General features: G+C 44.3%; 53 protein-coding genes, 1 tRNA gene, 5 pseudogenes and 1 riboswitch (1 of these 60 running past the window's edge). Of the genes and pseudogenes, 29 read left to right on the forward strand and 30 right to left on the reverse strand.

The window, feature by feature from the left end; genetic code table 11:
• Nucleotides 1–469: 469 nt before the first annotated feature.
• The gene (locus tag ACM0OZ_RS07525; protein WP_041034940.1) at nucleotides 470–796 is read left to right on the forward strand and encodes a hypothetical protein; all 327 of its coding nucleotides are present in this window, start codon (nucleotides 470–472) and stop codon (nucleotides 794–796) included.
• Here ACM0OZ_RS07525 and ACM0OZ_RS07530 read toward each other — a convergent pair.
• On the reverse strand, nucleotides 783–1016 hold the full coding sequence (locus tag ACM0OZ_RS07530) for a hypothetical protein (protein WP_041034941.1): 234 nt from the start codon (nucleotides 1014–1016) through the stop codon (nucleotides 783–785). The two genes, ACM0OZ_RS07525 and ACM0OZ_RS07530, sit on opposite strands and share 14 nt — an antisense overlap.
• A gap of 112 nt (nucleotides 1017–1128) precedes the next feature.
• The gene (locus tag ACM0OZ_RS07535; RefSeq protein ID WP_414582173.1) at nucleotides 1129–2985 is read right to left on the reverse strand and encodes a DUF5942 domain-containing protein; all 1857 of its coding nucleotides are present in this window, start codon (nucleotides 2983–2985) and stop codon (nucleotides 1129–1131) included.
• A gap of 120 nt (nucleotides 2986–3105) precedes the next feature.
• Between ACM0OZ_RS07535 and ACM0OZ_RS07540 the strand changes: the two genes are divergently transcribed.
• The 4 genes from ACM0OZ_RS07540 to ACM0OZ_RS07555 all read left to right on the forward strand — a co-directional run bounded on the left by ACM0OZ_RS07540 (nucleotide 3106) and on the right by ACM0OZ_RS07555 (nucleotide 5965).
• Nucleotides 3106–3522, forward strand: a complete 417-nt coding sequence (locus ACM0OZ_RS07540) for a hypothetical protein (protein ID WP_414582174.1) — start codon at nucleotides 3106–3108, stop codon at nucleotides 3520–3522.
• 66 nt (nucleotides 3523–3588) lie between these two features.
• Entirely contained in the window at nucleotides 3589–4422 is an 834-nt protein-coding gene (gene thiD, locus ACM0OZ_RS07545) for a bifunctional hydroxymethylpyrimidine kinase/phosphomethylpyrimidine kinase (protein WP_414582175.1), read from the forward strand.
• Nucleotides 4423–4687: 265 nt separating this feature from the next.
• A complete protein-coding gene (locus tag ACM0OZ_RS07550; RefSeq protein ID WP_414582176.1) occupies nucleotides 4688–5278 on the forward strand; it encodes a hypothetical protein in 591 nt (196 codons plus the stop codon).
• Nucleotides 5279–5626: 348 nt separating this feature from the next.
• Complete coding sequence (locus ACM0OZ_RS07555) at nucleotides 5627–5965, forward strand: P-II family nitrogen regulator (RefSeq protein WP_017749852.1); 339 nt, start codon at nucleotides 5627–5629, stop codon at nucleotides 5963–5965.
• Between the two features lie 61 nt (nucleotides 5966–6026).
• Here the strand turns inward: ACM0OZ_RS07555 and rdgB are convergent, their stop codons facing one another.
• The 3 genes from rdgB to pip all read right to left on the reverse strand — a co-directional run bounded on the left by rdgB (nucleotide 6027) and on the right by pip (nucleotide 9347).
• On the reverse strand, nucleotides 6027–6611 hold the full coding sequence (gene rdgB, locus ACM0OZ_RS07560; RefSeq protein WP_414582177.1) for an RdgB/HAM1 family non-canonical purine NTP pyrophosphatase: 585 nt from the start codon (nucleotides 6609–6611) through the stop codon (nucleotides 6027–6029).
• A gap of 214 nt (nucleotides 6612–6825) precedes the next feature.
• Nucleotides 6826–8265, reverse strand: coding sequence for a phosphoglucomutase/phosphomannomutase family protein (locus tag ACM0OZ_RS07565; RefSeq protein ID WP_414582178.1), 1440 nt, complete (start codon nucleotides 8263–8265; stop codon nucleotides 6826–6828).
• Between the two features lie 131 nt (nucleotides 8266–8396).
• Nucleotides 8397–9347: a prolyl aminopeptidase gene (gene pip / locus ACM0OZ_RS07570; protein WP_414582179.1), complete on the reverse strand. Its 951-nt coding sequence runs from the start codon at nucleotides 9345–9347 to the stop codon at nucleotides 8397–8399.
• Between the two features lie 181 nt (nucleotides 9348–9528).
• Between pip and ACM0OZ_RS07575 the strand changes: the two genes are divergently transcribed.
• On the forward strand, nucleotides 9529–10035 hold the full coding sequence (locus tag ACM0OZ_RS07575) for a hypothetical protein (protein ID WP_414582180.1): 507 nt from the start codon (nucleotides 9529–9531) through the stop codon (nucleotides 10033–10035).
• Between the two features lie 61 nt (nucleotides 10036–10096).
• On the opposite strand, the gene ACM0OZ_RS07580 is transcribed toward ACM0OZ_RS07575, so the two are convergent.
• The 5 genes from ACM0OZ_RS07580 to ACM0OZ_RS07600 form a co-directional block, all read right to left on the reverse strand.
• Nucleotides 10097–10270, reverse strand: a complete 174-nt coding sequence (locus ACM0OZ_RS07580) for a hypothetical protein (protein WP_414582182.1) — start codon at nucleotides 10268–10270, stop codon at nucleotides 10097–10099.
• Nucleotides 10271–10360: 90 nt separating this feature from the next.
• Nucleotides 10361–10873 (reverse strand): plasmid segregation centromere-binding protein ParR, encoded by a 513-nt coding sequence (locus ACM0OZ_RS07585; RefSeq protein ID WP_414582183.1) that lies wholly within the window; start codon nucleotides 10871–10873, stop codon nucleotides 10361–10363.
• A 5-nt stretch (nucleotides 10874–10878) separates the two neighbouring features.
• Nucleotides 10879–12030 (reverse strand): ParM/StbA family protein, encoded by a 1152-nt coding sequence (locus ACM0OZ_RS07590; RefSeq protein ID WP_414582184.1) that lies wholly within the window; start codon nucleotides 12028–12030, stop codon nucleotides 10879–10881.
• A 291-nt stretch (nucleotides 12031–12321) separates the two neighbouring features.
• Nucleotides 12322–12942, reverse strand: coding sequence for a DedA family protein (locus tag ACM0OZ_RS07595; protein ID WP_414582185.1), 621 nt, complete (start codon nucleotides 12940–12942; stop codon nucleotides 12322–12324).
• Between the two features lie 242 nt (nucleotides 12943–13184).
• On the reverse strand, nucleotides 13185–14267 hold the full coding sequence (locus tag ACM0OZ_RS07600) for a Gfo/Idh/MocA family oxidoreductase (protein ID WP_414582312.1): 1083 nt from the start codon (nucleotides 14265–14267) through the stop codon (nucleotides 13185–13187).
• Nucleotides 14268–14958: 691 nt separating this feature from the next.
• On the opposite strand from ACM0OZ_RS07600, the gene queC reads away from it, so the two are divergent.
• Nucleotides 14959–15636: a 7-cyano-7-deazaguanine synthase QueC gene (gene queC, locus ACM0OZ_RS07605; RefSeq protein WP_414582186.1), complete on the forward strand. Its 678-nt coding sequence runs from the start codon at nucleotides 14959–14961 to the stop codon at nucleotides 15634–15636.
• 73 nt (nucleotides 15637–15709) lie between these two features.
• Here queC and ACM0OZ_RS07610 read toward each other — a convergent pair whose 3' ends face one another.
• Entirely contained in the window at nucleotides 15710–15931 is a 222-nt protein-coding gene (locus ACM0OZ_RS07610; protein WP_414582187.1) for a hypothetical protein, read from the reverse strand.
• A gap of 56 nt (nucleotides 15932–15987) precedes the next feature.
• Here ACM0OZ_RS07610 and ACM0OZ_RS07615 point away from each other — a divergent pair, with 56 nt between their 5' ends.
• From ACM0OZ_RS07615 to ACM0OZ_RS07625, 3 genes are all read left to right on the forward strand, one after another.
• Nucleotides 15988–16332 (forward strand): hypothetical protein, encoded by a 345-nt coding sequence (locus ACM0OZ_RS07615; RefSeq protein WP_414580947.1) that lies wholly within the window; start codon nucleotides 15988–15990, stop codon nucleotides 16330–16332.
• 73 nt (nucleotides 16333–16405) lie between these two features.
• Nucleotides 16406–16681 carry a hypothetical protein gene (locus ACM0OZ_RS07620; RefSeq protein WP_414580946.1) on the forward strand — a complete coding sequence of 92 codons (276 nt, stop codon included), beginning with the start codon at nucleotides 16406–16408 and terminating at the stop codon, nucleotides 16679–16681.
• An 82-nt stretch (nucleotides 16682–16763) separates the two neighbouring features.
• On the forward strand, nucleotides 16764–17243 hold the full coding sequence (locus tag ACM0OZ_RS07625) for an IS200/IS605 family accessory protein TnpB-related protein (protein WP_414582314.1): 480 nt from the start codon (nucleotides 16764–16766) through the stop codon (nucleotides 17241–17243).
• Between the two features lie 91 nt (nucleotides 17244–17334).
• Here the strand turns inward: ACM0OZ_RS07625 and tsf are convergent.
• From tsf to ACM0OZ_RS07645, 4 genes and pseudogenes are all read right to left on the reverse strand, one after another.
• Nucleotides 17335–17853: pseudogene (gene tsf, locus ACM0OZ_RS07630) on the reverse strand (translation elongation factor Ts); the annotation flags it as partial.
• Nucleotides 17854–17943: 90 nt separating this feature from the next.
• Entirely contained in the window at nucleotides 17944–19293 is a 1350-nt protein-coding gene (locus ACM0OZ_RS07635) for a hemolysin family protein (RefSeq protein ID WP_414582188.1), read from the reverse strand.
• Nucleotides 19277–19552 (reverse strand): hypothetical protein, encoded by a 276-nt coding sequence (locus tag ACM0OZ_RS07640; RefSeq protein ID WP_414582189.1) that lies wholly within the window; start codon nucleotides 19550–19552, stop codon nucleotides 19277–19279. The genes ACM0OZ_RS07635 and ACM0OZ_RS07640 overlap by 17 nt, the downstream gene beginning before the upstream one ends.
• A 9-nt stretch (nucleotides 19553–19561) precedes the next feature.
• A complete protein-coding gene (locus ACM0OZ_RS07645) occupies nucleotides 19562–20266 on the reverse strand; it encodes a hypothetical protein (RefSeq protein ID WP_414582190.1) in 705 nt (234 codons plus the stop codon).
• Nucleotides 20267–20452: 186 nt separating this feature from the next.
• Between ACM0OZ_RS07645 and ACM0OZ_RS07650 the strand changes: the two genes are divergently transcribed.
• A tRNA-Ile gene (locus ACM0OZ_RS07650) sits at nucleotides 20453–20525 on the forward strand.
• 184 nt (nucleotides 20526–20709) lie between these two features.
• On the opposite strand, the gene ACM0OZ_RS07655 is transcribed toward ACM0OZ_RS07650, so the two are convergent.
• Nucleotides 20710–21141: a hypothetical protein gene (locus ACM0OZ_RS07655; protein WP_414582191.1), complete on the reverse strand. Its 432-nt coding sequence runs from the start codon at nucleotides 21139–21141 to the stop codon at nucleotides 20710–20712.
• Nucleotides 21142–21322: 181 nt separating this feature from the next.
• Between ACM0OZ_RS07655 and pyrE the strand changes: the two genes are divergently transcribed.
• Entirely contained in the window at nucleotides 21323–21949 is a 627-nt protein-coding gene (gene pyrE, locus ACM0OZ_RS07660) for an orotate phosphoribosyltransferase (RefSeq protein ID WP_414582192.1), read from the forward strand.
• 62 nt (nucleotides 21950–22011) lie between these two features.
• Here the strand turns inward: pyrE and ACM0OZ_RS07665 are convergent, their stop codons facing one another.
• The gene (locus tag ACM0OZ_RS07665; protein ID WP_414582193.1) at nucleotides 22012–22326 is read right to left on the reverse strand and encodes a hypothetical protein; all 315 of its coding nucleotides are present in this window, start codon (nucleotides 22324–22326) and stop codon (nucleotides 22012–22014) included.
• On the opposite strand from ACM0OZ_RS07665, the pseudogene ACM0OZ_RS07670 reads away from it, so the two are divergent.
• Nucleotides 22310–23550, forward strand: a pseudogene (locus tag ACM0OZ_RS07670) (RNA-guided endonuclease InsQ/TnpB family protein). The gene ACM0OZ_RS07665 and the pseudogene ACM0OZ_RS07670 sit on opposite strands and share 17 nt — an antisense overlap.
• Nucleotides 23551–23579: 29 nt before the next feature.
• On the opposite strand, the gene thiC reads toward ACM0OZ_RS07670, so the two are convergent.
• Together thiC and ACM0OZ_RS07680 are read right to left on the reverse strand one after the other, a co-directional pair.
• Complete coding sequence (gene thiC, locus ACM0OZ_RS07675) at nucleotides 23580–24959, reverse strand: phosphomethylpyrimidine synthase (RefSeq protein ID WP_332989486.1); 1380 nt, start codon at nucleotides 24957–24959, stop codon at nucleotides 23580–23582.
• 7 nt (nucleotides 24960–24966) lie between these two features.
• Nucleotides 24967–25059: riboswitch (TPP riboswitch) on the reverse strand.
• A gap of 118 nt (nucleotides 25060–25177) precedes the next feature.
• Nucleotides 25178–25342 carry a hypothetical protein gene (locus ACM0OZ_RS07680; protein ID WP_414582194.1) on the reverse strand — a complete coding sequence of 55 codons (165 nt, stop codon included), beginning with the start codon at nucleotides 25340–25342 and terminating at the stop codon, nucleotides 25178–25180.
• A gap of 392 nt (nucleotides 25343–25734) precedes the next feature.
• On the opposite strand from ACM0OZ_RS07680, the gene ACM0OZ_RS07685 reads away from it, so the two are divergent.
• The 3 genes from ACM0OZ_RS07685 to ACM0OZ_RS07695 all read left to right on the forward strand — a co-directional run bounded on the left by ACM0OZ_RS07685 (nucleotide 25735) and on the right by ACM0OZ_RS07695 (nucleotide 30271).
• A complete protein-coding gene (locus ACM0OZ_RS07685; protein WP_414582195.1) occupies nucleotides 25735–26334 on the forward strand; it encodes an rRNA large subunit pseudouridine synthase E in 600 nt (199 codons plus the stop codon).
• A 584-nt stretch (nucleotides 26335–26918) separates the two neighbouring features.
• Nucleotides 26919–28946, forward strand: a complete 2028-nt coding sequence (locus tag ACM0OZ_RS07690) for a serine/threonine phosphatase (protein WP_414582197.1) — start codon at nucleotides 26919–26921, stop codon at nucleotides 28944–28946.
• 107 nt (nucleotides 28947–29053) lie between these two features.
• On the forward strand, nucleotides 29054–30271 hold the full coding sequence (locus ACM0OZ_RS07695) for a protein kinase domain-containing protein (RefSeq protein ID WP_414582198.1): 1218 nt from the start codon (nucleotides 29054–29056) through the stop codon (nucleotides 30269–30271).
• A 156-nt stretch (nucleotides 30272–30427) separates the two neighbouring features.
• Here the strand turns inward: ACM0OZ_RS07695 and ACM0OZ_RS07700 are convergent, their stop codons facing one another.
• Both ACM0OZ_RS07700 and ACM0OZ_RS07705 read right to left on the reverse strand, forming a co-directional pair.
• On the reverse strand, nucleotides 30428–30649 hold the full coding sequence (locus tag ACM0OZ_RS07700) for a DUF4327 family protein (protein ID WP_041035697.1): 222 nt from the start codon (nucleotides 30647–30649) through the stop codon (nucleotides 30428–30430).
• A gap of 1059 nt (nucleotides 30650–31708) precedes the next feature.
• Nucleotides 31709–32275: a type IV pilin-like G/H family protein gene (locus ACM0OZ_RS07705; protein WP_414582199.1), complete on the reverse strand. Its 567-nt coding sequence runs from the start codon at nucleotides 32273–32275 to the stop codon at nucleotides 31709–31711.
• Between the two features lie 1165 nt (nucleotides 32276–33440).
• Between ACM0OZ_RS07705 and trxB the strand changes: the two genes are divergently transcribed.
• A complete protein-coding gene (trxB, locus tag ACM0OZ_RS07710) occupies nucleotides 33441–34814 on the forward strand; it encodes a thioredoxin-disulfide reductase (protein WP_414582200.1) in 1374 nt (457 codons plus the stop codon).
• A gap of 386 nt (nucleotides 34815–35200) precedes the next feature.
• Here trxB and ACM0OZ_RS07715 read toward each other — a convergent pair whose 3' ends face one another.
• Nucleotides 35201–35386 (reverse strand): hypothetical protein, encoded by a 186-nt coding sequence (locus ACM0OZ_RS07715; RefSeq protein WP_332989504.1) that lies wholly within the window; start codon nucleotides 35384–35386, stop codon nucleotides 35201–35203.
• A 436-nt stretch (nucleotides 35387–35822) separates the two neighbouring features.
• Here ACM0OZ_RS07715 and ACM0OZ_RS07720 point away from each other — a divergent pair, with 436 nt between their 5' ends.
• The 4 genes from ACM0OZ_RS07720 (at nucleotide 35823) to ACM0OZ_RS07735 (ending at nucleotide 39480) form a co-directional block, all read left to right on the forward strand.
• Nucleotides 35823–36713 carry an ABC transporter permease gene (locus ACM0OZ_RS07720; protein ID WP_414582201.1) on the forward strand — a complete coding sequence of 297 codons (891 nt, stop codon included), beginning with the start codon at nucleotides 35823–35825 and terminating at the stop codon, nucleotides 36711–36713.
• A 134-nt stretch (nucleotides 36714–36847) separates the two neighbouring features.
• Nucleotides 36848–37051 carry a hypothetical protein gene (locus tag ACM0OZ_RS07725; protein WP_414582202.1) on the forward strand — a complete coding sequence of 68 codons (204 nt, stop codon included), beginning with the start codon at nucleotides 36848–36850 and terminating at the stop codon, nucleotides 37049–37051.
• A 246-nt stretch (nucleotides 37052–37297) separates the two neighbouring features.
• Nucleotides 37298–38191, forward strand: coding sequence for an ROK family protein (locus ACM0OZ_RS07730; protein ID WP_414582203.1), 894 nt, complete (start codon nucleotides 37298–37300; stop codon nucleotides 38189–38191).
• A 449-nt stretch (nucleotides 38192–38640) separates the two neighbouring features.
• Nucleotides 38641–39480: an alpha/beta fold hydrolase gene (locus tag ACM0OZ_RS07735; protein WP_414582205.1), complete on the forward strand. Its 840-nt coding sequence runs from the start codon at nucleotides 38641–38643 to the stop codon at nucleotides 39478–39480.
• Nucleotides 39481–39586: 106 nt separating this feature from the next.
• On the opposite strand, the gene ACM0OZ_RS07740 is transcribed toward ACM0OZ_RS07735, so the two are convergent.
• The gene (locus tag ACM0OZ_RS07740; RefSeq protein WP_414582206.1) at nucleotides 39587–39739 is read right to left on the reverse strand and encodes a hypothetical protein; all 153 of its coding nucleotides are present in this window, start codon (nucleotides 39737–39739) and stop codon (nucleotides 39587–39589) included.
• An 88-nt stretch (nucleotides 39740–39827) separates the two neighbouring features.
• On the opposite strand from ACM0OZ_RS07740, the pseudogene ACM0OZ_RS07745 reads away from it, so the two are divergent.
• Nucleotides 39828–41006: pseudogene (locus ACM0OZ_RS07745) on the forward strand (RNA-guided endonuclease InsQ/TnpB family protein).
• Between the two features lie 122 nt (nucleotides 41007–41128).
• On the opposite strand, the gene ACM0OZ_RS07750 reads toward ACM0OZ_RS07745, so the two are convergent.
• From ACM0OZ_RS07750 to ACM0OZ_RS07760, 3 genes are all read right to left on the reverse strand, one after another.
• Entirely contained in the window at nucleotides 41129–42409 is a 1281-nt protein-coding gene (locus ACM0OZ_RS07750) for an acyltransferase family protein (protein WP_414582208.1), read from the reverse strand.
• A gap of 31 nt (nucleotides 42410–42440) precedes the next feature.
• Nucleotides 42441–42863: a hypothetical protein gene (locus ACM0OZ_RS07755; protein ID WP_414582209.1), complete on the reverse strand. Its 423-nt coding sequence runs from the start codon at nucleotides 42861–42863 to the stop codon at nucleotides 42441–42443.
• A 119-nt stretch (nucleotides 42864–42982) separates the two neighbouring features.
• Nucleotides 42983–44620: a CTP synthase gene (locus tag ACM0OZ_RS07760; RefSeq protein WP_414582211.1), complete on the reverse strand. Its 1638-nt coding sequence runs from the start codon at nucleotides 44618–44620 to the stop codon at nucleotides 42983–42985.
• Between the two features lie 181 nt (nucleotides 44621–44801).
• On the opposite strand from ACM0OZ_RS07760, the gene ACM0OZ_RS07765 reads away from it, so the two are divergent.
• From ACM0OZ_RS07765 to ACM0OZ_RS07775, 3 genes are all read left to right on the forward strand, one after another.
• Entirely contained in the window at nucleotides 44802–46607 is a 1806-nt protein-coding gene (locus ACM0OZ_RS07765; RefSeq protein ID WP_414582213.1) for an N-acetylmuramoyl-L-alanine amidase, read from the forward strand.
• Between the two features lie 630 nt (nucleotides 46608–47237).
• Nucleotides 47238–49088, forward strand: a complete 1851-nt coding sequence (locus ACM0OZ_RS07770) for an FG-GAP-like repeat-containing protein (protein WP_414582215.1) — start codon at nucleotides 47238–47240, stop codon at nucleotides 49086–49088.
• Between the two features lie 572 nt (nucleotides 49089–49660).
• Nucleotides 49661–51622: an FG-GAP-like repeat-containing protein gene (locus ACM0OZ_RS07775; RefSeq protein WP_414582217.1), complete on the forward strand. Its 1962-nt coding sequence runs from the start codon at nucleotides 49661–49663 to the stop codon at nucleotides 51620–51622.
• A gap of 264 nt (nucleotides 51623–51886) precedes the next feature.
• Here ACM0OZ_RS07775 and ACM0OZ_RS07780 read toward each other — a convergent pair whose 3' ends face one another.
• From ACM0OZ_RS07780 to ACM0OZ_RS07790, 3 genes are all read right to left on the reverse strand, one after another.
• Nucleotides 51887–52429 carry a DUF2085 domain-containing protein gene (locus ACM0OZ_RS07780; RefSeq protein ID WP_414582218.1) on the reverse strand — a complete coding sequence of 181 codons (543 nt, stop codon included), beginning with the start codon at nucleotides 52427–52429 and terminating at the stop codon, nucleotides 51887–51889.
• A gap of 217 nt (nucleotides 52430–52646) precedes the next feature.
• A complete protein-coding gene (locus tag ACM0OZ_RS07785) occupies nucleotides 52647–54758 on the reverse strand; it encodes a TIGR00300 family protein (protein WP_414582220.1) in 2112 nt (703 codons plus the stop codon).
• A 238-nt stretch (nucleotides 54759–54996) separates the two neighbouring features.
• Nucleotides 54997–55392, reverse strand: coding sequence for a hypothetical protein (locus ACM0OZ_RS07790; RefSeq protein WP_414582222.1), 396 nt, complete (start codon nucleotides 55390–55392; stop codon nucleotides 54997–54999).
• A gap of 289 nt (nucleotides 55393–55681) precedes the next feature.
• On the opposite strand from ACM0OZ_RS07790, the gene ACM0OZ_RS07795 reads away from it, so the two are divergent.
• The 3 genes and pseudogenes from ACM0OZ_RS07795 to ACM0OZ_RS07805 form a co-directional block, all read left to right on the forward strand.
• The gene (locus tag ACM0OZ_RS07795; RefSeq protein ID WP_414582223.1) at nucleotides 55682–55954 is read left to right on the forward strand and encodes a hypothetical protein; all 273 of its coding nucleotides are present in this window, start codon (nucleotides 55682–55684) and stop codon (nucleotides 55952–55954) included.
• A 35-nt stretch (nucleotides 55955–55989) separates the two neighbouring features.
• Nucleotides 55990–56241 (forward strand): annotated as a pseudogene (locus ACM0OZ_RS07800) (HlyD family secretion protein); the annotation flags it as partial.
• Nucleotides 56238–56409: pseudogene (locus ACM0OZ_RS07805) on the forward strand (ABC transporter); the annotation flags it as partial. The pseudogenes ACM0OZ_RS07800 and ACM0OZ_RS07805, both read left to right, overlap by 4 nt.
• Nucleotides 56410–56578: 169 nt before the next feature.
• On the opposite strand, the gene ACM0OZ_RS07810 reads toward ACM0OZ_RS07805, so the two are convergent.
• Nucleotides 56579–56761, reverse strand: coding sequence for a hypothetical protein (locus tag ACM0OZ_RS07810; protein WP_414582224.1), 183 nt, complete (start codon nucleotides 56759–56761; stop codon nucleotides 56579–56581).
• Between the two features lie 651 nt (nucleotides 56762–57412).
• Between ACM0OZ_RS07810 and ACM0OZ_RS07815 the strand changes: the two genes are divergently transcribed.
• On the forward strand, nucleotides 57413–57671 hold the 5' portion of the coding sequence (locus tag ACM0OZ_RS07815; RefSeq protein ID WP_414582225.1) for an FG-GAP repeat domain-containing protein. The gene runs 860 nt beyond the window's last position; the window shows 259 of its 1119 coding nt (coding positions 1–259); it begins with the start codon at nucleotides 57413–57415; the stop codon falls past the right edge of the window.

Below are 57671 nucleotides of genomic sequence, written 5' to 3' on the forward strand. Positions count from 1 at the left end.
ATAGAACATAGTATTGGTAGATGCACCCTGATAACTGATACCCCTGGCTAGCTACTAGCTACTTGGGGTTTTTTATTTTTTACACACTATCTTACGACAATTTTCCCGCTTTTTGTCCGGAACAGCGTAGTTATTCATAGAACATAGTATTGGTAGATGCACCCTGATAACTAACGCCCCTGGCTAGCTACTAGCTACTTGGGGTTTTTTATTTTTTACACACTATCTTACGACAATTTTCCCGCTTTTTGTCCGGAACAGCGTAGTTATTCATAGAACATAGTATTGGTAGATGCACCCTGATAACTAACGCCCCTGGCTAGCTACTAGCTACTTGGGGTTTTTTATTTTGAACAAAATAACAACAGCTACAATTCTTAATATTTTTTCTATAATTTTTTGCTTTGTATACTGCTATGTTGTTGTTTGAGCCAAAAGCTAGTGTTAGTAGCTAGAGAGTTGCATATCCATGAATTTAGCTGTCATTAAGTTTTCTTCAGAAGATTGTGGTCTATGCCACAAGATGTCTTTCTATGACAAAAAGGTCGCTGAAGAACTGGGCTTGCAATTTATTGATGTGAAAATGCAGGATACAGCTACTTATCGTAAGTATCGTAAGATTCTGCTCACTCAGTATCCTGATAAATCAGAAATGGGATGGCCCACCTACATTGTTTGTGATTCGCCAGAAGGAGAATTTCAGATTTTGGGTGAGGTTAAAGGTGGTCATCCCAAAGGGGAATTTAGAAGTCGCCTGCAAGAAGTTCTGAATTCACAAGCGTCTAATCAGAACTAAGGACTTCAAAAGATTTGACTTCCAGCACTGGACCAATCATGGCAATGGTCATAACATCTTCACGCACCTGTCCAGTGACTTTTGCTTTTTGTCCTTGTTTGAGTAAGCTTTTGTCAGATTTTTTAGAGATTTCATAGGTCACACCATCATCAGTAACTAACGCCCAAGCGCCAGTACCAATGTCACGGCGTTCTACGGTACCTGTAACTGTAATGCTCATATTTAGTAACCTCCGGTGTTGAGGGGATGAGGGGGATGAGGGGGATGAGGGGGATGAGGAAGTAAATAAACAATGACTTCTTCCTTGTCTCCCCCTACTTCCACATCTCTCGTTAGGCTGGTTGTTCTTCGTTTTTGACTGCTAAACGAGCTAAACCGAAACATAGCACGGCATTAACGAGCAAGAACATACGAGCTAGGATACCACTGCCTAATCCCCAAACTGCGGGATCTGATACCGCACTTACCGCCAAACACGCTGCTACACCTAGCGATGAACCAATGGCAAACCACTTCCATTTAGGATTTCCTAGCAATAATGCCATTAAGACTAAGGGAATCAGCACGCTGGCAAACAGCGGATTAAAAGCATTTGTTCCTTGCAGGGTGTTGCCTAATTCAGGAATAGAACTGCCCAACAAGCGGAAGGGCCATTGTGGAAGGTCAAAGATAAAGATTCCTTTGAGGGGGAATAATCCTGAACTACCAGCAATCAAACCCCAAGATAAAGTCCAGCCCCAGCTGAACGGAAAGTAAACCCGTAAAAACCAAGCCAGCGCATAGGAACCGAGGATCATCAAAATCTTGGGTAACAGCGCCACAGCACCGCCATCAATCCAGAAACCGGGGTTGAGATAGCCGTTATCCCGTAACCAGCGGAAGAAATCTTGGAAACTGATTTGCCCTTGGGTAGCACGTTGTACTGCTGCATCTGCATTTAGTAGTCCAGCACCGTAATAGTTCAAACCATCATCTTGGACAGTTCGTGCTGACTGTTTAAGGACTTCGAGGATTTCATCTGGTTCTTTGACGCCAGAGGCTTTTACCAATGCAGCAACACCAGCAACGTGAGGCGCTGCCATGCTTGTACCTTGGAAGCCCATAAATACGTTTACACCCTTGTTTTCGGGGTCTATGGTTTCTTGCAGAATCTTGCCTGCATCACTGCCACCAGGGGCGGAGATATCGACTCCAGCACCAAAGTTAGAATAGGGTGCTCTTTCTCCATCTGGACCTAATGCCGAAACGCCAATAACATAGGGATAACGCGCTGGATAGGAAGCAGAATTCTGATTTTCATTACCCGCAGCGGCAATGATGACGACGCCTTTTCTATGGGCATAGTCAATCGCGTCTTTCATCAAATGGCTTTCACCGCCACCGCCCAAGCTCATATTAATCACATCTGCGCCATTATCAGCAGCAAATTTAATCGCTTCGGCAATATCGGCAACAGTCCCGCCGCCATAGTCACTAAGTACCTTGAGAGGCATCAGCTTGGCTTCGTAGGCAATACCAGCTACGCCATAGCTGTTGTTCGTGGATTGGGCGATGGTACCAGCAACGTGGGTGCCGTGTCCGTTGTCGTCGTCAGCTTTTACTGTGTCGTTGACAAAGTCGTAGCCAGGGACAAATTCTGTCTCTATGAGGTCGCGGACGCGAGTAATGCCAGTATCAATGACTGCAACCGTAATGTCTTTGCCTTTGGTTTGAGTCCACGCGCCTTCAATATTGATATTGTGCAGATTCCACTGCTTGCTGTAATAGGGGTCGTTGGGACCTTTTAATGTCGGTTTCGCTTCGTCAGCCTCTTGTGAGGGGTGCAATAATTCTGCTTCCCAAGAAACTTTACCTGGTTTTGGAATCTTGTAGATATAATTTGGCTCAATAAAATCCATTGCTTGGGCAAATGGCGACTTTTTCAGTTCTTTGAGTCGCTGTTTATCGCCCTTGATGATATAAACATTCTCCTTGGCGGAAAATTGATTATCTAATCGGGGAGTGACGTTGTACTGTTGAGCAATAGCTTGCAGATCCTGCTGCAATACCTCTTTGGGAAGATCTTCGCGGAAGTTTAGCACTATTGTCTCAAATTCGCCTTTGGTTGCCAGTCCCTGAAAATTAATAAAATTAAACAGGGCAACACCTAGCCCGATGACAAATAAGCAAAATAATATTAGCTTTCTCATCTCAAACCATTACAGCTTTTTGCCAGTTTGCTCACTACCATAACTCATACACGCGCCTTATTGGTGCGTTTAGGAGTAAACTTACAACTTTTACACAAAACTCAGGACAATTTATCAACGATGGAACGCGGTCTTTTATGGTTACCCCTGTTATTTGCATTTTTTTGGTTGGCTTGGCAAGGTTCCAAGGAGTATCAAAAAATTGAGGCATATCGCACTTGGGCGGAGCAATTTGAACGAGCTAAGTTTGATATCTATGCAGTTTTGGGTCAAAAAGGTAACAATATAACTTGGGGCAAACCAACGCCAAAAGGTCCAATTCAGCTAGAAACTTTTTCTTTGCTTGATGTCCAACAAGTTCGCCTTTTAGTAGATGACAAACCAGTAGAGATAGAACAGCCGCCACAAAAAGGTCGTACTATCGAGTTGGAATTTCTGTTTGCTGAATCTGGGAATTCAGTACGTGTTCCTTTTACAGAAATTCCCTTAGCCGCTGAATGGGGCAAGTTTTTGCACTCAAGAGTCATTAGTCATTAGTCATTAGCAATTTATTCTCATCTTCCCTGGCTTCTTCCACTTCCCTATCTCCCTTTTCCCTAAACTATGAACGCCGAAACAACACCTATGCCCGTTGCTTTAACTATCGCCGGATCTGATAGCGGTGGTGGTGCAGGTATTCAAGCCGATTTACGCACTTTTGCTTTTCACTGCGTCCACGGTACAAGCGCTATTACCTGCGTCACCGCACAAAATACTTTGGGGGTGAACCGGGTTGATGCTATGCCGCCAGAGGCTGTTGTGGCGCAAATTCGTGCGGTATATGAAGATATAGGTGTGCAAGCGGCGAAAACGGGAATGTTACTCAATCAGGAAATCATTGCCGCTGTTGCCCAACAGGTGAAGGCTTTAGAAATTCATAACTTAGTTGTCGATCCAGTGATGGTATCCCGCACGGGGGCGCAATTGATTGATGATGATGCCGTGAAAAGTCTGCGCAATCTCCTCATTCCCCTGGCAACTATCATTACACCAAACCGCTACGAAGCTCAGATTTTGAGCGGTTTACAAATTAACTGCTTAGATGATATGAGAGCAGCCGCGCAAATCATTCACCAGAATACACGGGCAAAGGTTGTTTTAGTCAAGGGTGGCGGTATGCAGGGGAGTGTGCGTGGTGTTGATATCTGGTTCGATGGGCATAAGATGGAAACTTTGACAACAAAACACGTAGATACAAAAAATTCCCATGGTACTGGTTGTACACTGTCAGCTGCGATCGCCGCTCATCTTGCACTGGGAACCGACTTGCTCACAGCAGTGCGAAAGGCAAAGGAATATGTCACTTCTGCACTCTCCTACTCTCTTGATATTGGCAAAGGACAAGGTCCTGTGGGACACTTCTTTCCACTCTTGATATCAGGGGAACGCCAGGTGTAAGCCTCTACCAAAGTCGTTCAGTAGTTACGCAAGGTGCAGAATATGCTGAACTCCTTTTCTACCTAAACTTCCAGTTAACCTCATACCTTTGGGATAAATATTCTATTATTGATTGACTTGTATCTTTTTGCCCTAAATTGTAAATTAATAATCTTTCCCCTATGCACACTTTTCCATTATTGTTGGGCATAGTTTCAGAGACTGCTAGTCTCTGATAGCAAATCCGCTTCGTTGACTTAAGTTCTATTTTGATGCTAATCCACCAATGCGAACAATCTCAGATTCTGTTCACAGCAATACACCCGTAGGAAATACCCAAGCCTATTCTCCCTCTGTACCCATCTCTGTTTATCGGGATTTGGCAACAGAGTTACATACTTCTCAAGCAAAGTTAGATAGTCTTACCGCCCAAAATCAACAACTGGTACAAGAAAATCAATTACTTCGCCAAGAAATAAAGAAAGCTGTTGAGTCTGTTTTGCGCCTGCAAAAGTTGGTTGATTCACAACCAAAGGTTAGTTCTCACACAGCTTCTCAAGCTATACCTGATGATAAATCTCAAACCAAACGACCAGTCACCCCAGTGTCTCCCAAAGAACAAGTTTTCCGTGGGCGTCCTTCCTCCGCAGAACCTTCTCCAACACCTGTCTTTCCTACAGAAATGGAAATTCCGAGTTCCATTCCCGAACCAGTGTTTATAGAAGAACAGGAAGTCAGTTATTATCCCTACAGTGAATCTGAGCCAACGCAAATTAAAGGCTGGTGGTTGATAATAGCTATCTTGTTAATTATTGTTCTAGGTTTTGGTGCTGGGTATTTGGTTGTACGCCCCTTATTGGAAAAACATAGTCGTTAGGTGAAACCATTCTCCCAGTCAATTGAGCGCAGATCACAATTCATCTTTTTTTTCAGTTAAATAAACTACGAAAAAATGATAAATTGAGCTATAAACCTCAAGTTATTACTTAAAAGACCATTCAGGTAGACAATGCTTACTAATTTGACTTTTATTTGATAAGCAGGGCATCTATCGTGATGCCATGTGCCAATTTCGTAGATATTTATTTGAGGTTGCGCTGCCTTTTTAGGCGTTACACCACTTTCAAGGCTTGTTCAAATTAAGCGCCAAAGGTTTCATCTTTGGCGTAAACGCACTGGCTTTTCAGCCTACACTTTTATAAACATAGAAGTCAGGAGACAAAAAATGAAAAAAGTAGAAGCTATTATCCGTCCCTTTAAGCTTGATGAGGTCAAAATTGCCCTAGTTAATGCTGGTATAGTTGGCATGACTGTTTCTGAAGTCCGGGGTTTTGGACGGCAGAAAGGTCAAACAGAACGCTATCGTGGTTCTGAGTACACTGTTGAGTTTTTGCAAAAACTTAAAGTGGAAATAGTTGTTGAAGACAACCAGGTTGATATGGTTGTTGACAAAATTATTGCAGCGGCTCGCACTGGTGAAATCGGTGATGGCAAAATTTTCATCTCCCCAGTTGAACAAGTTGTGCGGATTCGGACTGGGGAAAAGAATACAGAAGCAGTTTAGTCGTTAGTCGTTAGTTGTTAGTCGTTAGTCATAAACTCAACCAACAACTAACAACTCATAACTAACTATGAGTAATTTGTAAATGAGGCAACTTTTGAAGTAAGACTGCAAAAGCTTTGCCTCGATGACTAACAGAACGCTTCAATTCTGATGTCATTTCAGCAAATGTCAGTTGCATTTCGGGGACGTAAAAAATTGGATCGTAGCCGAAACCGCCACTACCACGAGGGGCATGGAGAATTTCCCCACGACAAACACCTTCTGATTCTAAAGCAATAGTACCATCTGGAGAAGCGATCGCCATTGCACAAACAAATTGCGCTTGCCGATTTGGTGTATCACCCAATTCGCTCAACAACCTGGCAATGCGATCGCTATCGGTTTTGCCATAACGTGCAGAATACACTCCAGGTGCGCCACCAAGGGCATCAACTTGCAAGCCAGAATCATCAGCGATCGCCCAATTTCCCGTTGCTTGTGCCACTTGGGATGCTTTCAAGCAGGCGTTGGCAGCAAAGGTGTCTCCCGTTTCTTCTATATCCAATTCTTCTGGTTTGAGGGTTAATTCCCAACCAGAATCAACCAGGTAAGCTTGCATTTCCTTCAACTTACCTGGATTTCCTGTGGCTACTACAAGTAATGTCATAAGTCAGTGAACAGTGAACAGTTAACAGTTAACAGTTAAGAGTGATAACTGACAACTGACAACTGATAAAGCACGTTGTTCGTGCATGAAGTACAATGCTCTTGTCTAAAAGCAAGACTAAGAGCAAATTTTACTTCTGAAGTCAGTGAACAGTGAACAGTTAACAGTTAACTGTGATAACTGACAACTGATAACTGATAACTGATAACTGATATTACTCTGCCCAGTCTTTCGCCCAAGCTAGAGTTTGATGCACTTGCTCTAGTGTAGGGGCTTCGCAGTACAAGCGTAAAACGGGTTCGGTACCGCTGAAACGAATCATTAACCAACTTTGATCTGCTAGGCGGAACTTGTAGCCGTCAATTGTTTGGCAATCAATGACTGCTTTTCCTGCTATTTCTGTTAAAGGTTGGCTTTGCAGTTGTTGCAAAAGACGCGATCGCACTTCCATACTCGCAAGGGGTAAATCGATGCGATCGTATGCGGAAGTGAAACCTGTTTGTTCTTGCAAGTGGCGATAATAATCACCTAAATCCAGCCCAGATTCCACGATAGCTTCTAGTACATACAATGCCGACAGAAGTGCATCCCGTTCCGGAATGTGGCTTCCGTAGCCAATTCCTCCCGACTCTTCGCCGCCCAACAACACCTGTGTTTCTAGCATTCTGTCAGCGATGTATTTATAACCTACGGGTGTTTCAAAAATCGACAAGTTGTGCAATGCTGCTACGCGAGGCATCAAGTCAGAACCACTCACAGTTTTGACGATTTCACCCTGAAAGCCGCGCCGTAACGTCAAGTGGTCGATTAATATTGGGATTAAGATTTGTGAACTTAGGAAGTTACCTTGTTTATCAACAGCGGCAATGCGATCGCTGTCTCCATCAAACACCAAAGCCACCGTTAAACCTGCTTGATTGGTTTCTCGGTGATTTCGCATCACCTCAAATAGATGCGAAAGATATTTAGGTAGTGGTTCGGGTGCGCCGCCACCAAACAGGGGATCGCGATTGCTGTTAATTTCTTTAACCTCATTGCCGAGTAGCATCGCCAGTCCGCCAGCAGCAGCGCCGTGCATCACATCGGCAAATACCGTGAGTTTACCTGTGCTTATCGCATCGCGGATTTTCGCTATATTGACTTTGCCTTCTAAACCTTCACAATAACTGCGCCAAGGGTTAAATATCTCTATCTTGCCTGGGATTGACGCGGGGGGTAGTGCCTCTGCTGATAAAAGTGCTTCTATTTGTTGAGTGACTTCTGGCGGTACGGAACCACCAAAAGCGCTTTTGACTTTTAAGCCCAAATATTTACCAGGATTGTGACTAGCAGTAATAACCAATGCGCCTAAAGCATTTTGTTGCTTTGCCGCCCAACTAAAAGCTGGGGTTGGGGCAAAGGTATCTGTCAGCAGTACATCAAACCCAGCCGCTGAGACAACCTCAGCAACTTTACGAGCAAAGTCTTCTGCCATAAATCGTCTGTCGTGTCCGACAACGATTGTCCGGCTGCCTACTTTTTCTCCATATGTATTAAGTAACACTTTTGCGGCAAGTGGAGCGACCAAGGCTACACGTTCAAATGTGAACTCATCGCCTATCACACCACGCCAGCCATCTGTACCAAACTTGATTGAGTTAGCTGCTACTGGCATTGAGGTATCCCTACTTCCTAACTGAGGATTCTAGCATTCACACAGGGCACCCGGTAAAAAAGGCATCTAGTATACAAAATGTAACAGTAATACCACGCTATTGATGACACCTTAGCAAACGAGTATGTTCCCTACTTACTTAATGCAAACTTATCTGTTGCCTCAATCAAAGCAGTGCGAATTCCTGGTTCACTCATCGAATGTCCAGCATCAGGAACAACAACAAATTCTGCTTCCTGCCAAGCACGATGTAATTCCCAAGCTGATATCATTGGACAAACGACATCGTAACGCCCTTGAACAATCACAGCAGGAATATGGCGGATGTGGTCAACATTTAAAAGTAATTGATTTTCTGTTTCAAAGAATCCCTTATTCACAAAGTAATGACACTCAATTCGCGCAAATGCTTCCGCAAAGTCATTCTCGCCAAACTTTTGGATAAGTTGTGTATCTGGAAACAATCGACTTGTACTAGCTTCCCAAATTGACCAAGCACGCGCTGCTTCTAACCTAATTTGTGAATCTGGACTGGTCAACCGTTTGTAATAAGCTGTGAGCAAATCGTCACGTTCAGCTCTTGGAATTGGTTTTAAATATTCTTCCCAAGTATCAGGAAAAATATAGCTAGCCCCCTCTTGGTAGAACCAGCGCAATTCTTTTTGCCTCAACATGAATATGCCGCGTAGAATCAGCCCCGTGCATGAAGTGGGATGAGTTTGACTGTAGGCTAATGATAAAGTACTGCCCCAACTGCCCCCGAATACTACCCACTTTTCTATCCCTAAATGCGATCGCAGCTTTTCAATATCACCGACCAAATCCCAAGTGGTGTTCTCGCGCAGTTCCGCATGAGGTGTACTTTGACCGCAACCGCGTTGGTCAAACATCACCAGACGCCATTTTTCTGGATGGAAATATTGTCGATAAAAAGGCGGACATCCACCACCAGGTCCTCCATGTAGCAAAACAATTGGCTTACCTTGCGGGTTGCCTGACTCTTCAAAATGAATCGTGTGGAGGTGGGAAACCTTAAGATTGCCTTTTTTGTAAGGTTCGATGGGTGGGTAAAGTTCTCGCATTGTGCCTATTTTATCGCCTTGGTTGGGAAAATTGTATAACAAATGACTTTGGCATAGGTTATTTTTGAGGCGATGGCGCAGAGCGCCCCTGAGTCCTATGCCTACGGTACCCTAGAGCGGCGTTAGCGCAAGTTCCTCCGGAGGAGGCACGGACACGCTACGCTTTGGCTGCGCCTGCGCTTTGCGCTTACGCGATCGCATTGTAGATGTACCAGGAAACAGGCGATTATGTCATTCTCAACCAGCGCTTACTGAGTATCTCATCGATACACCAAGACTAGCAGAGGATGATATAGAGTGTGATAAAAAGTACCTAGATTTGATAAAAGCTAGTGTTGATTTCACTAAAATTGACGTATTGATTTATATTTCACGGCTAGATGAAACACGATTTCGTCCTGACGAAAAGCGAACAATATGTCTTTTGACTGAAAAATTAGGAGCATTGATTTGGAATAAAGCTTGGCTAATATTTACTTTTGCGGCATCTGTACCTAATGAAAGTCGTCATGAGGTTTCAATTAATAGAAAGGAGCAAATTGAGAACTTTGTGAAAGCCATTACATCAGAGTATGGACTAAATCCGCCCTTTCAAGGGTTTCAGGTTAAGTTGCGAGTTGATAATACTTCAAAATGTTGGGCTTCAAAAAGTATTCCAATCATGTCAGTCTTAACCAAAGTAAGCTGATTCTAATCTCTTAGGGACTTCCAAATTAAAAAATATCCAACTTTTCTTGTGGGATGGGCTTCTAGCCCGTCCTAGAAACTGGAGGGAACCAGGATGCCATTGGTGTCAATTTAAGCCAAAACTCTTCTAAAATCTCGTTTCCAGGTGGAACCTGGAAATGCCCTTGAGGCGGCTCTGCCACAAGTAAGGCAGGCAGAGCCTCCCAATGGTATTCCCAGCCTCTGACTGGGAACAAGGCAAATTCACAAACATTAAACCTCCTTAACAGGAATTCCCGTTAAGGAGGTTTGACAGCAGCGAAACACTTTTACACCCTGAAATTTCCTTAGAAATCATCCAGAAATTGACTAATGCGGCTGATAACTGGGTCAACTTCAGCAGGAGGAGTCGCAGCAGCATTAGTAGGAGTAGAAGTATTATTTATAACTTCTAGCACTGGTGCAGGTTGGGGTGTTGGAGGGGGACTGGTTGATACATGATTGACCATGATAGCCAGTTGAGCCACTTGTTGACTAAGTTGCATCAGATGGTGTTCCATCATCTCCAACCGATTAGATTCCTTGGCAAAAAAACGTTCCTCAAGGTCAGCTATCTGACTTCTTAAGTCAGCAATTTGTTGTTCCACCCCTGGTGTTACTGTTGCTGCTGGTGGTTTTGGGGCTGGTCGTACAGATTCCGGTACGCACAAAGATTGCCATAAGGCTTCTTTACAGAGGTCGCTGAAAGTCTTTTGGGGATCTTTTTCCAAATGACTTTCGACGAGAGCTAACAGGCTTTCGTCAGCCACCCCTGGCTCGAACGAAACGGATTTAACGACTTTTTTTGACCATTGGAACATCAGTCTTAAGCTCTAGCGCGAGCGGAGGATAACTGTGCTTCTCCATAAATGTACTGCCCCAAAGCGTTTGCTTGCCGGGACGGTGAAGCTAGATGGGCATTAATTTTTGCTTCTTTGAGCAAGCGCTGAACATCTTCCCAGAAGAATTCTCCACCTCCTCCGGTGAGAATCACATCGGTAACGCGCTCTGGTAGCCATGCTAGCACGCGGTTACAGATTTCGCGAGAAAACATTTCTATGAGATTGGGGAGAAAATCATCCAGATTGGTGGGCTTACTGGCACCTCTAGGACGGTAGAAGCGATCGCTCTTGGGTCGGTTGACTGCGGCAATCAAAGAGAGAGATTGGCTATCTGCTCCCTCTATTTCGGCAGCAACCAGCTCATAAAACTTGCTCATACCAAAGTCTTCACTCTTGGAAGCACCTCGGGCAAAGCGGAAGTTATCAACCATCAAACAATCGGTCGTTTGATGTCCAATATCCACAATCGCCACAGAGACTTTCGTGAAATCGGGTAGTGCTGCGCCTTTTTTAGGTTGAGCCTCAGTCCAAAGCAAGCTGCCATAGCCTTCTGGCATCACCCAAACCTTGGTAACGTTCAGCGATACGGCTTCACCACGAAAATTCATCACATGAGGACCGCTCAGTTGGCTAATGAGCTGTGCTTTTTCCTTTTCAAATTGTTCTTGAGAAAGGTAAGGCAGACCCAGGATCACAGAGACCTCATCCTTGAGTTTAAAGTAGCCAGCGCAAGCCAAGACTTTTACCAATGCGTGTTCAACTTTAGATTGACCCACACCTAGGTTAGCCCCAAAATCTGCTGCGAGTTGACCAACAGCATATCCACTGCCTTGATATTCCAGCCACAAATCCATTAATGGGTCAGTAGCACGCGCTTCAAAAACACCCCCGCGCACCTGTTCCATTGACATTTCTTTGACGTTGGCAGACACGAACACCACATTGTTAGGCTCGCGGCTAATACAAGTTTTGGTGGAAGTTCTACCTAAGTCAACACTAAGAATCTTTTTTCCCGCACCGCCACCAACTGCTTGAGGAGGAGCGGCATTTATTGGGGTAGATGCCGAAACTCTATCTCTATTCATTGGGATAGCAGCGGCATTCATCGGAGTGGCGGCAGAAGGTTGGTCTGTCATGAAAGCTCCTAGTACTTACTTAGCTATAACAAGTTATCATGCCCATCTTACATAAAGGCGTGTATCAGAAAACCTTTATTGCGTCAACTGTACCAAGAAATATACAAACAATAACTTAGTTGTTGAGCAAAGCGCGATCGCCCCCAAGGGCGCGGCGCTTTGCGCCATCGCGCATGATTTTGGCTCTTTACCATAAAATAGTAAAGCAGGAGCGAGAGTGACATCGGTGATAACGCTTTGTTTTACCCAAAAAACGCTTGTTTTTCTGCGTTCGTTGGCGACAAGGTTTTTTTACTTTCTCCTGTTTTTTCGCCTCCGCTTCATCACCCAAACAACAAATGCCAGGACGAGAACTGCAAGCACAATTTTAGATACAGGAGCCAGGTACTTGTCCACTAGTTCATACTGACTACCCAACGCGTACCCTGCGTATGTTAGCAAACCAACCCATGCAGCGCTACCTAGAGTTGAGTAAATTAAAAATGGGAGCAAGTGCATATTGCTTATGCCTGCGGGAACCGAAATTAAAGTGCGGACTCCTGGTACAAGACGACCAATAAAAACTGCTTTGCCACCTTGCTGGTCAAACCACCGCTTTGCCTTCGTGATATCTTTGCTAGAGATACTCAACCACTTACCATATTTGTCAGCCCACGCTCGCAAGCGCTTTTCCCCCAAAATTTTACCGGGGTAGTACCAAACAAGTGCGCCTAGTACAGAACCGAGTAGTCCGGCAAAAAAGACTCCTATGACATTAAGTTTAGCCCCTGGCAGATTTGATGTATATCCTGCCAAGGGCATTATCAGTTCTGAAGGAATGGGAGGAAATAGGTTTTCGAGGAACATGAGAAAGGCGATTCCCCAATAGCCTAGGGATTCGATAATCTGTTTTATCCAATCCGTATCTATCATTAAGTCATTCCTGAAGTTACTACAGAAGTTTGTTGCTAAGTTATAGTTATTACTATATTAAATAAGCATTATCCGATACTTTTTCACTAATCTTGTTAAAAGAAACACTTTATAAAACGAATAGGGAACAAGGTATAGGTTGCACAAGAGAGGTGACAGGTTGTAGGTCACAAAAAAGTTTTCTTTTCTTGTCCCCTACAATCTATCCCTTTCTCCCGTTATGTACCCTATTCCTTATACCCTTAAACAGTAGGTGTCAATGATTGCACTCTTGTTGGTTCAGATTGCCAATCTAATGGGTTCCAAACACGGTCTTCTAGAGCCATTTGCTCGATTAAACTTGCCAATCTTAGGGCTTTGAGCGCTTGTTCACCACCGACGGAAGGTTGATTCCCACCGCGCACGCAGTTGACAAAATGCTCCAATTCTGCACCTAGTTTGTCAGTGTTGCTCGTACAAACTCTTTCAATCACACCATCCTGCTTGTACAATGCTTGTCGGTAGTCATTGGTATGTCGGTGAACCAAAATTTCATTTCTGAGAAAATCTGCTTCAGTAAACGAGTTTTTACAATGGGCAACAATGCGGCGGATTTTGCAGTGGGTAATTTTGCTGGCAGTCACAGTAGCAACAATACCATTGGCAAATCCCAAGGTAGCAGTCACATAATCTAAATAACCAGAGTCCAAAGTGCGATTACCACTAGCTGTTAACTTCTCTACTGGTGCTCCGGCTAATTCCAAAAGTAGGTCAATGTCGTGAATCATTAAATCCAAGACAACTGAGACATCGTTTGCCCGACTTGAGTACGGACTCATGCGATGTGCCTCTAGCGCCAGCACTTCTTCAGTTTTCAACACCTTGCTCAATTCTTGAAATGCTGGACTAAACCGTTCTATATGACCTACTTGTAGGATACATCCAGTTTCGGCAGCAGCATTTACTAGCGATTCTGCTTCAGATATACTTGCTGCAATTGGCTTTTCAATCAAAACATGAATTCCTGCCAAAAGACAGTTAATGCCCACGGCGTAATGCAAGCGGGTAGGGACAGCAACGCAAACTGCGTCTACATGAGGCAGCAGGTCGCAATAATCTTCAAAAAAGCGGACTTTATATTTGCTAGCAGTTTCCAACCCTCGCTCGACATTAATATCTGCTACACCGACCAGTTCAACGTCTTTCATCGAACTCAATACGCGGACATGATGCTGTCCCATATTACCCACCCCAATCACGCCTATGCGGATCGGTCGTGGATGGTTGCGCTGTACTTGACCATTTTGTTCCCCTACTGACAACATGCTTCTATTTTGCACTCTTATTCACTCCTCAACCACCAAATATAGAGACGCTACGGTCATTGGCTTTGATACTCAATTGCCAATCACCATGCGTCTAAAACCATCCAGATGGTAACATAGAGGTTCTATTTATGAAGAATTTCAAAGTTTCTTGTGAGTTCCCGTCATCTAGGTCACTTTTATGTGTTCTGTTCAAATTGATGTTTTTTTTACACTTTACAAAAACTATAATGAGTTTTTTTATGAACTCTAAGAAATAACTAAGACGTTAATAAAGTTCTCTTTGTTTCACAAAAAAAATAATTACTGAAAGCAAAATCTACATCAAGGTGTAGGGTGTAGGCAGGACATTTTTCGACAGAACATCATCCCAGTCGCACGCCAGTTGCACGCGCCTCGGGCGAATCCTCCGTATACGCTTCACGCATAAGCACGGTGAGCCAGCGCTGCAGGAGGTGAGACCAGCGCTGCAGGAGGGTCTCCCTCCGTAGGCGACTGGCGAACCCGAAGGGGTTTCCCGACCCAGGCGACTGGTGAGACCAGTCCTGTTGGCGCAGCCTGCCCGCAGGGCTTAGGCGGGTCTCCCAACAAGCGGGAACTGGCGAACCCCGAAGGGGCGCTGTCCTCCTCAACAAAGCACACCTCCGCAGCCGAAACGCTCTTTCACACCCTGTTTTTGTAAATGACTTTGTTTAAATAAAAACTACTTAGTATGAAAGCTGTCATTCTACTGTCTGGTGGATTAGATTCTTCCACAGTTCTTTACCAAGCGCAAGCTGATGGTTGTGAGTGCTATACCATCTGCTTTGATTACCAACAGCGACATCGGCGAGAGTTAAGCTCAGCTTTGGCGATCGCTCAAAAAGCTGACGTAGTAGACCATCAAGTGGTAAGGTTTGATTTAAGACAATGGGGCGGTTCGGCACTTACGGATGACGCTATTGATTTACCCCAAAAGCGTGAGCTAGAGGAAATGTCTCAAACTATCCCTGTCACCTATGTTCCTGCTCGTAATACCATCTTTTTAAGCTTTGCCCTTGCCTACGCCGAAACTATTGCCGCACAACGTATTTACATTGGTGTTAACGCCTTAGATTACTCTGGCTATCCTGATTGTCGCCCTGATTATATCCAGGCAATGCAGGAGGTGTTTCGTTTAGGAACAAAACAAGGACGTTCAGGGGAACCTATCTCGATTGTCACACCGCTGATTCATTTAAAGAAAACTGAAATTATCCAACTTGGCAACAAGCTGGGAGTTCCTTGGGAACTCACATGGTCTTGCTATGCAGGAGGCGATGTTGCTTGCGGTGTCTGTGATGCTTGCCGCTTGCGTCTTGCTGCTTTTGCGGAACTGGGATTGAAAGATCCTCTGGCTTACGCTGTGTAGGGGTTAGTAACTGTTAGCTAATATCTCCCCATATCTCTACAAAGCTCGACAGTTTGTACAGATATTTGGTTTTTTAGGGCGTTTGACGCAGCTCGGCTGCCCATTGCTGTAAAAATTCCCGAACCCATCTACTGTAGGTCATTTCAGGCGGTTTTACCTTATCTATCTCTTCTACAACCCAACCATCGATCACCACGGTGGCTTGGGTTTTGTCTTTAAGGTAATTTTGTTGATATTCTTTGACTTTTTCCGGGTGGGCATTTTGCCATAATTTCTCTGATTTTCTTTTCGGCATAGTTGACAACCTTTTTCATTTTAACTACTCTATTATAGTAGTTAAAACGTCGTGTCATGCAATTAGTAGAACGTCACGTAATTGATAGACAGCATAAGCACTGGCAAGAATGTGACAAACTAGCATTTCTATCTAAGAATTTATGGAATGCTGCTAATTACATCTGTCGTCAGCACTTCTTTGCTAATGGTGCAAAATTAGATTTTAATTCTCTGTACCATGCCACTAAAAATTTAGTTGATTATCAGGTACTGCCTACTAAAGTAAGTAAACAGATCATCCGGAGGCTTGAGCAAGCTTGGACAACATTTATAAAGGCAGAAAAAGCTTATTACAAAAATCCGTCTAAGTTTGTAGGCAAACCACGGATACCAGGTTATAAACACAAAACGCCCATGTAGAAACATTCTGCCTTATCCAGGCAAAGAGTCCATTGCCAAAAAGTTATTGGCGAGGGGAATTTGTAAGCTGTCAATGTCTAATATTGAATTCCCTACAAAGGCTTTAGATATTGCAGAAGTTAGGATTATTCCGTCATCTTGTTGTTATGTCATAGAAGTAGTTTACACTCGTCATCAACCTCAGCATACAAACAATACAGGCGTTGCTGGTGTAGATTTAGGTCTTAACAATTTGATGGCTGTAACCACTAACCAACCAGGTGTTAAGCCTCTGTTGGTAACAGGCAAGCCATTAAAAGCGATTAATACCTTCTATAACACTCATACGCGCTCAATACCAATCGGTTGAAGCCACCACTAAAATTAAACAAATTACTCATAAGCGAAATTGCCGTGTTGATAACTATCTTCACACTAGCACCCGCCGGGTAATTGATTGGTGTGTTAGCAATTCCGTAGGTACTTTGATTATTGGTAAAAATGATGGAATCAAAAATGGTATTAAGTTAGGTAAGAAAAATAATCAGCAATTTGTTAACATTCCTCATACCACTCTCGTTGGAATGCTCACTTACAAAGCTGAGTTAGTAGGTATCAAAGTTGTCGTAACAGAAGAGTCATATACCTCAAAAGCAAGTGCTTTAGATAATGATAAAATTCCTGTTTACGCCCAAGTGAAAAAAGAGCCTAAATTCTCAGGTTATCGTGTCAAGCGTGGCTTGTATCGTACTGCTAAAAAACAGCTAATAAATGCTGACGTTAACGGCAGCATGAATATAATTCGCAAAGTAATCAGTAATGCTTTCAGCCAGGGAATAAAGGCATTGCCGTTTATGCCTTTAGTGGTAGACCCATTAAGAACCCAAAAACATACATATCTGCTCACACAAGCTTTTCAAGCTGTTGTATAGATTTGCATAGGTTTTTAGGAGCGGTAAGGCAAGAGATCTTAACATGAAGTGTTAACCGTTTTAACGCGCAACACCTGCTTGGTCGCTACATCTACTCAAGCTCAGCCTCTGCTGCTAGTGGATCAGGCGGATTTGGCAAAGGCTTGCGCTTAATACCGCTACCGGAACTTGGTGGAGGTGGATTCGTAGACTCATCGAGTATAAAGCGAACAAAACGACGAACCTGAATGTTTTCACCTAATTGAGCGATGCATAGCTTTATTAAATCCGCCACTGTAATGCTTTGATCCCGGATGTAGGGTTGAGCCAGCAAACACATTTCCTGAGTGTGCTTTTCAATCCGCCCTTGAACAATCTTTTCCGTAATAAAGTCTTGCTTGCCGCTTAAATCGTCCCGAGTCATTTCAATTGCTTTTTCTTTCTCGACAACGTCCGCCGGAATATCGCTCGCTTTTATGTACTTGACATTTGGGCAAGCAGCAACTTGCATTGCAATGTTTTTTGCCAAATCTCTCAGTTCTGAAGTTCGGGCAGTCCACTCAGTTTCGCAGTTAACCTCCACCAACACCCCAACGCGATTTCCAGTGTGGATATATGATTCGATGACTCCTGGCATTAGTAATACTCCCGGCGTGAAAATCATCTCCACAATTATTGTAGTATATGTAATACAAATCTTCTTTTGCGTCTTCCTCTCCCTCTACTCCTCCTCCAACCGTCGCACTTGAATCTGGTGCAAGCGCGGTCCACTGACTGACACGACTGTGAATTCTAGATTTTCATAGCAAAAGGTTTCGCCAAGCGGGGGAACTTTCTGCAACTGGTAAAGTAAGAAGCCCCCTAAAGTTTGGTATTCTTTCTTTAAGGGCAAATTAAGATGCAAAACCTCATTGAGGTCTTCTAAGTTGATCTGCGCCTGCACGAGAAAAATCTGCTCGTCTAAAATCTTGATCAGCAGGTCGTTAGTACCGTCTGGTTCGCCTAGGTTGCCGATAATTTGAGCGATAATGTCTTGGATGGTGACCAGTCCTACAGTACCACCAAATTCATCTACCACCATCACCATAGTTGGTTGCTCTCGCTGCATCATTGGCAAGATCTCGTTTAAGACGGTATGTTCTGGCACAAACCTTGCAGGACGCATCCACGGCTGGATTTGTGTTTCTAAAGTCAGTTTGCCCATAGCCAAGGGTTTTGCCAAGTCTTTGAAGTAAAGAATGCCACGAATATCGTCCAAAGATTCTCCAATAACAGGGTAGCAAGAGTGACCTGTAGCTACCATTTCTGCAAGAAAAGTCTGGAAGGTGGCGACTTTTGGCAACGCTACAATGCTGGTACGAGGAACCATGACTGCTTGAACTGTCTGGTAGCCAAACTCAAAGACCTTTTTGAGCAATTCTCTCTCTTTTGCCTGCAAGCCAATCGATTCACGTTCTGTGGAAATAATCAGTTGTAATTCTTCAGGTGTAACAGGTGATCTCCAGCTTTGACCAGCGTATTCGATACGAAAAAGTCGCAACAGCCAGCGAGTTGATTGGTTGAGAATCCAAATAAAGGGGCTAAAAAATCTGACAGTTGCTCTGACCGACGGTCCCAAAAACCTTGCCAGCTGTTCTGAATACAGCATAGCTACTGATTTAGGACAAAGTTCTCCCAAAACTATTTGCAAATAGGCTATGAAAAAAAAGGTGATCGGGATTGAGAAAGAATGAGCGATAACTGTACTCATTCCTTTAGGTAAAGGTAAAAATAGTAGCGATGCTTTAAAGAGCACAACTATCGTACCTTCTCCAATCCACCCTAATGCCAAACTAGAAAGGGTAATGCCCAATTGAGTTGTAGATAGCAATCGATCAATACTGCGTTGCAGCACCTCAACGGCGATCGCCTGAAGATCACCAGCCTGCACAAGCTGATGAATGCGCGATCGCCGCACTGTCACCATAGAAAACTCTGCTGTCACAAAAAAGGCATTGATAGCAATCAGCAGTAGCACTGACAACAATCGCAGCCCTACATCTGTCAAACTTAAGCTAGAAAAACCACTCACTGTCAAAGCTCGTGTAATACTGATGCCCCCAAATGGAAAAATAGTCTGGGAATTTTGGATTGGAAATAGTTAGTTGTTGGTTATTAGCTGTTAGTTGATTTTCCTTGACTGATAACCATTGATTACTAACCCTTGGGGTGAGCCAGTTGCTCACGGGGAGCCACTCCGTTGCGGGGGTTCCCCCCGTTGAAGGAAGTGGCGTGGAAACCCCCTGCGTACCCGTCACTGGCTCACCACTAACCAGTACCCAATCTCTCAATGCTCCAACCTACCTTTCTACAGGAATATTTGACACTTCTAGCCGCAGTCTTTGAGCGGGATAATCTGTCAGAGCAAGAGAAACGCGGTTGACATCATCAAGTAAAGCCGTAGGAATGCTCACCGTGCCAGAATAACTAGGTCCATTTGCTGGCAATTCTGATGGTAAGCCCTCTGTGCTAGCGCTCAAAGTCCGTCCTTTGTCATCAGAGACATCCAAAAAACTATATAGGAAGCGCACAGAATCTTTACCTTTGTTTTGCATTTTTACTTTTAACAGCAAAGCACCACCAGAAAAGCGAGCAGATTGCACGGAAATGCTGACACCCTCGCTTTCACTGTTAATGGGAAATCCTGCTTGAGGCTTTTCTTCTTCAGCCACTTGCAAGGGTTTTTCCTCTCGCTTCTTCTTGCTGTTGTTTGTCTCCTCGTCATCGTCGTCTTGTTTCTTTGATTTAGCAGCCTTGGTTTTGCCCTCAATGCGTGATTTGACAATTTTCAAGATTTCATCTTCCTTAAGTAGAGCAAGCCCTGTATGTTGCTCCTTCGCTGATTTACTGCTGGCAAATTTATTTGTGGGACGAGCATCTGGCGATGTGACGCCTTTGAGTGCTGCACTTCCCAAAGTAAATCCCCAAAACGCACTCACAGAACCAGATCCCAACATCAGGATTAACAAAATCAGAGTTAGAAGTACAGTAGAATTTAGTTTCATTGTCGCCAAGCCATTGCACAAGAATGCTGGTCTATTTAAAAGTATCGAAGCTGTTTACTTTAATTCCTAGAGGAACTTAATCAATATTAGTCTGCACTATCGCGTCCTCAAAGGTGTAGTCTAAAAATTAGATCTGATATCTTAGATTGTCAAACTGTGTGAACTTACGCTACAATTGATTCTCGACCAGGGTTGGCCGAGCGGTTGAGGCAGCGAACTCATAATTCGCGTTAGGCAGGTTCAACTCCTGCACCCTGGACTAATCATGAACAAAGAAAATAAAAGAAATAAGAAAGAATCTGGTTTTAGGGACTTTCAAATAAAAAATTATCCAACAACCTCTTGTAAAGGCAGACGATACGAGAGGCAAGCTGTCCGCCTCATCCCACAAGATGGATAATTTTTGTTGGAAATCCCTTGTATTGCTTCTTTTTTCTTTGCTTTCACCGAGATGGTGCAGCTTCAAATTGGAACTGAGTTCCTCCTTTAGGTTGATTCGCATTCATGCGAGGAGAGGCGAGTAGTGACGAGTTGTAAGGATTTGGTAAATCCCGGGTACGAATGTATTGATCATGACCAACCTGCTGATTTAGGACATCGCGATACACAATGTTAACTAACTCAGCATCTCGCGCAATTTTATTTTCCGGAAATGAGTTGCGCAAAATAGAACCAGATCCAAGTATTTCGTTAATTTGACTTTTCAAAGTCTGACTTCCATAAAAATTGGGGTCGTTTCTAAAAAAAGCACGTTCAAACACCTCATTCGGTGTTTCATAATTGGGTGTTTGCGCTTGGGCTACTCCAACTGCTGGAAAACTTATAGTAGCTACCAATAGCAATAAACCACCTATGGCTTTGAATTTTATACCCATATTCATTGCTCCTCAAGTATTTAGGCTAATCTTGACTTATGCTGGATTTCAGAACTCCCATAAAAGTGCTGAGTCGATTTCCACTGAACACTGAGGACTCATTGGTTAGGACTTTCTCAGTACCTCAGCACTGTTTTCGTGAGTTCAACCTTTTGTGTAGCATAAATTTTTACCAGTTCTAATGACGTATCAAGCGGAAAGCCTTACGAACTCTAGTGTCTGGGCAGCTACTAGTGATTTAGTAACCCTGCGCCAACACTTACTAGATTTATTTTGTCAACTAGCATATCAAGAAGGTGATTTTGTCCTGTCTTCCGGACAGCCTAGTTCTTACTATATCAATGGCAAGCAGGTAACACTGCATCCTCAAGGTGCTTTGGCAATTGGTCGTATTCTTCTATCACTGCTCCCTTTGGATACCCAAGCTGTTGCTGGGTTAACACTGGGCGCTGATCCAATTGTGACAGCAGTGAGTGTCGTTTCTACTTACGAAAACCGACCGATTCCGGCGCTGATTGTTCGCAAAGAGGCGAAAGGATACGGTACGAAGGCATATATTGAAGGTCCCAGTTTGCCCGAAGGTGCAAAAATCGTCGTTTTGGAAGATGTCGTCACCACTGGACAATCTGCTATGAAAGCAGTAGAACGGCTAAGAGCAGCAGGTTATAGCGTCAATCAAGTCATTGCACTAGTAGATCGCCAGCAAGGTGGAGCAGAGTTTTACCAACAAGCCGGGTTGCAGTTTGAGGCGGTGTTTCAAATTGACGAGATTCAACAGCGATATCGACAAATAGGAACAGCGAAGTAGGTAATGGATCATGGGTTAGTAGTAAGCGATCGCTTACCTAAAACAGCAAGAAGGCTCACGTCTCACCCGTTCGCGTAGCGTGCCAAAGGCATAGGGGAGCGTGAGGACGGACAGTTACCTACGGAGGGAAACCCTCCTGCAGTACTGTCCTCATGAATTGCTTTGTGAGTTGACGACGGTTCTCCGACCAAGCAGTCAACGGCGAGGGAGGAGAACAGGTCGGAAACGAACAGATTTGTATATTTAGACTTGCTGCAAGTTTTTGTGTTATCATGAATTTTGATACACGGTAAAAGGTCGATACCCTCCGGGTTCGCCAGTTTGGCGGGACGGAAACCGACACCGCCAACTGGACTCACCATGTACAGAGCAGTCAAAGTCAGAATCTATCCTACTAATGAGCAAGAGTCTTATCTAGCTCAATGTTTTGGCAATACTCGTTGGTTGTGGAACTATATGCTAAATGCTACAACCACAGCGTATAAAGAAACAGGGAAAGGGCTTTCCAAGGCTGCGATGGACAAGTTATTGCCAGGGTTAAAGAAAGAATATGAATGGTTAGGGCTTGCATATAGTCAGGTATTGCAACGAGTAACTTTTAATCTTTCTAGCGCATTCGTCAACTTCTTTGAAGGACGCGCTAAATATCCCAATTTCAAGTCTAAACATGGTAAACAATCGATTCAATATCCTCAAAACGTAAAACTTATGCCACAGGATTCTGTCATTAAGTTTCCTGGTAATTTGGGGATGGTTAAAGCCGTGTTTCACTCATATCTACCAGATGCAAAATTCACAACTGTAACCATATCGAAAAATGCAGATGGTAGATATTATGCATCTGTTCTATTCAATCAAGAGGATGAGCCAGTAGTTGCCGTTAACGAGGCTATTGGGATAGACCTTGGATTGAAAAATTTCGCTGTAACTTCTGACGGTTCAAAATATGATCTACCTAAGAAGCGACTAGCAAAGTTAGAGAAGAATAGAAAACGTAAACAAAAGAAATTATCTAGGAAAACCGACAAAACATCTAACAAGCGTCGTAAGGCTAAACAGTTAGTAGCAAAAGTTACGAGCATTCTAGCTAGAGTCAGAGAGGATTTTCTACACAAGCTATCTCGCAGTCCGGGCATACGAAAACCAAGTGATTTGTGTAGAAGATTTGGCAGTCAAGAACATGGTGAAAAATCCTAACCTTGCAAAAGCTATTAGTGACCAAGGTTGGGGAATGTTTTTAACCATGCTGAAATACAAGGCTGAGAGATTTGGGCATACTTATCTTGAAATAAATCGCTTCTTTCCATCTTCTCAACTTTGTAGTCAGACTCTACTACCAATCCCAATGTTACAAAATGGTTATGATTCATTGGCTATTAGGTTTGTAGATTGTCCACATTGTCAGAAACAGCATGATAGAGACATCAATGCTGCCATAAATATCAGAAATGAAGGTTTGCGATTATGGGCGTTAGGAACTAGCGCTTCTGCCCACCGAGGGGATGTAAGACCAAAGTCTTCTGGACGTAAAAAATCCACAAAAGACCGAGGCAATCCCCAATGAATTGGGAAGCCTACACTCACCGCTTGCGGGAGTGTAGGTAGTTCACTACCACCCAATAGGCAATTCTTAACTTTGAGTTACCACTTCCTTGTCCTTCGCCAAGAACTTCTCGAGTTCTGTCAGTGCATCAGCATCAACTTTGGTTTGCATTGGGCAGAACTTGGGACCGCACATCGAACAAAACTCAGCAGTTTTGTAAATGTCTGCTGGTAAAGTTTCATCGTGATATTCCCTCGCTCTTTCGGGGTCGAGTGATAATTCAAACTGACGGTTCCAGTCGAAGTTGTAACGCGCAGTAGACAGTTCATCGTCTCTGTCTCTTGCGCCTGGGCGGTGTCTGGCAATATCTGCTGCGTGAGCTGCTATTTTGTAGGCAATCAAACCGTTGCGTACGTCTTCGGAATTGGGCAAGCCTAAGTGTTCTTTCGGTGTGACGTAGCATAGCATGGCAGTACCGTACCAGCCAGCCATTGCTGCCCCAATTGCGGAAGTGATGTGGTCGTAACCGGGGGCGATGTCCGTTACCAATGGTCCTAGCACGTAGAAAGGAGCTTCAGAACACTCTTCCATCTGCTTTTTGACGTTGAACTCAATTTGGTCCATCGGGACGTGTCCAGGACCTTCTACCATGACCTGTACGTCATGCTCCCAAGCTTTGCGAGTGAGTTTTCCGAGAGTTTTAAGTTCAGCTAATTGTGCTTCATCAGAAGCATCATGGGTACAACCAGGACGCAGGGAGTCACCATAACTGAAGGAGACATCGTATTTCTTAAAAATTTCAATGATGTCGCGCAAGTGCGTATAAAGCGGGTTTTGCTTGTGATGGTGTAGCATCCATCTTGCCAGAATGCCGCCACCGCGAGACACAATGCCAGTGATGCGACTTCTCACTAAGGGCAAATGCTCAATTAAAATCCCGGCGTGGATAGTCATGTAATCGACACCCTGCTGGGCGTGTTTCTCGATAACATGAAGAAAATCATCTGGTGTCAGCTTTTCAATGTTGCCGTGGACACTTTCTAAAGCTTGGTAAACTGGTACTGTGCCAATTGGTACTGGTGAAGCTTTGATAATAGCAGTACGAATTTCATCCAAGTTACCGCCACCAGTGGACAAGTCCATTACGGTATCAGCGCCATACTTCACCGCTAAGTTCAGCTTTGCAACCTCTTCATCAAGATTGGAAGAGTTAGGACTCGCGCCAATATTAGCATTTACCTTACACTTGGAGGCGATACCAATACACATTGGCTCCAAGTTCGTGTGGTTGATGTTAGCAGGGATAATCATCCGTCCCCGTGCTACTTCGTCTCTAACGAGCTCAACGGGAAGGTTTTCCCGCTGAGCAACGTAATGGATTTCTTCGGTGATGACACCCTGACGGGCATAATGCATTTGAGTAACATTACTCTGCCCATGCCGCTTGGCGACCCATTCTGTCCGCATATTTGCTTTCCTCGATAAACAGCTTCCCTCCGCCGGTATTACCCGGATTCAGGTGTTAAGGGTGTAATCTCAGCCTATGCAGGCACCCCTAGCATGGGAATTGATTTTACCACCTTCGTTGTGGGTGCAAGCAAGAAGTTGACAAATTATGAAGAAAGTGAGGTGGAGGGGTTGGTTAAGCAGAAGGTAGAGTGCAAAGTCATTTTGTTATAAATTGGCTACATATAGTAAGTAAATACCCGCACAGAGGTGACGTTGAAAAGCTTATACTTCAAAAGCTTATAAGTAGCCATCATGAACTGCTTACACCCTTCGGGTTCAGCAGTCGCCTGGCTGTCGGGAAACCAACGCCAGTCACCTGGGCGTGGGAAACCCGCCTGCATGGCTAGCGCTCCTCCTGCAGCGCTGCTTCACCAGGACAGATGAAAATTTATTCTTTCTTCTGCATTCCTAGCTGCGGAGTTCTGAGTTGTATTTTCAAGTCAGGTCGGTGAGAATAACTCAAACTATGTTAACCAATGTAAAAAATATGGAAATTACTTCGTAGTGAGGGCTTCAGCCCTTAAAGTGGGGCTTTAGCCCTCACTACAAACTTTTAATTATTAAAGCACTCAGGGGGAAGCTGAGATTTAGGGATGGTAGAGGGCGATTGGCTTTGCCACTGCCCCGAATCGCGATCGCCCTTAAGCTCTGGTAAGCTGCAAACAAGGGGAGATGGGGAGATGGGGATCTGGGAAGCAATAACTAATGACTAATGACTAATGACTAATGACTAATGACTATTGACTATCGATATATTCTGTTTTATAAACCTTATGGCGTCCTAAGCCAATTTACAAAAGACTCGCCAACACGCAGCACCTTGAAAGATTACATCGAGGTTCCTGATGTGTATCCTGTGGGGCGTTTAGATTGGGACAGTGAAGGGTTACTCCTGTTGACTAACCACGGACAATTGCAACATCGCCTCTCGCATCCCCGGTTTGGACACGAACGTACTTACTGGGTACAGGTGGAACGAATTCCTGATGCTGCGGCTTTGACGCAGCTGCAAGAAGGTGTGATAATTCAAGATTACCGGACTCGACCAGCCTTGGTGCAGCTATTACCAACACCTTCTTTACCAGAACGGGATCCGCCGATTAGATTTCGCAAAAATGTGCCGACAGCGTGGTTGGAAATGACTTTAACAGAGGGGAAAAATCGTCAGGTACGGCGAATGACAGCGGCTGTAGGATTTCCGACTTTGCGCCTCATTAGGGTAGCGATCGCTCACCTACATTTAGATGGTCTCCAACCAGGTCAATGGCGTGATTTGACTCCTCGTGAACTCAAATTGTTACTTGATTTAGCTTTTGCAGGTCGAGGCGCGTAGTTCCCAGAAACGAGGTGTAGGGGTGTAGAAATTGCTGCGGCTCAATTATTAAGTATTTTTGAAAAATTTTACCAGATTCTTAGTAATGACTCTTGGAGACAAGCAAGCACAGGATGAGGAGTGACACTGATACAAAAACATACAAACTACATAGAAGGAACAATGGAAGTTGAAAGTCGGTCTTATAGCGCTTGCTTGGCTATTCAACTCCCTCTGCTGCTTGAGGGGTGATTGGAAAGATGAGGAAGAGAAAGAGAATAAGACAAATGTGACAGATGTGACAGATGTGATTTTTTTGACTTTATTATCTGCCTTATCTCCCCACGCCCTAAATTTCCTAAACCTAAAGATATGTGTTGGAATATGCCACAAAGTCTAGCTTTAATGGCAATTTATTGTGAGGAGATATGTTGCCGTATCTGAAATCTATCGTTAATATGCGTAACAATTAAGACTGCCACCAAAATTCGCCAGATGAACCACAATATTTTGTCGGTCTACTGTAGGCAGGTGCTAACAAATATGGCACTTTTGGATTCTAGTGGCTAGAAGCACCTTGGATCGGGAATTAAGGAACTTCCACAATGCTGATTTGCCCTCAGTGTAACTTTGAAAACCCCAATACCAACAAATTTTGTCAAAACTGTGGCGCTTCTCTGACCCAAAAGGTCTGTCCAGAGTGCAGTACTTATGTGGCTTTGAATGCACAACGATGTGATAACTGTGGCGCAGAATGCGGAACAGTTCTGTGGGCAATTATTACTCAGGAAGGAACTTTTGCGGCTGGGGAAAATAGGGGAGATAGGGAAGCAATATTTTCTTCCTCATCCTTCTTATCCTCCTCATCCTCCTCATCCTCCTCATCCTCCTTATCCCCTCTTCCCTCCACTTCCCCTCTGTCGGTAGGGTCGTATCTAGACCCACAGAAGCGCTATCAACTGCTAGAACCGCTACCAGCCTTAGGGGAAATTGCTGCTAATACTGAGGTGTGCGTTAGGGTTCTAGATTGCCAACCATACCAACTGTCGCTCCTTGAGGTCATGCTAGCAAATGAGCAACAGGGGTTAGCAACGCCATCAGTGGGGGAGCAGAAAATTCCCAGTCTCGCTAAACCTTATATTGCATTACAATCCTGGTGCCATTTGGGAATACCGCCGATTCATGATGCTTGGCAGGATGAAAATATACAGGTGATACTGATCGAAGACCGCTCAAACTGGCAAAAATTACTTGAACTGTGGCGAGAAGATACGACAAGTTCGCTACAAATTGTACACTTTTTTTACCAGATGACCCAACTATGGGCGGTGCTGGAAACAGTAAAGTGCCGTCAAAGTCTGTGGGAGTTGGGGAATCTCCGACTCGATGAAGACCTGTCGCTAGCACTACAGCGCTTGTATGTAGAATTACCAGGTAACCCATCGGCTGCTGAGTTATCAGAAGATTTAGAACCACAGCTAGAAGCACAGCCCTTTACAGTCCAAATTTTAGGACGAGTTTGGCAAGCGCTTTTTAGACAGTCTCAACGCACTCAATTTGGCTCTATTTTACACCTTATAGGAGAGTTGGAACTCGGAAAGATCCAAACGCTCGTGGAGCTGCAATCACGTTTGGAAGCTATAGCCTCTGAATTGCAAGGCAATTCCACAAGTGTTCCAATCACCCGAACAATGCCCTACAGTACCGCTACGCCCACTGTCTTGCAATTAGATGAGCCAGAGGATGACACTGAATTGAAAACCGATGATATGCCCACACTTGTTCTGCCGATGCAGTTAGTAAGTTTGGAAAATGCAGGGCTTACTGATGTAGGACGTCAACGTGACCATAACGAAGATTACTTTGGTATTGAAACAAAAATTCATAAGTTAGAATTGCCCAACAGCCGTACTTTGCAAGCGCGTGGTTTGTATGTTCTGTGCGATGGAATGGGCGGACACGCTGGTGGGGAGGTTGCTAGTGCCTTAGCTGTCAGTTCTTTGCGCCAGTACTTTCAAACCCACTGGACTTCTGACCAACTGCCCACAGAAGATGATATCCGAGAAGCGGTACGGCAAGCTAATCAAGCCATTTTCGATGTCAATCAACAAGATTCCCGTTCTGGGGTTGGGCGCATGGGTACCACCCTCATTATGGTTTTAATCCAAGATACTCATGTCGTGGTGGCTCATGTGGGAGATAGTCGTCTCTACCGGGTGACTCCCAAAAGAGGACTGGAACAAATCACGGTAGACCATGAAGTTGGTCAACGGGAAATTTCTCGGGGTGTGGAACCTAGTGTGGCATACTCGCGCCCTGATGCTTACCAACTTACCCAAGCCCTTGGTCCTCGCGATGAACACTTGATTATTCCCGATGTACAGTTTTTGGAGATAAATGAAGATTCCCTTTTTGTTCTTGCTTCGGATGGTTTGTCAGATAATGATTTGTTGAAAATTCATTGGCAAACTCACTTAGCGCCTCTGCTAAGTTCTAGTGCCAATTTGGAAAGTGGCGTTCAAGCTTTAATTGATTTGGCAAACCATTACAATGGTCATGACAATATTACTGCTGTAGTTATCCGGGCAAAAGTCCGCCCGCATTTAGAACAACAGCAATCAATTTTAGATTAGGGATTTATTTAAGGAGGATGAGCAAGTAAATGAATAATGGTTAGTCTTTCTCAATACTCGCTTGGCTGTCTACGCTCATCTCCTTAATCCCTAATCAAAAATCGTCTATGGTCACGCTGACCCTGTTAGAACCGCAACAAAAAACACCTCTTAGGCAGTGGCACTTTGACGACGAGTCCATTATACGGATTGGTCGTTCGGCAGATAATGACGTTGTTTTAAGTGACACTTTGGTTTCGCGGTATCATTTAGAACTCAAACAAATCAGTTCTGATAAAAATGGCGGTTCTTGGCAGGTGATTAGTCAAGGCATAAATGGTACTTTTCTCAATGGCGTCTTGGTGACTCAGGCTTTTTTGCCAGATAATTCCCTGCTGCAACTGGCACAGGGCGGTCCCATATTGAAATTCCAAATTGACCAGCAAACTGCTCCACAATATTCTCCCACCGCCTCACCCAACACTTGCACGCACCAAGGAAATTCGCCTAACAATTTGTTTTGCATCCACTGCGGTGAACCTCTGTCGGTGATACAGACGATTCGTCAATATCAGGTCTTGCAAATTCTGGGACAGGGAGGTATGGGGACTACCTATCTCGCTTGGGATAAACAAGGAAAAATTGCCGGACACGCACAACTGCTGGTGCTCAAGCAGATGAATGCTGATATGGCGAAAATTGCCAAGGCACAAGAATTATTTGAACGAGAAGCAAATACTCTCAAATCCCTCAGCCATGTTGGAATTCCTAAGTATTACGACTTCTTTGTTGAAGGTGGCAAGAAATATTTGGCGATGGAATTAGTCCACGGTCAAGATTTAGAAAAACTTATTTATTTAAAAGGACCAGTTACGCCAAATTTAGCGGTTAATTGGATGATTCAAACCTGCGATATTTTGGACTATCTCCATAGCAAAGAACCACCACTGATCCACCGCGATATTAAACCCGCTAACCTCATGGTGCGAAATTCTAATAATCGCATAGTGATGCTGGATTTTGGGGCGGTGAAAGAGATTGGCACCGCACCTGGAACTCGTATTGGTGCAGAGGGTTATTGTGCCCCCGAACAAGAACGGGGACAACCTCTGACTCAATCCGATTTATATGCCATTGGACCAACGCTTATTTTTCTGCTGACTGGCGAAAGCCCATTTAAGTTCTATCGCCAGAGGGGACGCAGTTTTCGCTTTGAAGTGGCCAATGTTCCCACTATTACTCCGCAGTTGCGCGAGGTGATTGACCGCGCTACAGAACCTCTGGCACGCGATCGCTACCAAACGGCTAAGGAATTAGCACAGGCTTTGGCTGCGTGCCAAGTTTAGGGAATAGGGGAACAGGGAATAGGTGACAAGGCAGAGGGGATAAGCTAGAAACTAGAGGCGACACACAAAAGCTTGAACCTTTTATCTGTAACCTGTAACCTATCACCTATCCCCTATTGCCACTTCAGCTGTCAGCTGTAACCTGTTTGCTACTGCCTATTCTTCATCCCAAGCTTCCACAGCTAGCAATTCGCTGACTGGATCTTGCATGCTAAACCCAAAGTCTAGCAGTTCTTGCTTCCAGTGTTGCCAGTCGTTTCCGAACAGCAAAGCGATTTTCCAAATGCTATCCGTGGGCTTGATAATATTAGAATCTACGAGTGAACTCACATTACGCTGCAACTTCACCATTGGGTGAATTACTTGCTGCTTACTCATAACCTCGATTAAATTCAGATTTGGTTTAGTAAATGCTTGATCAAAACTGCTTTCCGTTCCGGAATTTTTGACGACGCGTAGAGCCTTTTTCTTTGGCAAAGCAAGTCTTAACTTTTTAACTATATCATAACTTACTCAATTGGGTGATCATTAAATTCGGTTTTGTACGGTAATCCCCACAAAGCCAGGTAAGTTTCGCCCGTACAAGCCATTATTCTAAACTGATCTCAAACAAGTCTTGTCCTGTCTTTTGCACAAATAACACTTTTGAGCGATATATGCAAAACGTTATTTGTTTTTCCACCATAATGTATGCAAGTTTTAACAAATTTATATGACCGGAGCCTTTTTGAAGATTTTTGCCCAAAGGCAAACTGTGCAGTGAGATTGACTTATACACACTCTATTAAATGTTATATAGAATATCGCAAACATCTAATATTAGATAGAGAAAATATAAAAATTTATAAAAATTTAATTATTTAGTTAGAAACAAAATTATGAGAAAATACGGTCCTTAAGGAGGAAGGCAAAATTTTTATACGTAGTTGATGTTTAGGAAGCGGTATAAATTCATCTGTCGCGAAATTGTGAACAACAAGATTCCCGACTTCTTGAAGAAGTCGGGAATCTGAACCAATGGATTTATGGGCGAAGCGCAGACACTTTCACACAAAGAAGCGGTATAAATTCATCTGTCGCGAAATTGACCCGAAGATACAAAGTTTTATGCTGTCTACTGCAATTGGCTAGTGCATGACGGATAATTGAAATTTCAGTTGATTTTATTTACTTTATTTTTATTCCAAAAAAGTTTAAAAAGAAGTCATTAGCTTGGTTAAGGTTGCACTTGTTTAGCTCTGTTCGTAGTAAGCACGAAGAGTGCTTCTGAGCGCTGAAGCGCTCACTACAAACTACTTTTCCAACAGGCTCAAAGTGGATAGAATACTCTACCCACTTTGGCAAGATGTCTAACTTAGCTGAAAAAAATTACTATTTTAATTCAATGTTTGTCTAAAGTTGATTAGTCGTTTATTGCTCGCCTACTCACTCATTTCTTTACCTCGCTGTGTTGCCAATATATCTAGCTGGGCAGGTCAAGTTTGTCAAGTTTCTTGTAGAAGGAGTGACAGTTGTTGTACCATCATCCCCACCGTTTGCTTCAGATTTTTCAGCTTCACACAACACGGCTAGGGTTGTTGCTTCGTTTGTCGCACTTGCCTGTATCAGTGCAACAACACCAATATAAGCCTTAAGGGGAGCTTGATCTTGTAATGGTTGTGCTTGATTGGTGACGTTGGTAACACCACTACCACCACCTGTGATATTGTACCTGTAATTTTCAGTTTGTGTTGCGATACCAAGACCTAACTCACTGAGGCTACTTGCAAAGCTGTTATTTTCCAAGTAATAAGTTTGCTGCGCCCGGTTCATGGAACCTATATAGGTTTTACCTTCAGTCTGCTTGGCTTTATTCGCTTGATTGAGAAAAGATGGCAAAGCAATAGCAGAAAGAATACCAATAATAATAATGACTACTAACAGTTCAATAAGTGTGAAACCCTGCTCTTCCTGCTTTTTCTGAAGAATATATCGCATAAATTTAGCTTTTAGTTGAGTTTTCATGCGTATTTTCTAGGAGGTGGTGATGAGTTAAAAAGTTCTAAGTGTAACGTACCCACTTCACTTTGTTTTCATATCACCTTAGTAAAAAATTTTCTTGTTAATAAGATAAGGGCATGGAACTGTAACCTAAAAGCTATTCAAGCCTTATCAAAGGTCGTCAATTTTGAGCAGATATAGCGAAAAGATACTAGAATAGTCCTGATAGTACGGGTTAACAACCGTGCCGGAGCGAGGATAAACCTTCCAGCATAGACTGACGTTTGATAAACGTGCCACAGGCGAAGTGCAGGCGACCTAGACAGAGGGTCGTTAGTAGCGCCTCATAAGCGAAGTTTTTTGATAACTTCGACACATATAGCGGTCAGTTAGACCGTTCTCGCGTCTGTGGACTGGTTGATGCCGACATCTCCAGGATGAAACAGGAAGTATTAGCGTTGCCCAAGTTCAGTTGAATAGTTTTGATTAGCATTGACTAAACTTGAGCAGGATTTATGTAACGGCTGATAAGTTGTTGTGCCTTTATGGCAGTTTTCAAATGGCTGCAATACAGGTTGTTTGTAGGGGCTGAGAAATGCCCATGCGTGTCAACAACCACGTTTAAACCTTTATTCCACGTTGGCTTTACCCCACCCCCAACCCCTCCCCAAGGCATCGGGGAGGGGAGGTTTTGGCGCTCTTACAAACCGGGGTGGGGTCAAATCAACGTCGGCTAAAGGTCTGAATGTTAAATTGACACTAATGGGCTAGACGAAAGCCCCTACCGTGTGTATGTATTTTATGCAAGTGAGAATGGCAATATAGTGGTTCGGGAGTTGAGTGCAATACATCAAGAAATAAAAACCACAGATGGACACAGATGGACACAGATGGACACGAGATTTATCTGTACTGCATCCAAACGAGAAGCGTCATAGTCAGACTTACCGAAAATTTCCCATTTCTATCTCAAAAGTGCATAAGTTGATTTTGCTTACACTTAAATTAAAGAAGGAAGGAAACTAAACAAGATAATACACATAATCATATTTTTGTCAATATTTGAAACAGAGAATAAATTTTCTGGCAGATTGGCACCGAAATGCAATGACTCTGCCCTCCCCCTTCCCAAGCTCGGAAATAATTTGTTATATTAAGTCGTAGTCGTTATGAGTTTATATAAAGTATCATGACCAACGCGACAGTAGAAAACGTAGTGATTATAGGTTCTGGTCCAGCAGGGTACACGGCTGCTATCTACGCAGGACGAGCTAACCTCAAACCGGTTGTCTTTGAGGGTTTCCAAGCCGGGGGCTTACCAGGTGGTCAGCTGATGACAACGACTGAAGTGGAGAACTTTCCTGGGTTTCCCGAAGGAATTACCGGACCAGAACTGATGGATTTGATGAAGGCTCAAGCGGAACGCTGGGGAGCTGAGTTATATACAGAAGATGTTATTGAAGTTGATTTGACTCAGCGTCCTTTTACAGTTCGCTCTGAGGAACGGGAATTTAAAACTAATAGCGTTATCATCGCCACGGGTGCGACAGCAAAGCGCTTGGGTTTAGACAGTGAACATCAATTCTGGAGCCGAGGAATTTCTGCTTGTGCTATTTGCGACGGTGCTACGCCTATTTTCCACGGCGCGGAATTAGCTGTGGTGGGTGGCGGCGACTCGGCGGCGGAAGAAGCAATTTACCTGACCAAATACGGTTCTAAAGTGAATTTGCTGGTACGCTCTGAGAAGATGCGGGCTTCTAAAGCGATGCAAGACCGCGTTTTGAGTAACCCCAAAATCACAGTTCACTGGAACACAGAACCTCTGGATGTGTTTGGGAACGACAACCACATGGAAGGGATAAAAATCCGCAATACCAAAACTGGCGAAGAGAGCAAACTGCACGTTAAGGGGTTATTCTACGCCATTGGTCACAATCCCAATACATCTTTATTCAAGGGACAACTGGAACTGGATGAGGTGGGTTATGTTGTCACCAAGCCTGGTTCTCCAGAAACAAGCTTAGAAGGTGTTTTTGCCGCAGGCGACGTACAAGATCATGAGTACCGTCAAGCAATTACCGCTGCAGGTAGTGGTTGTGCGGCGGCGATGTTAGCAGAACGTTGGTTGTCTTCCACAGGTTTGATTCAGGAATTCCATCAAAAACCGGAAACTCCAGATAATGAACTAGAACACCCAGCCGAGAAGAAAACCGAGGAACAGCAAGCTGCGGAATTTGATTTGAGTACAACCCGCCATCACGGGGGTTATGCTTTGCGGAAGCTGTTCCATGATAGCGATCGCCTGATTATCGTCAAATACGTCTCTCCTGGCTGCGGTCCTTGCCATACCCTCAAGCCAATATTAAATAAAGTGGTGGATGAATTTGACGGCAAAATCCACTTTGTCGAAATTGACATCGATAAAGACCGCGACATCGCTGAAAATGCCGGTGTCACAGGAACACCCACAGTTCAGTTCTTCAAGGATAAGGATCTGTTGAAGGAACTCAAAGGCGTCAAGCAAAAGAGCGAGTATCGCCAATTGATTGAAAGCAATTTGTAAGTCTTTGCCGAAGAAGCTGCACTTGAGTCTAGAGGAGGACACTTTGCTTGCGTTCCCAAGTAACCTCAGCATGCAAGTGTCCTCGCTCATCGCTCAAGTTCCTAGCTCTTGGAGTTCTGACTACTTTACCTTGTCCATAGATGACTTTTGCAACAAGTCTATTCAAATGGACTGCAAAATTTGACCGAGTTTTATGCGTCGTAAGGAGTTTTGCTGTTAACCAGAGATTTTAATTTCTGGCTATTGCGGGCTAGTGCAAGATGTCATTTGTGTTGCACTGCGTTCATGCACCCTATGTTCTCTGCCAATACTCGCGCTCGTCGCAAAGCGTCCCGTGAGGGATACGCTCTTTACCCTATCAGCCTGAACGTCAGCAAATGACAAGCTTAACACCCATTGCCTTCTACCATCTCGAAAACGACTTCATGTTTACTATTGGGCTTTTGCTCACGCAATAACTGAAGGTATCCTTCTGCATCAATGCGACTCCGGTGGCGGCTGACGACTACCTTTTGTGAAGAGGACAGTGAATGAACAACTGCCCAGGGTTTGAGGCGCTCTTGATAAGCCATAATGAAATTATCTCCTTTGATAATTAGGAGCCAAAGCCAGCGCTGTCACTTTCCAGGGTTAGGTGCTGGCTTCTGACTACTTTAAATGATATTATTGCCCTGTTAAATATTGTTACAAATATTTATAAGTCTTTTTAACTAAAGCCAAGAATTTAAACCAAGGTAGTAAGGGCAAGGATGCTACTAGGTTCTCCGAAAGAAGCAGGAAATCTAAATCTTGAGGTTTAGAAGCCGTCGGTGTACCACAAAGTGGCGATCGCCGGGAGATGTCACTTATTTATAATGCAACACGTAAACATTGTAGCCGTTATCGGCTTTATGTCTTTGCGCGATGGTGCAAGAGCACCCGCATAATTGCGATCGCACGAAACTACCTGATAGGTAAAATGGTCATCTGTAGTTACGACCTTGCAACTCCTGACGCCTCGGTGTATTTATGACCATCACAAAAAGTCCCCCGATTCGATTTTTACGGTTTGCTAAAAACCCCACCCTTTCCCAACGACTGATGTTGATTGGGTTAACCATAACTTTGTTTTTCATCTTCCTGGCTTTATGCGCCCCCTTACTCCAGGCTTTCGGTTGGCTGCAAAACCCCCTAGATTCCTTGACTAACCCCATTCAAGAACCACCCTCACTCCAACATTGGTTTGGTACCAGTCGCGAAGGCTATGATGTATTTTCGCGGACACTATTTGGTGCTCAAGCTGCCTTGCAAGTGGTTTTATTAGCTACAGCGCTGAGTATGTTTATTGGTGTGCCTTTGGGCATGGTAAGTGGCTACCTAGGCGGTAGATTAGATAAAGCATTACTATTTGTTATGGATAGTATCTACACCCTACCAGGGTTGCTGCTTTCGGTAACGCTGGCATTTATAGTAGGACGTGGAATATTAAACGCCGCTCTTGCCATCAGCATTGCTTATGTTCCGCAATATTACCGTGTTGTCCGCAACCACACTGTGAGCGTTAAAACAGAAGTGTTCATCGAAGCAGCACAAGCAATGGGTGCTAACACTTGGCAAGTTCTTTCTCGGTACTTATTTTTCAATGTGATTCAAAGCGTACCCGTCCTTTTTACCCTCAACGCCGCTGATGCGATTTTGATTCTGGGGAGTTTGGGTTTTTTGGGCTTAGGGCTTCCAAGAGAAACGCCAGAATGGGGACGCGATTTACAACAAGCTTTGCAAGCACTACCTGTTGGTGTTTGGTGGACTGCCTTTTTCCCCGGATTAGGTATGACAATCATGGTTGTGGGGCTATCGCTACTCGGTGAGGGGTTAAATGAATTTATTAATCCCCGTTTACGCAAAGACATCCGGAAATAGTCAAGAGTTATTTGTTAATAATCATTAGTCATTGAGCCTATTTTCATTTGTCTAACGACAAATGAGAAACAATAACATAACCTAATTCAGTTTGCTACTCTAATATCTGTTGTACTTATCATTGAGAGATCTGTGTGAAAGATAATATTTCTTTAATTGCTGCCGCTGCTGGTGGCTTTATGCTTTCCGTTGCCCTGACTGGCATCTTAAGAGGTTCCCCAGTAGCATCTTTACAGGGTCAGCCTAGTTTTCATCCCCTGACTGTCGCTGCTTTACGAGCAGCACCAAATGACTCCGAGAATGTAGAATTTTTTGGTAGCGAAACTGGTAAAAAATGAAGTAGCAAATTTGCCAGCGTCTCTCTGCGTCCAATGGTATGTCCATCTGCGGTTTCCAATTCGCCCTAAACGGGATTTTTGCCAGAAATCTACTCATCTATAGCGCTTCTCGTTTGGATGAAGTCATTATTTATCTGTGTTCCATGAGTGTTCCATGAGTGGTTCTCCTAACTTGATATATTGCACTCAACACCAGAACCGCTATATTGCCTGCCAAATTTGTGCCTTTTTGTGAGGGGTTTGAAAGTGGGGAATTCTCAAGTAATTGGTATTGACTTGGGTGGAACAGCAATTAAGCTGGGGCGTTTTACCGCAGATGGCACTTGTTTACAATCCTTAACTGTGGCTACGCCGCAACCAGCGACACCAGAGGCGGTTGTGGCAAAAATGGTAGATGCGATCGCCCAAATTGACCTCGATAGAAATTGCATTGCCATTGGTGTTGGTACTCCCGGACCTGCGGACGCTCAAGGACGCATTGCCAAAATTGCCATTAACTTGCCAGGATGGTACGATGTCCCTTTAGCCGATGCTTTAGAAGCAAAAACAGGCAAACCTACGATTGTCGGTAACGATGCCAACTGTGCAGGGCTAGGGGAAGCTTGGCTGGGAGCAGGTCGCCGCTTTCAGAATCTGATTCTGCTGACTTTAGGAACTGGTGTCGGTGGCGCAATTATCCTAGATGGCGAACTGTTTACTGGTCCTCTAGGCGCAGCCGGTGAGCTGGGATTGATTACCCTCAAGCCAGATGGTCCAAGGTGTAATAGTGGCAATCAAGGCTCTTTGGAACAGTATGTATCAGTCACCGCAATTCGTCGCCGTACAGGCAAGGAACCAGCAGAACTCGGCGTTCTGGCAAAAGCCGGAGATGCTCAAGCGTTGACATTTTGGCAAGAATATGGTAAGGATTTGGGAATTGGATTGACCAGTTTGATTTACGTGCTGACGCCGCAAGCAGTTGTGATTGGTGGCGGCGTGAGTGGCAGTGCTGAGTTTTTTATACCATTTGTTAAAGCAGAAATTGAGCAGAGAGTTCTGCCTACTTCACGTCTTGGTTTACAAATATTGCCAGCAGAATTGGGTAACTTTGCGGGGATAGCAGGTGCCGCGAAGTTAGCTTTTTCAAAAGTAGGGGCTTAGGCGTTATCAATTGAACGTGATTGTGAATTACCAGAGCAGGAGATGAAGTGTGGGGTGTGGGGTGTGGTGAAAGAGGGAAATACCCATATCCTAAAAGGTATAAAGCCCCTGCTTTTACAGCGATTTTCGGCTAAATAGACCACATTGTAGAGACGCGCCATGGCGCGTCTCTACAGGAATTGAAATTTTGCTGCTGTAAGTATGGAAAAAGAAAAAGATGTGTTTCGAGACCAAAATGCTGAGAAACGCTAAGCCTCTTTGGGGCGGGTGTGGGGTGCGGGGTATGGGGTGTAGTGAGGAGGAAAAGAAGTTTGGCTAGGTTTGTCCAATTTTGTCGAGACGGGATGAAACGGCAAGTGCCAGATCCAAAAAACTTCTTCGGAACTAATAATATTGTTGAAAACAACTGCAAGTCACTCCACGTCAACCAAAAATGCTGACCGATGCCTATGATGCTTGTACAGACACCACAAGACCGATATGTCCAAGTTGGTCAAATCAATACACGTTACTGGACTTCAGGGGACAAGGGAACAACAGTTATCTTGCTCCACGGCATCGGCAGTAGTGTAGAGACTTGGGCGTACAATATTAGCGTTTTAGCACAACACCATCGTGTCTACGCTGTTGATTTAGTAGGCGCTGGTCGCTCCGAGAAGCCACCAGTAACCTATTCGCTCACCTACCTAGCCCAGTTCGTCAAAGATTTCATGGATGCCCTCAGTATCGAGTGCGCCAGCCTGATTGGAAATTCGCTGGGAGGCGGCGTTGCCTTGCAATTCGCACTGGATTTTCCACAAAAACTAGAGAAGTTGATCCTAGTGAACAGCTTGGGGTTAGGTAAAGAAATCACACTTACGCTTCGGTTAGCAACATTACCATTTGTTGGCAGATTATTCAAACCCACTCGCAGCGGTACAGCTTTGGCGTTGAAGCAGTCTGTGTATGACTCAACGCTTATTTCCAATGAGTGGGTTGAACTGTTTTACCAAATTGCGACTCTTCCTGGGGCATGGGAAGCAGTTGTAGGACTCATTAAAACAAACATCGACCTGTTTGGTGTTCGGACTGAAATTTATAATACGATTGTCGATAGATTGCCTACCATCACTGCGCCGACACTTGTGTTTTGGGGGCGACAGGATCGCGTACTGCCAGTTGCTCACGCTGCTGTTGCAACCTTAGGTTTGCCGAATGCCCGTCAACATATCTTCGACCCGTGTGGTCATTGGTCACAAGTTGAACATTCAGAGGAGTTTAATACTTTGGTTTTGGAGTTCTTAGCTTAATCCAAAAGAAGCCCCACATCTTACCCCGTTCGCGCAGCGTGCCGAAGGCATAGGGGAAGTGTGGGATGAATTTTGGGGTAATCAGGTTACGACCCCCGACCTATGTTTACCGTCGGTAGACAAAGGAAGTGGGGTCACTGACCTGATTACCTGTCTCTGGGATTTTTAACGAGTCAATAAGGTCTTCAATAACGTGAGTCATTGTCGTATCTTTGATTGCGGCGTATAACCGTAACTTATTCAATCTGCGTTCACTCATTCGCATCTTAAACCATTGTGTCTTCATTTATGTACCTACAATTTACCTACATTGGTTACACTAGTAGATAACAAGGAGGTGATTAAAAGTGTTGAAGGCAGTTAAGGTCAGACTATACCCAACAACTGAACAAGAAATAGCTCTAGCCAAATCATTTGGTTGTGCTAGATGGTATTGGAATTATGCCCTACAGCATTGCATTCAGCACTATCAAGAAACTGGAAAATCTCTGAGATTAAGTGTCTACAAAGCTTACTTACCCCAACTAAAACTAGATCATCCTTGGTTAAAAGAAGATTGTTATTCTGCCGTTTTGCAATGCGTAGCAATCAACTTGAATAAGGCTTACACTAATTTTTTTGAGGGTCGCGCTAAGTTTCCTAGATTTAAATCAAAGCATCATAAGCAATCAATTCAATACCCACAAAACGTTAAGATTGTGGGTGATTGTTTGGAGATTCCCAAAATTGGTGTTGTCAAAGCAGTTTTTCATAGACCAATCTTCGGGAAAGTTAAGACAGTTACTATCAGTAAAACACCTACAGATAAGTACTTTGCGTCTGTACTATGTGAAGTTGATGGTGATGTAAATCAATCAAGTGGCAATAAGGTACTAGGCATTGACCTTGGAATCAAAGACTTCGCTATTGTTCATGATGGCGAACAAGTTACCAAGCACTCAAATCCGAAACACTTGAAACGTCATGAGAAGAATCTAGCTCGCAAGCAGAAAAAGTTCGCTCGTAAGGTTAAAGGAAGTAATTCAAGAAACAAATACAGAAAACTAGTAGCTCTTGTTCACGAACGAGTGTCAAATTCCCGCTACTGACTTCCTACACAAACTAAGCAGGAAACTGGTAGACGAAAGCCAAGTCATCATTGTAGAAAATCTCAATGTGTTTTGGGAATGGTACTCAACCGCAAGCTATCAAAGGCAATATCCGATGTAGGGTGGGGAATGTTTGTTAACTTCCTGGACTACAAGTTAAAGCGTAAAGAAGGACAACTTGTGGAAATCGGAAGATTCTTCCCCAGTTCCAAAACCTGTTCATGTTGCGGTCACATTATTGATGAGTTAACACTCGATATCCGTGAATGGGATTGTCCCGAATGCAAGACTCACCATGACCGTGATGGTAATGCAGCACTGAATATAAGGAATGAAGGAATTCGGATATTATCTATGGACGGAGGGAACCCCGTTCTTGCCGTGCCGAGGCGGAGTAAGACCACCTATCCGCTCATGAAAAGGGGCATCTGTCAATGAAGCCGGAAGCCTACACCGACCCGCAAGGGCGGTGTAGGTAGTTCACCTAATTAGACGTTGCAGTAGCTTGTAATAACTAGAACTTAAAGCTTCAAGCGGCAAAAAGTTACGCGTCCTGACCTCTAATATCTGGATACAGGAACTGGTTGCGCTAGTTCCTGGTGGGAACAAATTGGCTTGAGTCCGAACAGAAATCTCGCCAGATTGTTTCGCCTGATGAATAACTCATAGAGGGCAACGGTTACGATTAGAGAGGTGGTGCTAATCACCCAAAATTTCTCCATCACGCCTGCATTCCAACGCACGACATAGAAACCAATTGCCACGAGGACTGTTTGGTGAAGCAGGTAGAATGGATATTGTGCAGCGCTTGCGTATTGCAGTAGCTTGCTATTGAAATTCAAGTACCTTCGACCTAACCCTACAAGGGTAACGATCCAGAACCAGGAGTCAACCCCCCGCAGTAATTGGTATAAAATGTATACCAGAGAGTAACCTCGCTCTGGCAGGCTATCAGTCTCCCACAAGCCAAAAAGAACTAACATACAGGCACATGCCAATACCAGAGCGATACTCTTATGCCTGTCTATAGCCTGCCCAAATCTTACGTCAGAACTTAGGAAGTAGCCGTAGATAAAGTACAAAAGGTATAAACAGAAGTTTGCCCAGTCGTCATAGAGGTTTTGGAAACCTGGCCATCTGGGTCGCAACGCTGCTTCAATGACAGCCAAGGGTAGAGCCAGCAGCAAAATTGCTCCAGGTTTTTCCATAGTAACTGAGAGCTTTGAGAGTAAATGCGCTCCTGCTCCTTTCAAATGTAGAAAGAGCGGTAGGGCAATCAATGAAAAGACGAAAAGATAGATCACAAACCACAGGTGTGACCACTCAAAATTCCCCTGAGGACGAATGCCATTGAAGAATTGGGGATAGAATTCCAGGTATGAGTCATGGTAGTTTGGATGACTCCGAAGGCGGTAGTAAACCTGAGGCGGAACAAGGATTAGAGTGCCAAACAAGAAAGGGATGAACAGCCGTTTGAATCGCTCCTGCACATACTCAAGGGTTGACCGAAATGACAGTGCAAACCAAGTGCCAGATCCTGACAACAGAAAAAAGAGCGGCATATGCCACTGATGGACGAATACGATGAAGCAACTCATCGCATGACTCAACTGGTCGTTCTTGATGTAAAACTCGCCAAGTTCACCAGCATAAAAGATGGCTGCGGTATGGAAATAAAGTAGGAGCAGCACTGCCAAAACCCTAAGCCAATCTAATTCGTAGCGTCGAGCGGGTTGACTTTTCGCTTTGGCTTGACACTCAACTTGTTCCATAAAACCGATAATTTGGGATAGTGCTTCAAGCAGCGATTGCGCAAAGCGCAGTGCCTTCGGCAATCGCACGGAGTACCCGCAATCATACAATATTCTTGACTTATAAAAGATACCCAGTTGTGTTCTGAATGTATTGCAAAACTTTTTGATAAGAATCTGGATTACTCACAGGGTTGATAACGATGGGAAGAGTACTATTTGGCAACCAAAAAGTTATCCTGCCGTTGGTTGGTTCATGACAAAAAGAACTAATGCTGTCGAGGTTAATAATATATTCATTCCTTTCGTAAAGAATTTTTACCCAATAAGATTTCTCAAACCCTAACCCCGTAACATGCTGTATATAATCCAGAATTTTTTGATAGTCTTCTAAGTTATTTTGGGAATTAACCACTATAGGGATAGCACAATCTGGCAACCAAAATGTAACCCTACCATTCCGTTCATGACAAAAAGCCGTAACCCGTTCAAAATTGACTACATATTCATTTCTCTCATAGTGAATTTTCACCCAGTAGGCCACAAAAATCCCTCAATTCACAAGTTTCACAGCAGCAAATTTCAGCGCTACACCCGTAAAAGATTTTGAGTTGTGTCATGAGTCTTTGGTACTTAAACCAAAGACTCATAACTGATGATTAATTAAGAGACTTGTGCTGGTGTTTGTGCAACAGAGGAAGGATTAGAACGAGCGATCGCAGCTTGGATGAAACCCTTAAATAGAGGATGAGGGATGCTGGGACTTGATTGAAATTCTGGGTGAAATTGGCAGGAAATAAAGAAGGGGTGGTTGGGAAATTCAATAATTTCCACTAAGCGTCCGTCAGGAGAAGTCCCACTAATCACATAACCAGAATCTACAAATATATTGCGGTAAGCGTTGTTGAACTCATAGCGATGTCGATGGCGTTCATAAACCACTTCTTCCTCATAGAGTTTGAAAGCCAATGTATTGGGAAGCAAGCGACAAGGATATAAACCTAAACGCATTGTTCCGCCCAAATCAACTATATCCTGCTGTTCTGGCAACAGGTTAATAACTGGATTTTCGGTATGGGGGTCAAATTCCGCGCTATTAGCATCTGTTAATCCAGCTATGTTCCTTGCCCATTCAATCACTGAACATTGCATTCCCAAACACAAACCTAAAAATGGGATTTGGCAATTTCGCGCGTATTTAATTGCGGCAATTTTGCCATCGACTCCCCGGACGCCAAAACCTCCTGGGACAACGATACCATCCACACCTTCAAGATAAGTTTCAACTCCTTCGGTTTCCAATTTTTCTGAATTTACCCAACGTAGGTGTAGTTCGCAACTCATAGCAATTGCTGCATGGCGCAGTGCTTCTACGACTGAAAGATAGGCATCGGACAAACGCACATACTTACCCACAATCGCAATTTCCAATCGATGAGTGGGACTGTACAATTTTTCCACCAAAGTTTGCCACTGCGCTAAATTTGGTTGACGTTGTTCCATGTTCAGCAACTCTAGCGTTTGCTGCGCCAGTCCTTCTCGTTCCAAAATCAGCGGGACTTCATAAATACTTTTAGCATCTTGCGATAAAATAACGCATTCTACAGGAACATCACAGAATTCCGATAATTTTTGTTTTATCCCTGTTGCTAGGGGACGTTCGCATCGACAAATTAAGATATCTGGTTGAATGCCAATCGATCTGAGTTCTTTGACTGAGTGTTGCGTTGGCTTAGTTTTCATCTCACCCGCTGAAGCAATCCACGGAACTAGTGTTACGTGCATATACAGCACATTTTGCCGCCCTACATCCTTACGGAATTGGCGAATTGCTTCCAAAAACGGCAGCGATTCAATATCTCCTACTGTACCGCCTATTTCTGTAATGACAACATCTGGATTAGTATCTTTAGCAACTCTGATAATCCGCTCTTTTATTTCATTTGTAATGTGCGGAATCACCTGTACTGTGCCGCCATTATAATCGCCACGTCGCTCTTTATTAATTACGGCTTGGTAAATTGAACCAGTCGTCACGCTGTTTAAACGCGACATGGAGGTATCCGTAAAGCGTTCGTAATGCCCCAAGTCCAAGTCTGTCTCAGCACCATCCTGAGTCACGAAGACTTCGCCATGCTGAAAGGGACTCATCGTTCCTGGATCAACATTAATATAGGGATCGAGTTTGAGAATTGACACAGAATAATCTCTTGACTTGAGCAATCGCCCCAGGCTTGCTGCTACAATTCCCTTACCAATACTAGAAACAACTCCGCCAGTAACAAATACAAACTTAGTCATATTATTTTTAACTTTGTGCAACTTCTAAAAATACACCCGTCATTGTGCCACAGTAATTGTTATTGGGTAATGACGGATGTAGGTTGTTAGTTGTCAATAAGTGTTAGTTGTTGTAATAACTACTAACTACTTACGACTTCCCCACTCCCGACTTTTTTGTAAATTATTCTTCTATTTTGACGTGAGACCACTTTTAGGATTAGTAATATTAAGCTTTATAATCACACCCTCGCTAGTTTTGGCTCAAGAGCAATCCCTCAAAGTTGTTTATCCTCGGGCAAATTCCCAGACAAGTGCAAAGAAAATTTTCTTTATTGGCACAGCACCATCAAGTGGAGAGGTTCTCATCAATGGTAAGCCAGTAAAGCGCAGCAAGTCTGGTCATTTTGCCCCGAGTTTTCCCTTGCAGGTGGGAGAAAACGTCTTTACTGTCCGCTACCAAAATCAAGAACTTCAGATTAAGGTGACAAGAGTTTCCACTCAACCGGAAGTACCACAGGGGTTAGCCTTTGCCAAAGATTCTCTCACACCAGCAGTGGACATTGCTAAACTTCCGGGGGAACCGATCTGTTTTAGGGCGATCGCCCCAGCGAATGCGGCTGTTTCCGTAAAGCTGGGAAATCAAACTGTTTCCCTAGCACGCCAGCCACAACAAGCACAACTCCCGGCAAATTCTGCCGCTTTAACAGGGCAAAATCAACCCTCTGCTGAGTCTAGCGCAAGCAATTATCAGGGGTGTACAACAGTCGAAACATCTGCCAATTTGGGACAACCCCAGTTTCAACTGACGCTCGATGGCAAAACGATAACTCAACCAGGAACTGGAAAAATTACCATCCTCTCACCTGCACAGTTGGAAGTTGTGGAGGTGACAGCAGATTCTGGTGTTGCTCGCACTGGTCCTACTACAGATTATTCTAGACTCACGCCTCTACCTAAAGGCACACGTGCAGCAGTCACAGGACGAGAAGGTGAGTGGTTGCGTTTGGACTATGGCGCTTGGATCAATAGTAAGGAAACTCGTACTTTGCCAGGAGCAATTCCCCCACACACGATTATCCGCAGTGTTGGATATCGGAAACTCCCGGGTGTGACGGAAATGGTTTTCCCGGTGCAAGTTCCGGTTCCTGTGAGTGTGCAGCAGAATGACCAGACTTTTACTCTCACCCTTTATAATACCACTGCCCAAACAGATATTATTCGCTTAGATGACAACGCTCTGATTTCTCGCCTAGATTGGCAACAACTCCCCGCCGCTACAGCAGGGGGACAGGGAGGAGTGCAATACACTTTTCACCTGAAAAAGGCTCAACAGTGGGGGTATAAGCTGAGATACGACGGAACGAGTCTGATTTTGGGTTTACGTGACTCACCCTTGAACTCGTCTGCAAGCAAGCGGGAAACAACGGGGTTATTCAAAAGACAAAAGCCGTTATCTGGTCTCAAAATTTTACTCGACCCAGGGCATGGGGGTAAAGAATCTGGTGCATCCGGACCAACAGGATATTTAGAAAAAGATGTCAATCTCGTGGTTTCTAAGTTGGTACGCGATGAGTTGGTGAGGCGAGGGGCGACAGTGGTGATGACACGGGAGAATGATACGGAAGTGTCGCTTCCTGATCGCGTCACAAGAATTGATCAAGAAGAACCAGCGATCGCCATTTCTATACATTACAACTCCCTACCCGATGAAGGTGATGCCGAAAACACCAAAGGAGTGGGAACGTTTTGGTATCATCCCCAAGCTCACAGCTTAGCAGTCTTTATGCACAACTATATAGTTAGCAAATTAGGACGACCATCCTACGGCGTATTTTGGGATAACTTAGCGCTTACACGTCCAGCAAGTGCGCCGTCAGTATTGCTGGAGTTGGGTTTTATGAGCAATCCAAATGAATTTGAGTGGGTGACAAATCCTCAAGAACAGAAGAAATTGGCAAGAGTCATAGCTGATGGAATTGTTGAGTGGTTCCGTAGTGTCCGCTGATTCGTAAGCTCAATAATTGCAACATTTTGAAACCCAGTTTCTTCCACAAACCAAGTTTTTTAACAGTTACCAGTTATCAGTTATCAGTTATCAGTTATCAAAAATCAGTTATCAGTTATCAGTTACCAGTTATCAAGATGTCCCAAGTCAATCTTCTCACTGGTCACTGTTCACTGGTCACTGTTCATTGGTCACTGGTCACTGTTCATTGGTCACTGTTCACTGTTCACTGTTCACTGTTCACTGTTTTAAATACTTCAGACTTTTGCTTTCTTTTCATACAAAGCATACTTTGCATCTTAAATTTTATAAGTCATAATATGAAAATTTTATAAAGTTATTATTTTAATTATAATTTTGTTACATTTTTTCGGCAAAATAACACAAGGTGCACAAAGTAGTCATTTTTAACACTATACTCGCTTTTGTGTTGTTCCTCTTGCGCGTAATTGCCAATACACTATTGCATCTCAGGACAGCCTAATTGCTGCGAGTATTCTTTTCTACAAGATTCTTGCCAAGTATAATTTCTTTCTTAGTAGCATCTACACCATAAGTGTTCTCTACAGCTAGCTGTGCAGTTCATCTCCAATCTTTCCTAAAACACTTTTTCCAAACAAAGGATAAGCCATGGTGCAGACTCTAACCGTTTCTGAAACAACTAACTACACAATTGGTGCTAGTCCCAAAGCTATTGCCCCCAATTTAAGTATTACTGACCCTAATAATGGCAACCTAAATGGTGCATCGGTCATCATCACTTCTAACTTCAACCCTAGTGAAGACCGCCTCGCTATTGCCGGACAAACTGGTACTAGTGGCACTATCGAAAATCTTAACTGGAACTACAACACGACAACAGGAGTTTTGTCCTTCACTGGTACGGCTACTAACGATGTTTACCAGAATGTGCTGCGCCAAGTCACTTACAACAATACCAATAACACCCCCTTAGCAGCAGCGCGTGGCATTGCATTCGCCCTAGGTAGTAACCTTGCAAATCCAGAAAACAACCACTTCTACGAGTTTGTCCCGGCTCAAGGTATTAGTTGGGGGGATGCTCAGCAGGTGGCTGGAACACGTAACTATTTTGGACTCCAAGGTTACCTAGCAACCATCACCTCTGGTACAGAACAAAACTTCATCCAAGGCAAAGTCCAAGGAAACGGATGGTTAGGAGGTAGTGATGCGACGACTGAAGGAGACTGGCGTTGGCTCACAGGACCAGAGGCTGGAACTGCCTTTTGGAGTGGAAATGCAACTGGTAGTGCTGTTAACAATCAGTACAACAACTGGTTATCTACTGAGCCGAACAACCTTGACAACCAGGAAGACTACGTCCACGTCATTGGCAACCCGAACCTTGGTCAAGGCGCACAAGGTAAATGGAACGACCTTGCCAATGTTGTGCAACCTGGAGACTTTGTGCCTCAAGGTTACCTTGTAGAGTACGGTGGCTTACAAGGCGACCCGACTTTACAAATTACTGGCAATGTCACGGTGACCTTGAATGCTACCTTGAATGCTGCAAGTAATGCTTCTAAGTTTGATTTTACTGGCGACGGCAGACCAGATATCCTTTGGCGCAACTATAGCACTGATGAAACTGCCGTCTGGGAGATGAACGGTACTACTTTGCAGCAGTCGATCCTGTTACCTCGAACCCAAGATACTCGTTGGGAAATCGAAGGTCAGGGAGACTTTACAGGTGATGGCAAACCAGAAATCCTCTGGCGCAACTACTCCACTGCTGAAACTGCCATCTGGCAATTGAATGGTACTACCTTACAACAATCAACCTTGCTGACCGCAGTCCCAGATACTGCTTGGAGAATCGAAGGGGTGTCAGACTTTACGGGTGATGGTAAAGCCGACATTCTCTGGCGCAACAATCGTAGTGGTGAGAATGGTATCTGGCAGATGAACGGTACTACCTTAGAACAATCAACTTTGCTGCCCACACTCGAGGATACTGCTTGGCAAATCAAAGGTCTAGCAGACTTTACAGGTGATGGCAAAGACGAAATTCTTTGGCGCAATAACCGTACTGGTGAGAATGCTATTTGGCAGTTGAACGGTACGACTCTACAACAGTCGATCTCGCTCACTCCACTTGCAGTAGATACTGGCTGGGATGTTGCGGGTGAAGCAGACTTTACAGGTGATGGCAAAACAGATATCCTCTGGCGGAACAATCGTACTGGTGATAATGCTGTCTGGCAGATGAATGGTACCACCTTTCAACAATCTATTTCGCTCACCCCAGTTCCTGATACTCGTTGGCAAATCAAAGGGCTAGGAGACTTTACAGGTGATGGTAAAGTTGACATCCTCTGGCGCAACGGCAGTGGCAATGGTACTGACGAGACTGCTATTTGGCGGCTGAATGGTACGAATTTAGAAGAGTCTATTCTACTCCCCAAAACTGGTAGTACTGCCTGGGAAGTCAACTTCCCGTCCTCGTTCGCGGTAGCAACGTAAGTTGCATAAGAGAAAACTATGGTGGGTTACGGCGCAATGCAAGTCCTGTATGTAAAACCTCAACACTCGTGCGCCGTCAGCCCCCCTACATAATGGATAATTTATTTTTTGGTACTCCCTAAGTAAAACTAGATTTACCCAACTGGTGGGTTTTTTCTTTTTTCACTCATTCTTAAGACAGATTTTTTGATAAATAATTTTGTGTTGACAAATTAGTCATTTTTGAGACAATACAGTTCGGATAAGGTGTTTTCTGCTTGTACAACTTACATAAAGGTGTTTCAAACAGCGCGTTCCTACGTGTATGAATTTTTTACATATAAAGCTTAATTGAACAATATTGATTTTTGACACTTGACCCCATAGTATCCCGTGTCCATGCCACGTAATTCTTGATACGTCATCTGATCCTAAGATAGAGTGTTTTGCCGACTGTAAGTGTTACTTTATACGATAGTTGAGACAAACAGAAATGCTTTTGTAGTAGTCTCTACAACATACGTGTTCCGGGTAACTCGGTAGTTCATCTCAAATTTTTCGTAAAACACTTTCTTCTGACACAAGGATGAACCGTGGCACAAGATCTTTCTGACCTTAATAATCAGGTTGCAACTAACTCTGCCTTAACCTCTACAAATTCTTCCCCTAACACTGATTCCTCCACACTCAATAGTCGCGTTGGTCAAGCTGCTAACGGTGCTACGCCAAGCCTGAATGTTTCTGGGACAACCAACTACGTGCCGAACGCTGAACCTCTAGAGGTTGCCTCGAATTTGAGTATTTCTGACTCTGATGGAGGCACCCTAAATGGTGCATCAGCGCTAATTTCCTCTAACTTCAACGCGAGTGAAGACCGTCTTGCTATTGATGGACAGAGTGGTACCAGTGGCAGTATCGATGGTTTGAACTGGAACTACGACACGACAACAGGAGTTCTGAGAATCACTGGTACAGCTTCCAACGAGGCTTACCAGGATGTGCTGCGTCAAGTTACCTACACTAATACGAGTGGCACTCCTTCAGGGGGAACACGTGGTATTCAATTTGCTCTAGGTACGAATTTGGCAAATCCAGGAAACAACCACTTCTATGAGGTTATCCCTAGTATAGGTCTTGCCTGGTCGCAAGCAGCTAGGGATGCAGCCAATCGTAACTACTTCGGACTCAAAGGTTACTTAGCAACTATCACTTCTGCTGAAGAACAAAACTTTGTCCAAAACGCAGCTAAAGGAAGAGGCTGGATAGGAGCGAGCAATATTAATGGTGAAGGGAACTGGCAATGGGTCACAGGACCAGAAGCTGGAACCCAATTTTGGAATGGATTTGAAGATGGTACCCCTGTAGAAGGTCAGTACAATAACTGGTTATCTGGCGAGCCAAAAGATAAAAACAACCTAGAAGAGCACGCCCATGTGATTGGCAACCCCGTCTATGGTGCTGCTGCACAAGGTAAATGGAATGACCTTGACCCTAATGTAGAAGATGGAAACTATAAGCCTATCGGGTACATAATAGAGTACGGTGGTGTACAAACCGACCCGAGTGTACAACTGGTAGGCAATGTCACGGTTGCTTTGAATGCTCAGGCAAATAGTTCTAGATCTGATTTCAGTGGCGACGGCAAACCGGATATTTTATTGCGGAATGCTAGCACTGATGAGACTGCTCTATGGCAGATGAATGGTACCACCAGAGAACAAGTCATCTCGTATCCTAAAACTAACGATACCAATTGGGAAATTGCAGGTCAGGCAGATTTTACAGGCGATAACAGACTAGACGTTCTCTGGCGGAACTATAAGACTGGCGAGAATGGTCTTTGGCAGATGAATGGTACTAGCTTTGCACTTGGACAGGAAAGCTTAATTCTGCCTACAGTTTTGGAGCCTGATTGGAAAATTGAAGGGGTGTCGGACTTTACAGGCGACGCCAGACCAGATATCCTCTGGCGCAACTATAGCACTGGTGAGAATGGTATCTGGCAGATGAACGGTAGTACCCTACAACAGTCAACTTTGCTGACGCGAGTCGAGGATACTGCTTGGGAAATCAAAAATGTAGCAGATTTTACAGGTGACGGCAATGACGAAATTCTCTGGCGGAACAACACTACTGGTGAGAATGCCATTTGGTTGTTGAACGGTACGACTCTACAAGAGTCCATCCCGCTCAGTCCAATTGCGGATACTGCTTGGGATGTTGCGGGTGTGGCAGACTTTACAGGCGATGACAAAGTAGGCATCCTCTGGCGGAACAATAGTACTGGCAAGAATCTTATTTGGCAGATGAATGGTACCACTGTTGAACAATTTGTTGACCTTACACCAATTGCGGATACTGATTGGAAAATTGAAGGTCTAGCAGATTTTACAGATGATGGTGTAGTTGATATTTTGTGGCGCAACAGTGGTACTGATGAGAGTTCTATTTGGCAGATGAATGGGACTACCCCAGGAGAGTCTATCTCACTGCCCGCAACTGGGAGTCCAGGTTGGGACATCAGTTTCCCGTCTTACTTCCCAGCAGGAGGCTAGTACCGCTGCGCGGAAGTCAAAAGTCAAAAGTCAAAAGTCAAAAGTCAAAAGTCAAAAGTCAAAAGGCTGATTCTGTGGGCTTTTCGCGCTATGAGTGAATGGTAGCTTTATTTCCGCCGTCGTGTGCTAGGCTGCATAGCTTTGCGTTGTGGTACTCAAGAGTCAAGAGTTATCTAACGCCTGAATTTTGCACTCTTGACGACCTTAAAGACAAAATATGTAGATGCTTGCAACCGCAGATGTACGCAAATGAATACAGATAGTTTATCTGTGTGTATCTGTGTGCATCTGTGGTTTGACATTCAAAAAACGGCGTGACTGATGCAATATCGGCATAGTAAATAAACCCCATGCCAAACCCGTAATTAATCCAAAAAGCGTTACAACCTGATTATGAAAACTCCACCAACCCAAAACTTCTGCGGCTAATTCTAATGGATAAGCCATCATCAATACAGTAGCGATCGCCACACCACTCCAACCATACTGACTTAACCAATAAAAACCTTTACCACCTGTCACTCCATACAATACACGCGTTATCAACAACCCGGTGACAGTACCGTAGCAACGCATACACACAGCCATCATATACGGTGGCACCAATTCTACCCCCATATGGGGCTGTGGGCATACATGAGCGCCCATAAAATAAATAATCTTTGCAATTACAGGTAACAATGGTAACCCAGATGCAGCTAAAAAAGGAGCAGCAAGCGGTCCAACGACCATCCCTGCTAATAAAAAGTCAGTGATTGCACTGAGCCAACGAATTTGTAGCTGTCTTTTGAAAACTACTCCTTCCATTCTGTCTCCCTTTCTTTACTCTGGGTTCTTGGCGTTTTGGCGGTAGCCTGCGGCACGCCCTTTGGGTTCGCAGTCGCCTGCGGAGGGAAACCCTCCTGCAGCGCTGCCTCACCGCTACGCGTCTACGTTATTTTAAACTTCGGGGATTGGTGCCCGTCCTATGAACTGGGCGGGCAGGATGCCCACCCCACTGGGATAATTTATTTTTTAGAAATCCCTAAACTACTTTACCAATATAAGGGCTTGTCAACTTCTGCAATTGCTGCATCAACAGACTCAAGAATAACCCCACATCTGTCACTACACCAACTGATTCTATTGAACCTCTGTCGCTTAACTTCGTCACCACAGCTGGATTGATATCCACACAAACCATCTTCACTCCCGCCGGAGTCATATTGCCGACGCCAATCGAGTGCAGCATACTAGACAACATCAAAATCATGTCCGCGCCTTTGAGCAGTCTGGCGTATTCGGTTTGTGCTTTGATCAAATCCATCTCGGTATCGGGTAAAGGACCATCGTCCCGAATCGAGCCAGCAAGACAGAATGGGACACCGTTGCTGACGCACTCATACATCACGCCACTTTTAATGATGCCAGCTTCAACAGCTTTGGCAATGCTACCATAACGACGCATAGTATTAATCACTTTTAGGTGATGGCGGTGTCCACCGCGTACAGCCACGCCGCGCTTCATGTCCACACCGAGAGAAGTCCCCATCATTGCTTGCTCGATGTCATGGACGGCGATCGCATTTCCACCCAAAAGCGCTTGTACGTATCCTTCTCGAATCAATTGTGCTAGATGTTCGCCGCCACCTGTATGAATCACCACAGGACCTGCTGTGACAGCAACTTTACCGCCTGCATCCCTAATTTTACGTAATTCCCATGCCACTTGTTCAACAACAAGTTCCACGCGTCGCTCACTGGAAACTCCCGATGACATAAAGCTGAATTCTTGAGAATTCCGTTGTTCGCGTGATTCGGTTTTGCGGATGGTACGGATACCTTGTACATCCACAACAACAGACTCACCCACTTCTAAATCACGTAATATTTTACACCTTGCTAAGATACCTGTGGGCGTTTGAGTGACAGCAATAGCGCCATCCATCCGCTGATTTTGCACTTTCACCCATGTACCATTAATTCTGATTTCAGTTGGATAAATCGTACTAACGTAGAAATCATCGGGAGCTACGCCTGGTTGAGTCACAGGTTCTAGCTTGACATCGCGCTCATCTTGAGGTAAATCCACCGCGCCCAAATCAATGAGATGCGATATGATGCTTTCCATCACCTCATGCGAGGGAGCCGACACCTTGACATCTGCTTGTGAGGTACTTTGCCGCTGCTCTCCCAATTGAAAATCGAGGACTTGGAAGCTACCACCGTTGTCAGTAATCAAATCCAAAGCGCGGTTAATCAAGCCGGAGTCCAGCAAGTGTCCTTGTATACGTAATACTCGGCTCTCCACCGACACATTCGCATGCAATTCTTCGCGTACTGGTTCTGTTACCCGCAGCGTCAAGCATTTAGCTGCACCGCCAGCTTTGAGAAATTCGGTCAAAGGTGTTTCCAGCACCCGGAAACCAGCATCTGCAAGACGTGCTTTGAGTTCTTCACTCGCCTTATTCATCACAACGATGTGATCCACATTCACCGCATTACAGGCGAAGTTCACTGCATCCGGTTCTGAGATTGCAATTCGCTTGTGTGCTGGTACCCGCATTTCAATAACGCGGTTGGAGTAGGAATCAAAAGCAGGTGGATAGTACAGCAAATAGCCGTCCTTGAGAGGACAGAAGCAGGTATCTAAGTGGTAAAAGCGCTCATCTATCAGGCGCAAAGACAACACCTCGATATCCAGCCATTTTGCCAGGTAGGGGTGAGAATCTAATTCTGTACGGAAACCGTATCCAGCCCAAAGCCAGCGTCCTTCCCGATCCAGCAGTGCGTCTCCTGCACCTTCAAACGGCAAATCTTTGGGTAGTTCGTGGACAGTGTAGCCATTGTCTTCAAACCACTGCTTGAAATAAGGCTCCTCTGCCTGACGCTCTTTGTGTAAAAAGCGACTGAGAACAACGGTTTTTCCCAGCAATAAGCCAGCATTGGCGGTAAATACCATATCTGGCACACCTTTGTGGGGTGATACCAAATCAACGATCGCGTGTTCTTTGAGGATGTGATGCAGTTGTTCCCACTGTTCTACAGCGCGATCGCGCGATGACTTGTGAATATTCCCTTCCATCCAGGGATTAATCACATAGTCTACATCATAGTGGTCAGGAGCACACATCAAAAAGCGAATTCGGGAATCCATAAAAATCACACTTAAGGTTAGATGCAATCAGCCTTTATGTTTAGACGCAATTTGCCTTTAGAAATCATAGATTTTTGTTGAATCGATTCTGTAAAATCTGCTACTAAATTTCTGGCTGTTTGTAAAAGGCGGCACAAAGGCTATGCTCTATTCTATCCTGGAGAGGGAAGACAAAATCCCCGCGCATTTATTTATGGGGATGCATTCCTTCGCGCTGTTTGTGACAACTGAGTTCTTCTTAAGGTGCAACAACGCTTCTCACCATTGGGTTGGGACGAAGGGCGAGCGTTGATGAGAGCATTTCACCGAAAATCGAAGGGCGGAAGCCCCTGGCTTTAGACATGGGGAGGAAGCCCGTAGGGGATTTTAATCCCCGTCCAATATCCGGGGCAAGGTGACAGTATCGTGCGACAATAAGTATATGCCGAAATAGGAAACGCACTGTTGACCCGACAGGAACGGCTCTCCAGTAGGCAAGAGACGGCGAGTTGTCTCGCAAATGGGTAGAACATATTGCTTGCTCAGACGGCAATCCAATGTGTTTCAGGGGCGTGGGGGTGAGTACACCCTCTGTGAATCGTAACCACGCCTGGAGGTTCGTGAGGTAGTGAGGCGGAACCTGAACAGGAACCACTCCGCTACTGAGCAGGGCTGCTAAAAGCCCCCGGCTTCTAGCCGTGGGGAATGCGTTACACAGCTTCTATAATGTAGGATTAACTAACATATTGATGTTTTTGTATACAGCACTATTGTGGAAGTACACTGGGCGCGTCCCTTTGGAGTTAAACCGATGATCACAAGTGAGATGAAGTCAAAGGTTGATCGCCTTCCGGGGTGTTTAAGCCTTATGCTGGGGTATCTAGGGCGGTGCTGATTTTTACCAAGACAGGGGCAGGGGGACGGATTACGTTTAGTTTTACGACATGGAGGCGGATGGTCTTTCCCTGGATGATAAGCGTCAACCTGTGGAAGAGAACGATATCCCGGATTTGTTGCAGCGGTGGAAAGCGCGAAATCCTCAACAGGATACAGACCGCACGGGCAAGGCGTTCTTTGTGTTGAAGGATGAGATTAAAGCCAATGGTTATGACCTTTCGATTAATCGCTACAAAGAAATTGAGTATCAGGAAGTGAACTATGAGCCGCCCAAGGTGATTTTGCAGAAGCTGCGAGATTTACCGAAAAGTTGGGTTTAAAGCCCCGTCGTTCTAGGACGGCTTTTTATTTCTTTTACCAAAGTGATATCAGTAAAGTCCGTCCAGGACAGCAGGTGCAGATAACTAGCGATGCTCTACCAGATGAGTTGCAAGGAACAGTCGATCGCATAGGCTTACAGGTGCGTCGGCAGAGTGTCGTCAACACTGACCCTAGTACCAATATTGACGGCAGAGTGGTTGAAGTTCATGTCCGACTAGATAAAGCCTCAAACCAAAAAGCTGCTCAGTTGACCAATTTGCAGGTTAAGGCAGTGATTGCAATATGATTGGATTCATACAACAGTTACAGCGAAGAACACCTCTGGGATGGCTGCAACTAAATCATGAAAAAAGTCGTTTGTTGGTAGCATTGTCAGGTATTGCCTTTGCCGATGTTCTGATATTCATGCAGCTTGGCTTTCAGAACGCACTGTATGACAGAAATACTCGCTTCAACACTGTTTGTATAATTATAAATATTGCTGGCGATCGCCCCTTAATAAGCGTCTCAACTCCAGTTCTTACATTCCTTGGCACCCACTTCACTACCACAACCCCTCTTCAAAATTGGCGAAGGTATTGTTCCGCAAACCAAGTTTTTTAACAGTTACCAGTTATCAGTTATCAGTTATCAGTTTCATCCTTTGCATGTTTCAGTCCCCCACCAAGAGCACCGTTCGTCGTCAGACGTGCCGTAGGCATAAGCGTTGGTGGTGAGCCACTGCGGTCTTGGGGTTTCCCCAAGTAGAGCAAGTGGCGAACCCGGAGGGCGGGTTTAAATCCCCCACCAGCCCGAGAAAGCGTCACTGCGTAGGTAGCTGTTCACTGTTCACTGTTTTAAATACTTCTACTGACGAATAAAGTCTGAAGGATAAGGAATAAAAAATGAAGGACTTGATATTTTAGGCTTTTGCTTTCTTTTCCTAGAAAACATACTTTATTCTTCAGACTTTTGCTTTCTTTTCCTAGAAAACATACTTTATTCTCTAGACTTTTGCTTTCTTTTCCTACAAAACATACTTTATTCTCTAGACTTTTGCTTTTTTTTCACACAAAACATACTTTGTGCTTCCCGCGTACTTCCCACTTTTGCTTTCTTTTCATACACAATAGACTTCATACTTGACTACTATAAGCAATATTATTAAGTTTTTATGAAGTTATTATTTTAATCATAATTTGGTTACATTTGTTCGGCAAAATAACACAAGGTACACAAACAAGTCATTTTTGACACTATACTCACTTTTGTCTTGTTCCTCTTGCGCGTAATTTCTGATACACTATTTCATCTCAGGATAGCCTGATTTGGTTCATGCAAGTATTCTTTTCTACAAGATTTTTGCCAAGTATAATTTCTTTATTAGTAGCATCTACACCATAAATGTTCTGTATAGCTAGCTGTGCAGTTCATTTCCAATCTTTCCTAAAACACTTTTTCCAAACAAAGGATAAGCCATGGTGCAGACAACCGTTTCTGGGACAACTAACTACACAATTGGTGATAGTCGTAAACCTATTACCCCCAATTTAAGTATTACTGACCCTAATAATGGCCGAAATGGTACATCGGTCATCATCACTTCCGATGCTAACCAGAATGTGCCGCCCCAAGTCACTTACAACAATGGCAATGTCACGGTGACCTTGAATGATTTTACTGGCGACGGCAGACCAGACATCCTCTGGCGCAACTATAGCAATGGTGAAACTGCCG

The sequence above is a fragment of the Scytonema sp. PCC 10023 genome (genome assembly GCF_963920835.1).
Classification (GTDB): domain Bacteria; phylum Cyanobacteriota; class Cyanobacteriia; order Cyanobacteriales; family Nostocaceae; genus Kalymmatonema.

Bases quoted from the DNA above. Each gene is read 5' to 3' on its own strand.
- ACM0OZ_RS07740 (WP_414582206.1), bottom strand. From the start codon at position 39,739: ATGAGTGAACGCAGATTGAATAAGTTACGGTTATACGCCGCAATCAAA.
- ACM0OZ_RS07715 (WP_332989504.1), bottom strand. From the start codon at position 35,386: ATGGCTTATCAAGAGCGCCTCAAACCCTGGGCAGTTGTTCATTCACTG.
- ACM0OZ_RS07565 (WP_414582178.1), bottom strand. From the start codon at position 8,265: ATGCCAGTAGCAGCTAACTCAATCAAGTTTGGTACAGATGGCTGGCGT.
- ACM0OZ_RS07760 (WP_414582211.1), bottom strand. From the start codon at position 44,620: ATGACTAAGTTTGTATTTGTTACTGGCGGAGTTGTTTCTAGTATTGGT.
- thiD (WP_414582175.1), top strand. From the start codon at position 3,589: ATGAACGCCGAAACAACACCTATGCCCGTTGCTTTAACTATCGCCGGA.
- ACM0OZ_RS07540 (WP_414582174.1), top strand. From the start codon at position 3,106: ATGGAACGCGGTCTTTTATGGTTACCCCTGTTATTTGCATTTTTTTGG.
- ACM0OZ_RS07720 (WP_414582201.1), top strand. From the start codon at position 35,823: ATGACCATCACAAAAAGTCCCCCGATTCGATTTTTACGGTTTGCTAAA.
- pip (WP_414582179.1), bottom strand. From the start codon at position 9,347: ATGCGAGAACTTTACCCACCCATCGAACCTTACAAAAAAGGCAATCTT.
- ACM0OZ_RS07615 (WP_414580947.1), top strand. From the start codon at position 15,988: ATGCAATTAGTAGAACGTCACGTAATTGATAGACAGCATAAGCACTGG.
- ACM0OZ_RS07530 (WP_041034941.1), bottom strand. From the start codon at position 1,016: ATGAGCATTACAGTTACAGGTACCGTAGAACGCCGTGACATTGGTACT.
- trxB (WP_414582200.1), top strand. From the start codon at position 33,441: ATGACCAACGCGACAGTAGAAAACGTAGTGATTATAGGTTCTGGTCCA.
- ACM0OZ_RS07645 (WP_414582190.1), bottom strand. From the start codon at position 20,266: ATGAAACTAAATTCTACTGTACTTCTAACTCTGATTTTGTTAATCCTG.
- ACM0OZ_RS07685 (WP_414582195.1), top strand. From the start codon at position 25,735: ATGACTATTGACTATCGATATATTCTGTTTTATAAACCTTATGGCGTC.
- ACM0OZ_RS07610 (WP_414582187.1), bottom strand. From the start codon at position 15,931: ATGCCGAAAAGAAAATCAGAGAAATTATGGCAAAATGCCCACCCGGAA.
- ACM0OZ_RS07695 (WP_414582198.1), top strand. From the start codon at position 29,054: ATGGTCACGCTGACCCTGTTAGAACCGCAACAAAAAACACCTCTTAGG.
- ACM0OZ_RS07735 (WP_414582205.1), top strand. From the start codon at position 38,641: ATGATGCTTGTACAGACACCACAAGACCGATATGTCCAAGTTGGTCAA.
- ACM0OZ_RS07655 (WP_414582191.1), bottom strand. From the start codon at position 21,141: ATGGGTATAAAATTCAAAGCCATAGGTGGTTTATTGCTATTGGTAGCT.
- ACM0OZ_RS07555 (WP_017749852.1), top strand. From the start codon at position 5,627: ATGAAAAAAGTAGAAGCTATTATCCGTCCCTTTAAGCTTGATGAGGTC.
- pyrE (WP_414582192.1), top strand. From the start codon at position 21,323: ATGACGTATCAAGCGGAAAGCCTTACGAACTCTAGTGTCTGGGCAGCT.
- ACM0OZ_RS07690 (WP_414582197.1), top strand. From the start codon at position 26,919: ATGCTGATTTGCCCTCAGTGTAACTTTGAAAACCCCAATACCAACAAA.
- ACM0OZ_RS07535 (WP_414582173.1), bottom strand. From the start codon at position 2,985: ATGAGAAAGCTAATATTATTTTGCTTATTTGTCATCGGGCTAGGTGTT.
- ACM0OZ_RS07680 (WP_414582194.1), bottom strand. From the start codon at position 25,342: ATGCAGGCGGGTTTCCCACGCCCAGGTGACTGGCGTTGGTTTCCCGAC.
- ACM0OZ_RS07700 (WP_041035697.1), bottom strand. From the start codon at position 30,649: ATGAGTAAGCAGCAAGTAATTCACCCAATGGTGAAGTTGCAGCGTAAT.
- ACM0OZ_RS07785 (WP_414582220.1), bottom strand. From the start codon at position 54,758: ATGGATTCCCGAATTCGCTTTTTGATGTGTGCTCCTGACCACTATGAT.
- ACM0OZ_RS07585 (WP_414582183.1), bottom strand. From the start codon at position 10,873: ATGTTCCAATGGTCAAAAAAAGTCGTTAAATCCGTTTCGTTCGAGCCA.
- ACM0OZ_RS07590 (WP_414582184.1), bottom strand. From the start codon at position 12,030: ATGACAGACCAACCTTCTGCCGCCACTCCGATGAATGCCGCTGCTATC.
- thiC (WP_332989486.1), bottom strand. From the start codon at position 24,959: ATGCGGACAGAATGGGTCGCCAAGCGGCATGGGCAGAGTAATGTTACT.
- ACM0OZ_RS07550 (WP_414582176.1), top strand. From the start codon at position 4,688: ATGCGAACAATCTCAGATTCTGTTCACAGCAATACACCCGTAGGAAAT.
- ACM0OZ_RS07595 (WP_414582185.1), bottom strand. From the start codon at position 12,942: ATGATAGATACGGATTGGATAAAACAGATTATCGAATCCCTAGGCTAT.
- queC (WP_414582186.1), top strand. From the start codon at position 14,959: ATGAAAGCTGTCATTCTACTGTCTGGTGGATTAGATTCTTCCACAGTT.
- ACM0OZ_RS07705 (WP_414582199.1), bottom strand. From the start codon at position 32,275: ATGAAAACTCAACTAAAAGCTAAATTTATGCGATATATTCTTCAGAAA.
- ACM0OZ_RS07620 (WP_414580946.1), top strand. From the start codon at position 16,406: ATGTCTAATATTGAATTCCCTACAAAGGCTTTAGATATTGCAGAAGTT.
- ACM0OZ_RS07770 (WP_414582215.1), top strand. From the start codon at position 47,238: ATGGTGCAGACTCTAACCGTTTCTGAAACAACTAACTACACAATTGGT.
- ACM0OZ_RS07780 (WP_414582218.1), bottom strand. From the start codon at position 52,429: ATGGAAGGAGTAGTTTTCAAAAGACAGCTACAAATTCGTTGGCTCAGT.
- ACM0OZ_RS07525 (WP_041034940.1), top strand. From the start codon at position 470: ATGAATTTAGCTGTCATTAAGTTTTCTTCAGAAGATTGTGGTCTATGC.
- ACM0OZ_RS07795 (WP_414582223.1), top strand. From the start codon at position 55,682: ATGGAGGCGGATGGTCTTTCCCTGGATGATAAGCGTCAACCTGTGGAA.
- rdgB (WP_414582177.1), bottom strand. From the start codon at position 6,611: ATGACATTACTTGTAGTAGCCACAGGAAATCCAGGTAAGTTGAAGGAA.